Origin of the sequence: Pseudonocardia lutea (genome assembly GCF_042658055.1) — a bacterium.
In the GTDB taxonomy this organism is placed as follows: domain Bacteria; phylum Actinomycetota; class Actinomycetes; order Mycobacteriales; family Pseudonocardiaceae; genus Pseudonocardia; species Pseudonocardia lutea.
In genome coordinates this window covers 1-57,505 of the sequence record NZ_JBHSQK010000015.1, presented here as the reverse complement: position 1 = coordinate 57,505, position 57,505 = coordinate 1, and the positions used below count along the sequence as shown (strand labels likewise).

The window sequence follows — 57,505 nt, the reverse complement described above, 5'->3', positions numbered from 1 at the left end:
CCGCCGCAGGACTCCCGGCGGTGCAGGGCGTCCAGGCACATGAGCTCGGCGAGCTCGAGGAAGTCGGCCACGCGGCCGGCCTTCTCCAGGCTCTGGTTGAGCTCCTGGCCGGTGCCGGGGATCTTCACGTTGTTCCAGAACTCGCGCCGCAGCTCGGGGATGAGCTCCAGCGCCTTGCGCAGCCCGTCCTCGGTCCGTTCCATGCCGCAGTAGTCCCACATGATGTGGCCCAGCTCGCGGTGGAACGAGTCGACGGTCCGGGTGCCGTTGATCGACAGCAGGGTCTCGACGCGGTCCTTGACCGCCTGCTCCGCCTCGAGGACCTCGGGCGCGTCCGGGGCGACCTCCGCCAGCTTGTTCGACGCCAGGTAGTCGCCGATCGTGACCGGCAGGACGAAGTAGCCGTCGGACAGGCCCTGCATCAGCGCGGACGCGCCGAGCCGGTTGGCGCCGTGGTCGGAGAAGTTGGCCTCGCCGGCCACGTACAGGCCCGGGATGGTGCTCTGCAGGTCGTAGTCGACCCACAGCCCGCCCATCGTGTAGTGCACCGCGGGGAAGATGCGCATCGGCACCTCGTACGGGTTCTCCCCGGTGATGCGCTCGTACATCTCGAAGAGGTTGCCGTACTTGGCCTCGACGGCCTTGCGGCCGAGCCGCTGGATGGCGTCGTCGAAGTCGAGGTAGACCCCCAGGCCGGTCGGGCCGACGCCGCGCTTCTCGTCGCAGACCTCCTTGGCCGCGCGCGAGGCGATGTCGCGCGGGACCAGGTTGCCGAACGACGGGTACTTGCGCTCGAGGTAGTAGTCGCGCTCCTCGTTCGGGATCTCCCGCGGGTGGCGGGTGTCGCCGATCTGCTTCGGCACCCACACGCGGCCGTCGTTGCGCAGCGACTCCGACATGAGGGTCAGCTTCGACTGGTGGTCGCCGGAGACCGGGATGCAGGTCGGGTGGATCTGGGTGAAGCACGGGTTGGCGAACAGCGCGCCCTTGCGGTGCGCCCGCCAGGTGGCGGTGACGTTGGAGCCCTTGGCGTTCGTCGAGAGGTAGAAGACGTTGCCGTAGCCGCCCGTCGCGAGCACGACCGCGTCGGCGAGATGGGTCTCGATCTCGCCGGTCACCATGTCGCGCACGACGATGCCGCGCGCCCGGCCGTCGACCACGATCAGCTCGAGCATCTCGTGGCGCGCGTACACGGTGACCGTGCCGGCGTTCACCTGCCGCTCCAGCGCCTGGTAGGCGCCGAGGAGCAGCTGCTGGCCCGTCTGGCCGCGGGCGTAGAAGGTGCGGGAGACCTGGACGCCGCCGAAGGAGCGGGTGTCCAGCAGGCCGCTGTACTCGCGGGCGAAGGGCACGCCCTGCGCCACGCACTGGTCGATGATCTGCCGGCTGATCTCGGCCAGCCGGTGGACGTTCGACTCGCGGGCGCGGAAGTCGCCGCCCTTCACGGTGTCGTAGAACAGCCGGTAGACGCTGTCGCCGTCGTTGCGGTAGTTCTTCGCGGCGTTGATGCCGCCCTGGGCCGCGATCGAGTGCGCGCGGCGCGGGCTGTCCTGGTAGCAGAACGAGGAGACCTGGTAGCCGGCCTCGCCCAGGGTCGCCGCCGCGGCGCCACCGGCCAGGCCGGTGCCCACGACGATGATCTTGACCTTGCGCTTGTTGGCCGGGTTGACCAGCTTGACGCCGAACTTGCGGCGCTCCCACCGCGTCTCGATCGGACCGTCGGGAGCGGCCTTGTCGACGACGGGAGCGCCGACGGTGTAGTCGGAGTAGCTCATATCAGATCCATCCGAAGGTGACGGAGATCGGGACGATCAGGAAGCCCAGGACCAGCAGGCCGGAGAAGCCCGTGGCGATCGCCTTCAGGATCGGCTCGCGCTTGTCGCTGTTCCAGCCGAAGGTCTGGACGGCGCTCCACAACCCGTGGCGCAGGTGGAGGAAGATCGCCAGCAGCGCGATCACGTACCACACGGTCACGTACCAGCGGTCGGGGGCGAAGTCCGCGTGGACGTTGTCCCACACGGCGAGGTGCTCGCCGTTGGGGTTCAGCGTCCCGGTCGTCAGGTCGAGGATGTGGTAGATGACGAACAGCAGGACGATCACGCCGCCCCAGCGCATGGTGCGGGTCGTGTAGTTGCCCTTCACCTTGTTGCCGGCGGCGTACTTCACCGGGCGCGCCTTCTTCGCCCGCAGCGCCAGCACCGTCGCGGCCCAGATGTGCCCGACGACGGCCAGCGTGAGGACGGTCCGGATCACCCAGACGAAGCCCTCGTTGCCCAGCAGGGGCTGCAGGATCGTCCGGATCCAGGTCGCGTACCCGTCGATGTTCTCCGGCCCGAAGAAGATCTGCAGGTTGCCGAGCATGTGCACGACGAGGTACAGCACCAGGAACACGGAGCTGACCGCGATCACGAACTTGAGGAGCACGGCGGGGATGCGCGGCCTCTTGGCACGCGCGGGTACCGCCGGCGCGGGGGTTGCGGGGGCCTTCGCCGAGCCCCTGTTAGACACCTGTGTCGCCACGCGGCCAGTGCACTACTCAGCAGTCCGGCCGTCCAATGCATGGAGTCGGCATGATCTATGCACGTACGCTATACACGTGACACTTCAGCAGCTCGCGTACTTCGTGGCGGTCGCCGACGTGCGCAGCTTCACTCGGGCGGCCGATCTTGTCGGTGTCGCCCAGCCCACACTTTCCCGGCAGCTCAGGGCCCTGGAGGACGGTCTGGGGGCCCCGCTGGTCAACCGTGGGAAGGACGTCACGCTGACCCCCGCGGGCGAGGTGGTGCTGCCGCTCGCTCGCCGGATGCTCGCCGACATGGACCTGGCGCGCACCTCCGTCGCCGAGCTCGTCGGGCTGCGGACGGGGCGGGTCCGCGTCGGCGCGACCCCCTCGATGTGCATCGGCCTGCTCGCCGACGTGCTGCGGCTCTTCCACGAGCGGCACCCGGAGATCCACCTCGAGCTGGCCGAGAACGGCTCGCAGTCGCTGGTGCGCGACCTCGCCCGCGGCGCACTCGACGTCGCCCTGGTGATCGTGCCGCCCTCCGGCGTCGATCCCGCGCTGCACACGCTGCCCCTCCTGCGCGAACGCCTCTCGGTCGCCTCGCCGCGCTCCGGCCGCCCGCCCTCGTCCCGCGGGTCTATGACGGTCGTCGAGCTGTCCCGCCGCTCGCTGGTAATGGTCCGGAAGGGCTACGACCTGCGCGAGGTCACCCTCGACGCGTACCGCGCGGCCGGCGTGACGCCCCGGTTCGCCGTGGAGGGCGGCGAGATGGACGCCGTCCTGCGGCTGGTCGAGGCCGGCACCGGCGTGGCCGTGGTGCCGGACCTGGTGTTCGCCGGCCGTCCCCGGCTCCGGCGGACGGTGCTGACCCCGCCGCTCTACCGCACCGTCGCCCTCGCCCGCCGCACCGACGTCGCCCCCACCCACGCCGCCCAGGCCTTCATCGACACCCTGCTCTCCTACATCGGCTCGGTCGCGGACACGGGCGCCCTCTCCGCCGACGTCCAGGTCCTGCACCGGGCGGAGGCGTAGCAGACCTGTGTGCGCCGAGGCGGGCGACCGACGACCAGGTGCGGTGTCAGTCGAGGTCGGCGGGGCCGAGCTCGTCCTCCTCGGCGCCGTGCTCGGCCAGCGCGGTGCGGACCACGCGGTAGGCGATCGCGGGCGGGTAGCCCTTGCGGGCGAGCATGCCGAGCAGGCGGCGGCCGGCCTTCTGGCGGTCCTCGGGCCCGGACACGGTCAGGGTGCGGAGGCGCCGGTCGACGAGCTCGCGGGCGCGCTGCTCCTCGGCGGCGTCGTCGACCTCGGTGAGCGCGGTGTCGGCGACCTCCTTGTCGATGCCCTTGCGCCGCAGCTCCTGCGCGATCGCCCGGCGGCCGAGACCCCGCGAGCGGTGCCGTGCGCGGACCCAGGCGTCGGCGAACGCCCGGTCGTCGATGAGGCCGACCTCGTCGAAGCGCTCGAGGACCGTGTCGGCGATCTCGTCCGCGAACCCCTTCTGACGCAGCTTCGTGGCGAGCTCGTGCTTCGAGCGGGCACGGTCGGTGAGCAGGCGCAGGCAGAGCTCCTTGGCCGCGGCCTCCTGCTCCCCCGGGGACCGCTCGTCCTGCGCCGGCCCGACCTGCGCCGGCCCGGCCTGCGCGGAACCGGCCTGCGCGGATCCGGCTCCCGTCGGCTCGGCCTCGGTGCCGCGGGGGCCGCGGGGGCCGCGGGGGCCGCGGGTGTCGCGAGTGCCGCCGGCGCGGCGACCCGGGCCACCCGCCCGTCGAGCCCGGCGGGTCCGGAGGTCCTCGATCGAGAGGATGGTGACCTGCTCCGCCGGCGCGTCGAGCTCCCCCAGCTCGACGGCCTCGGGGGCCACCGGGGTGTGGGGTTCGAGGGCGTCGAGATCGACGAGCCCGATCCGCTGCTCGCGATCCGGGCCGGGTCCGGCGGTCTCTGCGCGGTCGTCGGTCTCTGCGCGGTCGTCGGACTCTGCCCGGTCGTCGGACTCTGCCCGGTCGTCGGACTCTGCCCGGTCGTCGGACTCTGCCCGGTCGACCGCTGGTCCGCCCTCACCGGCGGGGGTCCGGGGCGGGTCGACCGGCGCCGGCGCGGCTCCGCCCGTCGCGACGACATCGTCGGAGGTCAGCCGCTCCCCGATGACCAGGTTCCGGGACTCCGCCGGTGCGAGATCGTCGAAGGAGGCGACCGGGACCGACTCCCGCGGCGCCGGTTCGAGCTCCTCGGACGACATCCGGCGCCCAGCGGGTCCGGACCGGAGCGGCAGCCCGCCCCGGTCCTCGCCGGAGGTCGCCACGATCAGAAGTCGACGGGCGCGGGCAGCGGCTCGACCTGCTCGGCGTCGGCGTCGAGCACCGCGCCGATCCCGAGCTTCTCCTTGATCCGCTTCTCGATCTCCGCGGCGATGTCCGGGTTCTCCTTGAGGAACTTGCGGGCGTTCTCCTTGCCCTGCCCCATCTGGTCGCCCTCGTACGTGTACCAGGCGCCGGACTTGCGGATGATCCCCTGCTCGACGCCCACGTCGATCAGCGAGCCCTCGCGGCTGATGCCGACGCCGTAGAGCACGTCGAACTCCGCCTGCTTGAACGGCGGGGCCACCTTGTTCTTCACGACCTTGACCCGGGTTCGGCTGCCGACCATGTCGGTGCCGTCCTTCAGGGTCTCGATGCGCCGGATGTCCAGCCGGACGGAGGCGTAGAACTTGAGCGCCTTGCCACCCGTCGTGGTCTCGGGGGACCCGAACATCACGCCGATCTTCTCGCGCAGCTGGTTGATGAAGATCGCGGTGGTGCCGGACGTGCTCAGCGCGCCGGTGATCTTGCGGAGCGCCTGGCTCATGAGGCGGGCCTGCAGACCGACGTGACTGTCGCCCATCTCGCCCTCGATCTCGGCGCGCGGCACGAGCGCGGCCACCGAGTCGATGACGATGACGTCCAGCGCGCCGGAGCGGATCAGCATGTCCGCGATCTCCAGCGCCTGCTCGCCGGTGTCCGGCTGCGAGACCAGCAGCTCGTCCGTGTTCACGCCGAGCGCCTTGGCGTACTCCGGGTCGAGCGCGTGCTCCGCGTCGATGAACGCGGCGGTGCCGCCCGCGGCCTGCGCGTTGGCCACCGCGTGCAGCGCCACGGTGGTCTTACCGCTGGACTCCGGGCCGTAGATCTCCACGACCCGGCCGCGCGGCAGGCCGCCGACACCGAGCGCCACGTCGAGCGCGATCGACCCGGTGGGGATCACGCCGATCGGCGGACGCGTGTCGTCCCCCAGGCGCATCACCGAACCCTTGCCGTGGTTCTTCTCGATCTGGGCGAGGGCGAGCTGGAGCGCCTTCTCGCGGTCGGGAGTGCTCATCTGACTACCTCGCTCGGTGCGGGACGGGCCTGTGTTCGCTGTGTTCGCTGTGTTCGACGACTTCCGGGGAGCCACGGGGGAACCGTATTGGGTCCCACCGACAGTTCCGGTACTCGCGCCCCCGCTGTGGACAACCGGGGCCGGGTGTGGACGCCACGGTATACGAACACGTGTTCGAGGCCGAGCCCGACACGCCGATCGGCTACCCTGCCGCGCCGAGCGGCGCGCCGCCGCCCGCCGGACCCGGCCGGGGACACCGACGGGGCCTCAGTCTTCCCGCCTCAGTCGTCCCGCCCCAGCCGGCGGGCCTCCGGCACGTCGTAGGCCTCGCAGATCACCTGCCAGACCCGCTTCGGGTCGATCCCCGCCTCGATGGCCTGCTCCGCGGTGCGCCCGCCGAGCTCGGCGAACACGTGGTCGCGCGCCAGGGAGCCCGCCCGCATCTCGCCGAACTCGTCGTGCATCAGGGTCCGGAAGTGGCTCAGTCGCACCCCGCCGAGGGTAGTGCGCTCGCCGGGCGGCCCGCCGCCGGAACAGCAGGCAGCACCGCCGGCCATGGTCTCCGGATCCTCGACGGCGTCGCGCGACCGGTCGAGGCTCGGGCAGGATCGAGGTCGTGATCGAGCAGGTCTGGGCCGCGCTCGGCGGCGATCCCGCGGAACTGCCCCGGCTGACGACGAGCGGCCCCGTGCACACCCTGTCCAGCCGGTTCCCCGTCACGGCCTTCGGCACGGCGACGATCGGGGCGGCGCTGCTCGCGGCGACCTCGGACGGGACCGGGGGCCGGGCGGTCGGGATCGACACCCGGCAGGCCGCGGTGGTCCTGCGCAGCGAGCGGTACCTGCGACGGGAGGGCGTGAGCCCCGGCAACCCGTTCGACCCCCTGTCGGCCTTCCACCCGACGGCGGACGGCTGGCTGCGGCTGCACGCGAACTACCCCTGGCACGCCGCCGCGGCCCGGCGGGTCCTGGAGCTCTCCGCCGAGGCCGGTCCCGAGGAGGTGCGGGCGGCGATCGCGGGCCGGCGGAAGGTCGAGCTGGAGACCGCGCTGCACGAGGCCGGCGGGGTCGCCGCGGCCACCCGGACCGAGGCGGAGTGGGCCGCGACGGAGGCCGGGCGGGCCGCACGGGCCCTGCCCCTCGTCGGACGACGGCTGCTCGGGGAGGCCCCGCCGCGACCGCCCCGGCGGGCGCGGGTGCTGGACCTGACGCGGGTGATCGCGGGTCCGGTCGCGACCCGGTTCCTGGCCGCGCACGGCGCGGACGTGCTGCGGATCGACCCGCCACACCGCCCGGAGCTCCCGGGCCAGGCCTGGGACACCCTGCCCGGCAAGCGGTCGGCGATCGCCGAGCTGCCCGTGGAGGACCTGCTGGCGGGTGCCGACGTCGTCGTGACCGGGTACCGACCGGGGGCGCTGGACCGCTTCGGACTGGCCCCCGAGGAGCTGGCGGCCCGGCACCCCGGGCTGGTGGTCGTCACGCTGTCCGCCTGGGGACACACGGGGCCGTGGGCGCGGCGGCGGGGCTTCGACAGCCTGGTGCAGTCCGCGTGCGGCATCGGCGAGACCGAGCGCACCGCGCCCGACGGGCCGCCCGGTGCCCTGCCCGCGCAGGTCCTGGACCATGCGACCGGCTATCTCGGCGCGGCCGGGGCCCTGCTGGCGCTCGCCGCGCAACGGCGGTCGGGCGGCACGCACCACGTGCGGCTCGCGCTGGCCGGCACCGCGTCCTTCCTCCAGGCCCTCCCCCGGACCGAGCCCTCCACCGAGCCGGCCGCGGACGTCGACCCGGCGCCCTACCTCGAGGAGCTCGGGCCGTTCACGCTCGCCTCGCCGCCGGGCACCGTCGACGGGCGGCCCCTGCGCTGGCCCTCGCCCGCGGCCTACGGCGCCGCGCGGCCGGCGTGGCTACCCTGACCGGTATGTCCGATCCCACCGGCCTGTCGTCGCCGCTGGGGCAGGCGGTGATCCTGCTGATGCTGCTGGCCTCGCTCACCCTGCTGATCCGATGGTGGGTGCAGAACCGCAGGCGCTGAGCGCCCGCTCCGCCGCCGCCCGGGCCTGCGCCGGCGCCTCCGGGACGCCCCCCGCGGTGGCGAGCACGGTCGCGCCCTCGTAGAGCAGGTGCAGCTCCGGGCCGAGCTCCGGCGGGTACCCGGCCTCTCGCACCAGCCCGACGAAGTACTCCCGCATCCACGCCTTCTCCTCCCGGATCACGCGCTCGGCGGGATGGCCCGTGCCGCCGATCTCGGCGTAGGCGTTGACGAAGGCGCAACCGCGGTCCTGGTCCTCCAGCCACAGTGCGAGGACGTCGAAGACGCCGGCGACCGGCCGCCCGCGCATCCGGTCGAGCAGGAACGACCGCCAGCGCTCCGCTCGCCGGTCCAGGTACAGCGCCACCAACGCGTCCTTCGAACCGAAGCGGTCGTACAGCGTCTTCTTCGTGGTGCCCGCCGTCTCCGCGATGAGGTCCACGCCGACCGCGCGGATGCCGTGCCGGTAGAACAGCCCGCTCGCGGCGGCCAGGAGCTTCTCGCCGGCAGGGGTGAGGGTGCTCATACACTGCGAGTATACCGACCGGTGTGGTTACGTCGAGCCCATGAGACGGGATGCGGTCGCGGGCGCGGCCCTCGTGCTGTTCTGGAGCTCGGGGTTCGTCGGGGCGGAGCTGGGGACCGGGTACACCGGGGCGGACACGTTGCTGGCGTGGCGGTACGTGGTGGCGGCGGCGGTGTTGTGGCTGGTCGTGGCGGTGCGCCGGCCTCCGGTGCCGCGCGGCGCCACCGGCCGCCAGGCCCTGCTCGGCACCCTGTCCCAGGTGCTCTACCTCGGCGGCGTCGTGACGGGCGTGGGGCTGGGGGTGCCGGCGGGCACCGCCGCGCTGGTCGCCGCCCTGCAGCCGCTCGTCGTCGCGACGGCGGCGGGCCGGCTCCTCGGCGAGCGCACGACGCGCCGGCAGCGCGTCGGGCTGGCGGTCGGGCTGGCCGGGGTCGCGCTGGTCGTGGCCGGCGATCTCGGCCCGGGCACCGCGCCGGCCTGGGCCTTCCTGCTGCCCGTCGGTGGCATGCTGGCCCTGTCCGCGGGGACCGTGCTGGAGCGCCGGCTGCAGCCGCCGGAGAGTCCCCTGGTGTCGATGACCCTGCAGTCGACGACGGCGGCCGTCCTGTTCACCGCCGTCGCCGCCCTGGCCGGGTCCCTGCACCCGCCCGCCGAGCCGGGCTTCTGGGGTGCGGTGGCCTGGGTGGTGGTGCTGTCCTCGTTCGGCGGCTACGGCGCGTACCTGCTCGTGCTGCGCCGCAGCGGGGCCACGCGGGCGTCCACCCTGCTCTACCTGACCCCGCCCACCACCATGGTGTGGGCCTTCCTGATGTTCGGCGACCTGCCGGCCCTGCCGGCCCTGCCGGGCATCGCGCTCTGCGCGGTCGGTGTGTGGCTCGCCCTCGGCCGCGGAGGACGCCGCGCAGGTTCCGGCCGCCGCGAAACTGTCGGTGTCCCGGCGCATGATGGGAACCGTGAGCTCGCTGGACGGTTTCTCCCCCGCCACCCGGGACTGGTTCCGGGGCGCCTTCGCCGCGCCCACGGCCGCCCAGGAGGGTGCGTGGAGCGCCGCCCAGGCGGGGCGGAACGCGCTGGTCGTGGCGCCCACGGGATCGGGTAAGACCCTCGCCGCCTTCCTCTGGGCCCTGGACCGGCTGGCGTCGGAGCCGGTGCCCGAGGAGCGCACCCGCCGGTGCCGGGTGCTGTACGTGTCGCCGCTGAAGGCCCTGGCGGTCGACGTGCAGCGCAACCTGCGGGCCCCGCTCACCGGCATGCGGCAGGAGGCGCAGCGGCGCGGCGATCCCGTCCCGGACATCACGGTGGGCATGCGCACCGGCGACACCCCGGCGGACGAGCGGCGCCAGTTCGCCCGCACCCCGCCGGACGTGCTGGTCACCACCCCGGAGTCGCTGTTCCTGCTGCTCACCTCGGCCGCGCGGGAGTCGCTGCGCGGCGTGGAGACGGTGATCCTCGACGAGGTGCACGCCGTCGCCGCGACCAAGCGCGGCGCGCACCTCGCGCTCTCCCTCGAACGGCTCGACGAGCTGCTGGAGAGGCCCGCGCAGCGGATCGGCCTGTCCGCCACGGTGCGTCCGCTCGACGAGGTGTCCACCTTCCTGTCCGGTGCGCGGCCGGTCGAGGTGGTCCAGCCCAGGACGCCCAAGACGATCGAGGTGCGGGTGGAGGTCCCCGTGCCGGACCTCGCCGCGCTCGACGAGCGCCCGGCCCCGGGCAGTGCCGACGAGGAGGTCGTCGGCTCCGCGGCGGGTGGCGCCCAGCGGCCGTCGATCTGGCCCGCGGTGGAGAAGCGCCTGCTGGACCTGGTGCGCGAGCACCGCTCCACCATCGTGTTCGCCAACTCCCGGCGCCTGGCCGAGCGGCTCACCGCGAAGCTCAACGAGCTGGCCGCCGAGGAGGCGGGCGAGGCGGTCGAGCTCGAACGGTTCCCGGCCGAGGCGATCGGCGAGTCCGGGGTGGGCGGCGGGGCGCCGCCGGTCGTGGCCAAGGCGCACCACGGGTCGATGTCCCGCGAGCAGCGCACGCTCGTGGAGGAGGAGCTCAAGAGCGGGCGGCTGCCCTGCGTGGTGGCGACCTCCAGCCTCGAGCTGGGGATCGACATGGGGGCCGTCGACCTCGTCGTGCAGGTCGAGGCGCCGCCGAGCGTCGCGTCCGGGCTGCAGCGCGTGGGCCGGGCCGGGCACCAGGTCGGCGCGGTCTCGCAGGGCGTGGTGTTCCCGAAGTTCCGCGGCGACCTCGTGTCCTGCGCCGTGGTGGCCGAGCGGATGTCCGGCGGGGCGATCGAGTCGATGCGCTACCCGCGCAACCCGCTCGACGTGCTGGCCCAGCAGGTCGTCGCGATGGTCGCGATGGACCCCTGGACGCTCCACGAGCTGGCCGCCGTCGTCCGCCGGGCCGCGCCGTTCGCGGCGCTGCCGGACTCGGCGCTGCACTCCGTGCTGGACATGCTGGCCGGCCGGTACCCGTCGGAGGAGTTCGGCGAGCTGCGGGCGCGGATCACCTGGGACCGGGTCACGGACGAGCTGCGCGGCCGCCCCGGCGCGCAACGTCTGGCGGTCACCTCGGGCGGCACGATCCCCGACCGTGGCCTGTTCACCGTGATGACGCCGGGCGGGGCGGACGGGGCGGGGTCGCGCGTCGGCGAGCTCGACGAGGAGATGGTCTACGAGTCCCGGGTGGGCGACACGTTCCTGCTCGGCACCTCCAGCTGGCGGGTCGAGGACATCACCCACGACCGGGTGATCGTCACGCCAGCGCCCGGGGAGCCGGCCCGGATGCCGTTCTGGAAGGGCGAGTCGATCGGGCGGCCGCTGGAGCTGGGCCGCGCGGTGGGGGCGTTCGTCCGCGAGATGGCCGGCCTGGAGGACGAGGAGGCCCGCGCCCGGGCCGCCGCGGCCGGGCTGGACGAGTGGGCCACCGACAACCTGCTCTCCTACCTGCACGAACAGCGCGAGTCGACGCGGCACGTGCCCAGCGACCGCACGATCCTGGTCGAGCGCTTCCGGGACGAGCTGGGCGACTGGCGGCTCGTGGTGCACTCCCCCTTCGGTTCCCAGGTCAACGGGCCGTGGGCGCTCGCGATCGCCGCCCGGATGCGGGAGCGGCGCGGGGTCGAGGTGCACGCCGCGGGCGCCGACGACGGGATCGTGCTCCGCCTGCCCGAGGCACTCGACGACAGCGGCGGGGAGATCGTGCCGACCGCCGAGGACGTGCTGCTCGAGCCGGGCGAGGTCGAGCAGATCGTGGTGGCCGAGCTGGGCAACTCCTCGCTGTTCGCCTCGCGGTTCCGCGAGTGCGCGGCCCGGGCGCTGCTGCTTCCCCGCCGCGACCCGAAGCGGCGCAGCCCGCTGTGGCAGCAGCGGCAGCGCTCGGCGCAGCTGCTGGCCGTCGCGGGGAAGTTCGAGCAGTTCCCGATCACGCTCGAGGCGATGCGCGAGTGCGTGCAGGACGTGTACGACCTGCCCGGCCTGCGCGAGCTGATGTCCGACGTGGAGTCGCGCAAGGTCAAGGTGGTCGAGGTGGCCACCCCGCAGCCCTCGCCCTTCGCGCGCAGCCTGCTCTTCGGCTACATCGGGATGTTCCTGTACGAGATGGACGCGCCGCTGGCCGAGCGCCGCGCGGCCGCCCTCTCGCTCGACTCCACGCTGCTCGCCGAGCTGCTCGGCTCCGAGGCCATCCGCGAGCTCCTCGATCCCGAGGTGCTGGCCGAGGTCGAGGCGTCGCTGCAACGCACGGCACCGGACCGGCACGCGCGGGACGTCGAGGGCGCCGCCGACCTGCTCCGCTTCGTCGGCGACCTGTCCGAGGCCGACGGGCGGGCCCGCGGCGTCGAGCCCGCCTGGTTCGCCGAGCTGGAGGCGCAGCGCCGGGCGATCCGGGTGCGGATCGCCGGCGAGGAGCGGTTCGTCGCGATCGAGGACGCGGGCCGGATCCGGGACGCGCTGGGCGCCCCGCTGCCCGTCGGCGTCCCGGAGACCTTCACCGAGCCGGTGCCGGACCCGCTCGGCGACCTCGTGCTGCGGTACGCGCGCACGCACGGCCCGTTCACGGCCGCGGGGTGCGCGGCCCGCTTCGGGCTCGGCGTCGCCGTGGTGGCCGGCGTGCTCGACCGGCTGACCGGGGTCGGGCGGCTGGTCCGTGGCGAGCTGCGCCCGCAGGCGGCCGGAGGTGGCGAGGGCTCGGTCGAGTACTGCGACGCCGAGGTCCTGCGCCGGCTGCGCCGGGCCTCGCTCGCGCGGCTGCGGGCCGAGGTCGAGCCCGTGGAGCAGCGCGCGCTCGGCCGGTTCCTGCCCGTGTGGCAGGGCGTCCGCACGAACGCGGGCGGCGAGCGGCGCGGCCGCATGCGCCGCGCACCGGGCGCGGAGGACGTGCTCGGCGTGGTCGAGCAGCTGGCCGGGGCGCCGCTGCCGGCGAGCGCGCTGGAGTCGCTGATCCTGCCCGCCCGGCTGCCGGGGTACACCCCGGCCCTGCTCGACGAGCTCACGGCGGCCGGCGAGGTCACCTGGACCGGGTGCGGGCCGTTGGCCGGCAGCGACGGGTGGCTGGCGGTGGCCCCCGCGGACGTCGCGGACCTGCTCCTGCCCGAGCCCGACCTCGAGATCGCGACCACGCCGCTGCACCGCGCCCTGCTCGCGGCGCTCGGCCTGCCGGAGCCCGGCGAGCCGGCGGTCGGCGGCGGCGCCCTGTTCTTCCGCCAGCTCGCCGACCAGGCCGGCCGCGCCCTCGTGGCGGAGGGCGAGGAGGCCCCGACGGACGAGGCGACGGTCACCGCGATCTGGGACCTCGTCTGGGCCGGGCTGCTCACCAACGACACGCTCGGTCCGCTGCGCGCCCGGCTCGGCGGCGGCCGGGGCTCCGGCGGCCGTGGCGGGCCGGCGCACCGGACGCGGCGCAGCGCCTCCCGCGGCCGGTACGCGTCGCTGCGCGCCGGGCGGCGCCCGATGCCCAGCCGGACCGGGCCGCCGTCCGTGGGCGGCCGGTGGGCGCTCGCCGTCGATCGCGAGCCCGATCCGACGCGCCGGGCGCACGCGCGGGCCGAGGCGTTCCTCGAGCGGCACGGCGTGCTCACCCGGGGCGCGCTGGGCACCGAGCGCGTCACCGGCGGGTTCGCGGCGGTCTACAAGGTCCTGCGGGCCATGGAGGACTCCGGGCGGGTGCGGCGCGGGTACGTGATCGAGGGGCTCGGGGCGGCGCAGTTCGCCGTGCCCGGCGCGATCGACCGGATCCGGGCCCTGTCCAGCCCGGACGGCGCCCCCGCCGGGAGCGGCCCGGTCGTGTACTCCGCCGCCGACGAGCTCGACGGGCAGCACTTCGCCGGCGCCGGGCACGCCCCGCATGAGACGGGCGGCGGGTCCGGGCTGTCGCGGGTCGTGCTGGCGGCGGCCGACCCGGCGCAGCCCTACGGCGCGGCCCTGCCCTGGCCGGCGACCGTCGGGGACTCGAAGCACCGGCCGGGGCGCAAGGCGGGGGCGCTGGTCGTGCTGGTGGAGGGGGCGCCGGCGCTCTACGTCGAGCGCGGCGGCAAGTCACTGCTGTCCTTCACCACCAAGTACGAGGAGCTGTCCGCGGCCGCGCACGCGCTTGCCGGCGCGGTACACGAAGGCTGGCTCGGCACGCTCGCGGTGGAGCGGGCCGACGGCGGCGGCGCACTGGCCTCGGAGCTGGCCGAGGTGCTCACCGAGGCGGGTTTCCGGGTCACGCCGAAGGGCCTGCGGCTGCGCGCGTGAGGACCGGGGACACGTACCCGGCGCACCCCTGACGAGCGATCGTTCAGGCTTCCGGCGGATGCAGGCGACCGCATCAGAGGCGAGGATCGGGTCACCGACTCCGATGCCGCAGGAGGTTCCGACCCGTGACGACCGTCGAGTACGACTTCGACCCCGAGCTCGCCGCCGCCATCCCGGTACTGCCCGTCCTCGACGTCTCCGACCTGCCGGCCGCGCGCGCCACCCTGACCGAGCTGCGCGCCCAGCTGCCCGCGCCGGACGAGACCGGGGTGACGGTGAGCGAGGTCGACGTCCCGGGTCCGGACGGCGCCCCGGACGTGCGGCTGCGCATCTACCGGCCGGACGGGCCCGCGGGCCGGGCCGGCATCTACGACGTGCACGGCGGCGGCTTCATCATGGGCGACCTCGACGGCAGCCACGCCGCGAACGTCGCGATCGCCCGGGCCGTCGGCGCGGTGCTGGTCACCGTCGACTACCGGCTGGCCCCCGAGCACCCGTACCCGGCGGGGATCGAGGACTGCTACGCGGGCCTGGTCTGGTTCGCCAAGCACGCCGAGGAGTACGGCGTGGACGCGGACCGGATCGCGCTGCACGGCATCAGCGCCGGTGGGGGGCTGTGCGCCGGGCTCGCGCTGATGGCGCGCGACCGCGGCGGCCCCGCGATCGCCTTCCAGTACCTGGGCGTGCCCGAGGTCGACGACCGGCTGGAGACGCCGAGCATGCGCGCCTTCATCGACACCCCGATCTGGAACCGGCCCAATGCCGTCGTCAGCTGGGACTCCTACCTCGGTGAGGGTGTGCCCGGCACGGACGGGGTGCCGCCGTACGCCGCGCCCGCCCGGGCGGCAGACCTGACCGGCCTGCCCCCGGCCTACGTCTCGGTGATGGCCTTCGACCCGCTGCGCGACGAGGGCATCGCCTACGCGCTCGCCCTGCAGGCGGCCGGCGTGCCGGTGGAGCTGCACCTGTTCCCGGGGACCTTCCACGGCTCGTCGTTGATCGAGGACGCCACGATCTCGAGGCGCGAGGCCGCGGAGCGGGTCGCGGTGCTCCGGCAGGCGCTGGGCCTGCCGCGCCTGGACTGAGCCGACCGCGCCGGGCCGTACCGTAGGAGCGGCCCGGCTCAGGGCGGGGGCGGCGCAGGCGGCTCAGCCGGTCGCGCTCGCCCCGAGCATCCGGGCGACGACGAGCTCGACGTACCCCTCGACGACCTCGTCGAGGGAGAGCCCGCCGTCGTCGCGGAACCAGCCGCTGAAGCCGTTGAGCATGTCGAGCACGGCGAAGGCGGCGAGCTGCGCGTCGGGCACGGTGAACTCCCCGGAGCGCATCCCGGCGGTGATCACGTCGCGGACCCGCCGCTGGTAGTAGCGGCGGTGCCCGTCGACCACGGCGCGGTGCTCCGGCGTCAGCGACGCCATCTCGTGCAGGCCCACGAGGTGCTCGACCCGCCGCCGGTGCAGGTGCCGCAGGTGCGCGCGGACCAGCATCGCCGTCCGGTCCGCCGGGGTGCCCGCGGCGTCGAGCAGGGGCAGGTTCTCCTCGCACGGCTCGCGGGTCACCGTCAGGCAGACCGCGAAGAGGATCTCCTCCTTGGCCGCGAAGTGGTGGTAGAGGCTCGCCCCGCGGATGCCGACCGCGTCGGCGATGTCCCGCATGCCGACGTGCGCGTACCCGCGGTCGGCGAAGGTCCGCGCCGCGGTGGTCACGATCTCCTCGCGGCGCAGCCGGGTCCGCGCCGTCCGGGACAGCGCCAGGGGCTCGTGGGTCACCCGGTCATCCCCTCACTCACACGACGACCTTCCGCAGCTCGCGCTTGAGGATCTTGCCCTGCGGGTCGACCGGCAGCTCGGCGACCACGTGCACCGCCTTGGGCACCTTGTAGCCGGCCAGCCGCTCCTTGCAGAAGGCGATGACCTCCTCGGGCTCCACCGCGGCCCCGTCGACCGGGACCAGGAAGGCCGTGACCGCCTCCGACCAGTACTCGTCCGGCTTCCCGACGACCGCGGCCCGCAGCACCCCGGGATGCTCGTGCAGCACCCGCTCGACCTCCTGCGACGACACGTTCATCCCGCCGGACTTGATCACGTCCTTGAGCCGGTCCCGGAAGAACAGGTTGCCCGCGGCGTCGATGCGGACCACGTCGCCGGTGTGCACCCAGCCGTCGACCATGACCTCGGCGGTGCGGACGGGGTCGCGGTGGTAGCCGAGCATGACCGACGGGGTGCGGCAGAGCAGCTCGCCGATCTCGGCGTCGCGCCCCTCGGCGTCGACGACCCGGACCTCCAGGTGCGAGACCGGGATGCCGATCCAGGTCGGGTCGTGGTCGGGGACGTCGTCGAGGGTGCGGAACCAGCCCACCGTGCCGAGCTGGGAGAGCTCGGACTGGCCCCAGTACGTGCCCCAGACGACGCCCGGCGCCGCCGCGGCCCACGCCGTGACGGCGTGCGGCGCCACCTGGCCGCCGTAGGTCATGCAGCGCCGGACGGACCCGACGGCGTCGGCGCCGAACCCGGGCTGCCCGGCCAGGGCCAGGTAGAAGGTCGGCGTCTGCGCGATCACCGTGACCCGCTCGCGGGCGACGATCTCCAGCGAGCGGGCCGGGTCGGTGGTCGCGGGCAGCACCAGCGTGGCGCCCATCAGCGTCAGCGTGGTCATCGAGCCGAGGCCGGCGATCGTGTGGAAGGGCATCACGAACAGCCACGTGTCGTCCGGCCCCGTGCGCAGGCCCCAGCTCCAGGCGGGTGCGGTCGAGATCAGGTAGTTGCGGTGCGGGACCAGCACGCCCTTGGGCGCGGCCTCGGTGCCGGAGGTGTAGACGAGCATCGCGACGTCGTGCTCGTCGACCTCCGCCTCGGGCTCCCCTGTGTCCGCGGGCAGCTCCCCGCCGTACTCGACGAGCGCCGACCCCGCCGGCAGCACGCTCCCGACGAGCTCGGCGAACGGCGGCGCGGCCAGCACCGCCCGGGGCTCGGCATGCCCGAGCTGGTGGCCGACCTCCGGGGCCCGGTGCAGCGGGCTGATCCCGGTGAAGGCCGCGCCGAGCTTGAGCGTGCCGTAGTAGGCGGCGACCACGTCGACCGAGTTCGGCGCCATGGACGCGACGACGTCCCCGCGCCCGACGCCGAGCCCGCGCAGCAGGTGCGCGTAGCGGTTGGCGAGCCGGTCGAGCTGCGCGTACGTGGTCTCCGACCGCTCACCGGCGGCCGTGTACCCGACGACGGCCACGGCGTCGGGCCGGGTGCGCGCGTGCCGCCGCAGCTGGTCGCCGATCGTGGCGCGGGCCAACGGGCGGGTGTACTGCTCGGCGAGCGCGCTCATGCGAAGAGCCGGGAGCCGTAGGTGTCGGCGAAGACGGTCTCCTCGACCGGTTCGCGGCTGAGCTTGCGCGGGAACCCCTTGGCCGGGTAGCCGATGGCGACGTGCGCCGCGGTGATGATCCCCTCCGGGATCTCGAGCAGCTTGCGAACCTCGGGCTCGGCGTGGCAGAGCAGGGTGGTGACCGCGGAGGCGACGCCCTGGTCGCGCAGCGCGAGGCAGAGGTTCTGCATGACCGGGTAGATCGACGCCCCGCCGACCACGGAGAGCCGGCCGAGCTCGTGGTCGGTGGGGTGCAGCCCGTCGAGCTCCGCGCAGACCACGACGATCGCCGGGGCGTCGGCGAGGTGCTCGGCGAAGTGGTCGGCGTCGGCGACGGTCTTCGGCACGGTGCCGACCCGGACGTCGCCGATCCCGACGCCGGAAAGGTAGGCCTTCCACGGCGGCAGGTAGAGCTCGGCGAGCGCGCGCTTGCGCTCCGGGTCGCGGACCACGATCCAGCGCAGCGGCTGCCGGTTGCCGCCCTGGGGGCCGAAGCGGGCGGCGTCGAAGGCGCGGTGGAGCACCTCGTCGGGCACGGGATCCGGGGTGAAGTACCGGCAGGTGCCGGTGGTCCGCATGGCCTCGGTCAGCTCCATCGCTGTCTCCCTGTCCGCGGTTAGGTGTCCGGGGGAGCATGGAGCGACCTACGGCGCCCGTCAAGGTCCGATCTCGCGCAGACGCTTCCCCGCATCGCCTAACCGTGGTTAGGCTCTGTTCGACGAGGAGGTCGCCGATGGGGTTCGTACCGTTCGCGCCGGAGCGCGCGCCGATCGACCGTGCCGCGCTCACGGCGGCGCTGGAGCAGGCCAACCTGCCCTCGCTGGTCGCGGTGCTGTACCAGCTGACCGGCGACCGGCGCTGGCTCGCCGATCCCTACCGCCCCACCCGCAGCCGCGGGATGGAGGACAACGACCCGGGCGGCTTCCCGCCGGAGGTCCGGGCGGAGATCAGGGCCGCGGCGGCCGACGCCGTGTGTGCCTGGGCCGACGGCGCCCCCGTGGCCGTCCCCTCGCCCACGGGCGAGGGCCTCGCCGAGATCATGAGCCTGGCCGTCGGCGAGGCCGTGCCGCTCGAGTACGCCGAGATGACCGCCGAGGACATGGGCTTCGCCCCGGTCGAGGTGCGCCGCGCCCCGCCGGGCGCGCTGCGGGCGATCGTGATCGGCGCCGGCGTGTCCGGGATGCTCGCGGCGATCCGGCTGGCCGAGGCCGGGATCGAGCACGTCGTGCTGGAGAAGAACGCCGACGTCGGCGGTACCTGGCTGGAGAACGCCTACCCCGGCGCGGGCGTCGACACCCCGAGCCACCTGTACTCGTACTCCTTCGCCCCGCGCGACTGGACCACCCACTTCGGCAAGCGCGACGAGGTGTGGGAGTACCTGCGCGCGGTCGCCGACCGGCACGACCTGCGCGAACGCATCCGGTTCGGCACCGAGGTCGTCGCCGCGAGCTGGGCGGACGGGCGCTGGACGGTCCGGACGGCGGCGGGCGAGGAGCTCACCGCCGACGTCGTGATCACCGCGACCGGACAGCTCAACCGGCCCAAGATCCCGCCGATCCCGGGCCTCGACCGCTTCCGCGGCCCGCTCTTCCACACCGCGGAGTGGCCCGCCGACCTCGACCTCACCGGCAAGCGGGTGGTGGTGATCGGCACCGGCGCGAGCGCGATGCAGGTCGTCCCCGCCGTCGCCGGCCAGGTCGCGCACCTGACGGTGTTCCAGCGCTCGCCGCAGTGGATCGCGCCCAACGAGGTCTACTTCTCCCCCGTCGCCGAGGGCGCCCGGTACCTGATCGAGCACGTGCCCTACTACCGGCTCTGGTACCGCACGCGGCTGGCCTGGAACACCAACGACCGCGTGCACCCGGGGCTGCAGAAGGACCCGGCGTGGGAGCACCCGGACCGCTCGGTCAACGCCCTCAACGACGGCTACCGGCGCGTCTTCACCCGCTACCTGGAGGCCGAGCTCGCGGGCCGGCCCGACCTCGTCGCCAAGGCGCTGCCGGACTACCCGCCCTTCGGCAAGCGGATGCTGCTGGACAACGGCTGGTTCGCCGCGCTGCGGCGGGAGAACGTCACCCTGCTCACCGAGGCCGTGACCGAGGTGACCGGGACCGGGGTCCGCGGCGCGGACGGGGCGGAGGTCGAGGCCGACGTCGTCGTCCTCGCCACCGGCTTCCACACGCACCGGGTGCTCTGGCCGATCGAGGTCCGGGGCCGCTCCGGCCGGCGCATCGACGAGGTCTGGGGCCCGGAGGACGCGCACGCGCACCTGGGCATCACCGTGCCGGACTTCCCGAACCTGTTCCTGACCTGCGGCCCGGGCACCGTGCTCGGGCACGGCGGCAGCTACATCACCATCGCCGAGTGCCAGGTCCGGTACATCGTGGACCTCCTGGTCGCGATGGCCGAGCGCGGGATCGGCACCGTCGAGGTCCGGCCCGAGGTGGAGGCGGACTACGTGCGGCGCCACGACGAGGCGCACGAGGCGATGATCTGGACCCACCCCGGCATGCGGAACTGGTACCGCAACGCCGCCGGCCGGGTGGTCTCGGCGCTGCCCTGGCGGATCGTCGACTACTGGCGGATGACCCGCGAGCCCGACCTGCGGGAGTACCGCACCGACGGCGCCGGCTACAGGGCCGAGCCGGCCTTCCAGTCCGCCCAGCTCAGCTCCCAGTCGCCGTAGGTGTCGTAGACCGGCAGGGCGGGGCCGCCGGAGTTGGTGATCTCGACGACGTCGCCGATGCCGAAGTGGTCGTAGAACCACTGGGCGTCGGCCGGCGCGAGGTTGACGCAGCCGTGCGAGACGTTCGCGTTGCCCTGCTGCCCGACCGACCACGGCGCGGAGTGGACGAACTCGCCGTCGTTGGAGATCCGCAGGTCGAGGTCGACCTTCTCCTTGTAGTAGCCGGGCTGGCCCTCGCACACGCCGTAGGTGCAGGAGTCCATGACGATCGACGGCTGCTTGTCGGAGATGACGTGCGGGCCGACGTGCGAGGGGAAGCCGGGCGCACCGAGGCTGATGTTCATGGTCTTGACCAGCCGGCCGTCGTCGAAGATCTGCATCTGCTCGGTGGCGCCGTCGGCCTTGGCCACCCAGGCCTCGTGCACCTTCACGGTCATGGTCCGGTCGGTGGAACCGTAGGTGCCGGCGCCGAGGTCCACGCCGTAGAGGTCGGCCTGCACGGTCACCGTGGTCCCGGGCTTCCAGTACTGCTGCGGGCGGTAGTGCACCTCGGTGTCCGAGATCCAGTACCAGCCGCCGCTCTGCGCCGGGCTGGCGGTCACCGTGAGCGCCTTCTCCGCGGCCGCGCGGTCGGTGATCGCGTGGTCGAACCGCACCACGATCGGCTGCCCGACGCCCACCGTCGGCACCGAGTTCGGCGCGGGGACGAACGACGGGTACGCCTCGGCCTTCGGGGCGATCGTCGCGACCGTGCCGTCGGTGTGCCCGGGCGCCTGGTCGCGGTCGAGGGTGTCGACGGCGACGGCGTAGGTGGTCGAGTAGGCGAGGTCGCCGGTGGAGGTCCAGGTGTGGCCGTCGGGCGCGAGGGTCCCGTCGACGGCCTTGCCCGTCTTCGCGTTCGTGACGTGCACGGCGCGCGCCGTGCCGTCGGCGACCGTCACGGTGATCGGGTCGGTCGGGTTGAGCGGCGTGCCCTGGTCCGGGGTGATGTGGACGACGGGTGCGGGCGCGGCGTCGATCGTCGGCGCCTCGGCGACCGGGCCCAGCCCGGCGGCGCCGAACGCGCCCGCCGCGGCGCTCGGGTGGACGCCCACCAGGATGCCGAGCCCGAGCGCGACCACCACCACGATCCCGAGCACGGTGGCACCCCACCGTCGCGACGCCTTCATCCGCACCGTCCTCCCCGTCGACCGCGGATGATTCTGGCGGGGTGGGGGCCACCACACCGCGGCGGTACGCGAACGTCCGGATCGGGCGTTTTCGCAGGTGACGAACGGGACGGACCGCCCGGCGTCACCGGCCGACGGCGGCGACGAGCGCCCGCAGCGCCTCCTGCATCGACGCCAGGTCCGCGCCGCACTCCGCCGCCGGGCCCGGCGGGGCACCGACCGGGATGCACTGGTCCTGGGTGAACCGGTTCACCGCGCCGTCGACGGCGTCGGCGGCCTTCGTGAGCGTCTCCGGCGAGGCGACCCGTCCCGCCTCGGCGCGGGCGGCGGGCACCACGTTCTGCACCTCGCGGACGAACCGCGCGCAGTTCGGGTAGATCTGCTGGGCCGGCTGCGTGGCGCACTCGTCCAGGGAGATCGACGCGAGCTTGGTCCGCAGCGCCGGCAGGGTCGCGCTGGGGGCGCCGTCGCCGCCCGACCTCGCCCCGTGGGTGGTCGACTCGCCGCACCCCGCCAGCGCCGCGAGGGCCAGCACCAGACCGGCCACCGCGGCCGCCGGGCGGGCGGTTCGGAACGTGCTCACGCGGCCGAGACTAGGCGCCGCGGCAGCGGGCGGCTGCGGGTGGTGCGCGCCGACCGGGAGGGCCCGGCCGACCGGGGCGCGCGACCCGGCGTGCGGCGGTAGCGTCGAGGGGTGCCCGAGGGCGACACCGTCCACCTGGCCGGGAAGCGCCTGAACGGGGCGCTCACCGGACGGACCCTGCTGCGCGGGGAGATCCGACATCCGCGGCTCGCGGGGGTGGACCTGGCGGGGCTGGGGGTCGTCGGCGTCGCCTCCGTGGGCAAGCACCTGTTCACGCGGTTCGACGACGGGCGGAGCCTGCACAGCCACTTCCGCATGGACGGCGCGTGGCACCTCTACCGGCCCGGGATGCGGTGGCGCCGCCCCGGCCACGAGGCCCGCGCGGTCCTGGAGGTGCCGGAGCGGGTGGCCGTCGGGTTCGCGCTGCACGACCTGGAGCTGCTGCCGACCGCGGAGGAGTCGCGGCTGGTCGGGCACCTCGGCCCCGATCTGCTCGACCCGGAGTGGGGGCCGGGGCACGAGGCCGAGGCCCTGCGCCGGCTCACCGCCCGCGCCGACCACGAACTGGGCCTGGCGTTGCTGGAGCAGCGGGTCATGGCCGGGGTCGGCAACCTGTACAAGACCGAGATCTGCTTCCTGCGCGGCCTGTCCCCGTGGACGCTCGTGCGCGACACCCCGGACCTGCCCGGCGTGATCGCGCTGGCCCGCACGCTCCTGCTGGCCAACGCCGACCGGCCCGAGCAGACCACCACGGGTTCGCTGCTCCCCGCCGAGGCGCACTGGGTCTTCGAGCGTGGTGGCCGGCCCTGCCGCCGCTGCGGCACCCGCATCCGGATCGCCGAGCAGGGCGACGGCGTGTACGCCCGGGTCGCCTACTGGTGCCCGCGGTGCCAGCCCGGCCCCGCCCCGCGGCCGACCCGCACCCGGCGCCCGCTCCGACGCTGAGAACGGCCCCGAGAACGGCCCCGAGAACGGCGGACGCCGCCCCTCCCGCGCGGGAGGAGCGGCGCCGGAGCCTCCGGGACCGTCAGGCGGTGCCGGGCTGCTGCTGCCCCTGCGGGGTGCTCTGCGGGGCCGCCGGGATCTGCTGGGTCGGCTTCTCCTCCGCCCCGGAGATCGGGGTGCCGTGCATCGAGGCGCGGATCTGCTCGAGCCGGTTGGCTCCCGCCATGTCGACGGTCGCCTGCTGGACCTCGAGCATCCGGCCCTGGACCGAGTTCTGGGCCAGCTCGGCCGAGCCGATCGCGTTGGCGTAGCGGCGCTCGATCTTGTCCCGGACCTCCTCCAGCGACGGGGTGTTGCCCGGCGCGGAGAGCTCGGTCATCTGCCGCAGCGACGCCGCGGCCTGCTCCTGCATCTTCGCCTGCTCGAGCTGGCTGAGCAGCTTCGTGCGCTCGGCGATCTTCTGCTGCAGCATCATCGAGTTGCGCTCCACGGCCTGCTTGGCCTGCGCGGCGGCGCCGATCGACTGGTCGTGCAGCGTCTTGAGGTCCTCGACCGACTGCTCGGCCGTGACCAGCTGGGTGGCCGTGGCCTGCGCGGCCTGCTCGTACTGCTGGGCCTTCTGCTCGTCGCCCTGCGCCCGCGCCTGGTCGGCGAGGACCAGCGCCTGCCGCGCCGAGGCCTGCAGCTTCTCGATCTCCCCCAGCTGCCGGTTGAGCTTCATCTCCAGCTGGCGCTGGTTGCCGATGACGGCCGCCGCCTGCTGGGAGAGCGCCTGGTGCTGGCGCTGTGCGTCCTCGATGGCCTGCTGGATCTGCACCTTCGGGTCCGCGTACTCGTCGACCTTCGACGAGAACAGGGCCATCAGGTACTTCCAGGCCTTCGTGAAACCGTTGGCCATCTGCTCCGCCTACCTCCGAGTGCGAACCGGTACCGCGTCCACCGAGCGGATCGCGTGCTTCCCCCCGCGACCGCCGAGCGGTGCTCGTGCGCCCATCGTGGCATCGCCACGGCCTCGGGTGCCACCGCGTGCGGACGATATCGGGGATCGTCCGGAGGCCGCCCTCGGGGCGACCCGGGGCCCAGGCTACCGGGCGCGGAGGGGCCGCTGCGCCGAAGTCGGACGAACCGGACGGGCGCGGACGCAGCCCGTCCACAGCATGATCTCAGCGGCGTGGGAACCCGCCCGGAAGGGGCAGGTCGCGGGGTGGGTCGGACGGCGGTCGGACGGTTTCAGGCGGCGGAGGCGACGGGGGTGCCCGGGCGGCCGCCGAGCGGGGCGCCGGTGCGCACCGGGGCGAGCCGCAGGTCGGTGTGCCGCTGCCCGATCGGGACCAGCGTCTCGCCGCGCCCGACGAACTCCAGCTGCTCCTCCCGCGTCATCTCGCTGATCACCTCGGCGAGCAGGTCCGGGAGCGCGATGTCGAGGGCCTCGCAGATCGACGCGAGCAGCTCGCTCGACGGTTCCTTCCGGCCGCGCTCGACCTCCGAGAGGTAGCCGAGGCTGACCCGGGCGGCGCGGGAGACGTCCCGCAGGGTGCGCTTCCGCAGGGTGCGGGCACGCCGAAGACTGCCACCGATTGCCTCACGCAGCAGCAGAGCCATGCGCCCACCCTCCTCGTCGGACCCGAGCCACCCCGTCCGGGGACGGGGTGCCCCCACCGTACCGAGTCCGGGCCGTCCGCGTCGCCGCGGCGCGGCGGCCGAGGCGTCCGCCGAGGGCGAACACCCCCGGACGCCGGAGCGATCGCCCGGGGCGTCAGGCCCGGCGCAGCGCGGCCCGCGCGGCGGCCCGCAGCCGGATCGCGCGCAGCACGTAGTCCAGGCCGGTGACCACGGTGAGCACGATCGCGACGGCCATGAGCGTCCAGCGGACGATCTCCACCGCGCCCGTCACCGAGGGCAGCAGCAGCGGCAACGGCAGCACGTAGACCCCGATCGCGAACGTCTGGACCAGCGTCTTCAGCTTCCCGCCCTTGCTCGCCGGGATCACGCCGTGCCGGATCACCCAGAACCGCAGCAGGGTCACGCCGATCTCGCGGCCCATGATCACGACGGTGACCCACCAGGGCAGGATCGCGAGCACCGACAGCCCGACCAGGGCCGCGCCCATGAGCGCCTTGTCGGCGATGGGGTCCGCGATCTTGCCGAACGAGGTGACCAGCCCCCGCCTGCGCGCGATCTCCCCGTCGAACCGGTCCGTGATCGCCGCGACGGCGAACAGCAGGGCCGCGACGAGCCGCCAGCCCAGGTCGGTGCCGTCGAGGTGCAGCAGGGCGAGCAGGAAGAACGGGACGAGCAGCAACCGGACACCGGTGAGCACGTTGGCGAGGTTGAGCAGCGGGACCGCGTTCTCCGGCGGAGGGACGTGCTCCTCGGCCGGCACCGCACTCATCGCGCTCCCCCGCCGCCCGCGGCGCTCATCCCGCCGTTCCCACGGTCACGAGCCCGCCGGCCGCCGGGACCACGACCTCGCGGGCCTCGACGACGAGATCGGCGCCCTCGGCGTCGACCACCTCGGCCCGGACGAAGGAGCCGACCTCGAGCGGCTCCCCCGCGAGCTCGCCCGCGACGAACACGCACTCGCCGTCGACCTCCGGGGCCTGGTGCGCGGCGCGGCCGGTCGCGTCCTCGGTCTCCGACTCGGCGGTCTCCACGAGCACGACGACCTCGGTGCCGATCCGCTCCTCGGCCCGCTGCGCCATCAGCTCGTCGACCAGCGCGGAGATCCGCTCGACGCGTGCGGCGACCTCCTCCGGGTCGATCTTGCCGTCGTAGCCGGCCGCCTCGGTGCCCTCCTCGTCCGAGTAGCCGAACACGCCGACGGCGTCGAGCCGTGCGTCCGTGAGGAATGCCTCCAGCTCGGCCAGGTCCTCCTCGGTCTCGCCGGGGAACCCGACGATCACGTTGCTGCGGATGCCCGCCTCGGGCGCGACGGCGCGGATGCGCGCGCACAGGTCGAGGAAGTCGGTCCGGGAGCCGAAGCGCCGCATCCGGCGCAGCACCGGGTTCGACGCGTGCTGGAAGGACAGGTCGAAGTAGGGCGCGACCCCGTCCGTGGCCGCGACGACCTGCAGCAGGTCGGGGCGGGTCTCGGCGGGCTGCAGGTAGCTGACCCGCACCCGCTCGATGCCGGGGACCGCGGCGAGCCGCGGCAGCAGGTCCACGAGCGCGCGCGTGCCGCCGGGCAGGTCCTTGCCGTACGACGTCGAGTTCTCGCTGACCAGCACGAGCTCCCGTACCCCGTCCCGGGCGAGCCACGCCGCCTCGGCGAGGACCTCGTCGGGGTGCCGGGAGACGAACGAGCCGCGGAAGGACGGGATGGCGCAGAACGCGCAGCGCCGGTCGCACCCCGAGGCCAGCTTCAGGCTCGCGACGGGGCCGCTGCTGAGCCGGCGGCGGGCGATGTCCGGCACCCAGGCGTGGCCGGGGATCGCGACGTCGACGCTCGCCTCCGGACGCTGCACCGGCGAGATCGGGAGCAGGGTGCGCCGGTCGACGGGGACGTGCGGGGCCGGGGCGTGCCCGTCGAGCACGTCCCCGAGGCGCTCGGCCAGGTCCGGGTAGGCGTCGAAGCCGAGCACCGCGTCGGCCTCGGGGAGGCTCTCGGCCAGCTCCCTGCCGTACCGCTCGGCCATGCACCCGACCGCGACCACCTTGGCGCCGCGGCCCCTGGCCACGTCGGACGCCGACAGCAGCGTGTCGATCGAGTCCTTCTTGGCCTGCTCGACGAAGCCGCACGTGTTCACGACGATCACGTCCGCCTCGTCGGCCTCGCCCAGCTCCCAGCCGCTCCCGGCCAGCCGGCCGGCGAGCTCCTCGGAGTCGACCTCGTTGCGGGCGCAGCCCAGGGTCAGCAGGGCGGCCCGGCGGGGCGCGGCGTCACGGGAGCTCACGAGTCACAGGGTAGACGGCAGCCCGCGTGATCTACGCTCCACCGCCATGGCAGCGGTGGCCGTCCGGCGGGCGCGCACCGCCGACGTGGCGACGATCAAGTCCCTGGTGGACAACTACGCGGGCAAGGTGCTGCTCGCGAAGGAGATCGTGACGCTCTACGAGTCGGTGCAGGAGTTCCTGGTCGCGGAGATCGACGGCGAGGTCGTCGGGTGCGGCGCGTTGCACGTGCTGTGGGAGGACCTCGGCGAGATCCGCACGGTCGCGGTGCACCCCAAGGTGCTCGGCCGCGGGGCGGGGCACGCGATCGTGTCCGCGCTGATCGACGGGGCCCGTGAGCTGGGGCTCAGGCGGCTGTTCGTGCTCACCTTCGAGCGACACTTCTTCGCCCGGCACGGGTTCGCCGAGATCGACGGCACGCCCGTGTCCCAGGAGGTGTTCAACGCGATGCTGCGCTCCTACGACGCCGGCGTGGCGGAGTTCCTCGACCTCGCCCACGTCAAGCCCAACACCCTCGGCAACGTCCGCATGATGCTGATGCTCTAGCCGGGTGGCGCCCTCGCGAGGACCGCCCTGGGCTCCCGGGAGTCGCCGAACCGGCGGCCTTGATCGCGGGTGCGGGGCGTCGACCTGCGTCGATACCCTCGGGGTGTGACCGATCCGACGCGCCCCGCCGGCGGCTCGGAGCTGGTGTGGGCGCGGCCGGCTCCGGCGCTGCGCCCGCTCGTGGACCTCTACTGCGGCTACCGCACACCGGCGTCCGCGCCCGGGGTGCACATGGGCGTGCCGAGCGGGCACCTGACCTTCCTGCTGTGCCTCGACGGCGTCGTCGACGTCCTGCGCACGCCCGATCCCGCACGCTCGCCCGGCTCCCACCGCGGCATGGTCGGCGGGCTGCACGACCGGCCGGCCGTGATCGGGACGGGCCCGGCGCAGACGGGCCTGCAGCTGCGGCTGACCTGGCTCGGCGCGCGCACCCTGCTCGGCACCCCGGCGAGCGCCCTGGCCGGCGACGTCGTCGGGCTCGGCGAGCTCCTCGGCCGGCGCGCCGAGATCCTCGTCGAGCGCCTCGCCGAGGCCCCGACCTGGGCGAGCCGGTTCGCGCTGCTCGACGCCGCGCTCACCCGCCTGGCCGCCGACGCCCGCCGTCCCGACCCGCACCCCGAGGTGGCCCGGGCCTGGGCCCGGCTGACGGAGACCGGCGGCACCCTGCGGATCGAGGAGCTCGCCCGCGAGATCGGCTGGAGCCGCCGCCACCTCGCCCTGCGGTTCCGCGACGAGGTCGGGCTGGCCCCGAAGACGGCCGCCCGGGTCATCCGGTTCGAGCGGGCCTGCGACCTGCTGCGACGCCCCGCCCGCCCGGCCCTCGCCGACGCGGCCGCCGTCTGCGGCTACGCCGACCAGGCCCACCTCGCCCGGGACTTCCGCGAGCTCGCCGGGCTCACCGCGACCGCGTGGCTGGCCGAACGCCCCGACGGCTGATCCGGCCCCGCCCGGCGAGCCAGCCCGTCGAGTGCCGCACTCCGCCGCCCGCGGCGCGCAGGTGGCCTGCTACGAAGGCCGCGTGTTCCGGATCGCCTTCCACGCCCCCGAGATCCCGCCCAACACCGGGAGCGCGATCCGCCTCGCGGCCAACACCGGCGCCGAGCTGCACCTGGTGGAGCCGCTGGGCTTCGCCCTCGACGAGCGCAACGTCCGCCGGGCCGGCCTCGACTACCACGAGCTCGCCGAGCTCCGGGTGCACCGCACGATCGACGAGCTGTGGACCGAGGTCGCACCGGCCCGCGTCTACGCGTTCACGACGACCGCGGAGCGCGACTACACCGACGTCGCCTACGAGCCCGGCGACGTCCTGCTCTTCGGCTCGGAGTCGACCGGGCTCCCGCCGGAGGTCGCCCACGCGCCGCAGGTCAGCGCGCGGGTCCGGCTCCCGATGGTCCCCGGCTCCCGCTCGCTGAACCTCGCCAACGCCGCGGCCGTCGCGGTCTACGAGGCCTGGCGCCAGCACGCGTTCACCGGCGCCGCGGGTGCTACTGCTGCAGCACCGCCTGCACGTCGAGGTTGATCTCGATCGTCGAGCCGACGACGGGCACGCCGCGGTTGACCATCTGCTGCCAGTTGAGCGTGAAGTGCTCGCGGTGCAGCTCGGCGGTGGCGACGGCACCGGCGCGCCGGCCGTTCCACTCCTCCATGCCGAGGAACGTGACGTCGAGCTGGACGTCGCTGGTCAGGCCGTGCAGCGTCAGGTCCCCGTCGACGAGCCAGCGGTTGCCGGGGCCGCGGCGGAAGCGGGTGCTGGAGAAGCGCAGCTGGGGAAAGCGCTCGACGTCGAGGAAGTCCGGGGAGCGCAGGTGCGTGTCCCGGGCCTCGACGTTGGTGTCGACGCTGACGGCGTCGATCATCACGTCGATGGCGGAGTCCTCGAAGGGCTCGGCGATGCGGATCTGCCCGCGGAAGCGGTTGAACCGGCCGTAGACGCGCGACATGCCGATGTGCCGTGCGACGAACCGGATCGACGAGTGGTCCGTGTCGATGTCGTAGACGCCGGGCGGCGGCGGGGTGAGCGACTGGTCCGGCGCGAGCGTCAACGCCCCGACCTCCGCGTGCTTGCCCCACTCGACCTCGACCGTCGTGCCGTTGCCCCGGTAGCCGCCGGCCTCGGCGCGGACCCGGTACTCCCCCGGGACCAGCGCGGCCGTGAAGTAGCCGAAGGGGTCGGTGTCGGCGTTGACGATGGGGGTGCTGGCGCGGTCGAGGACCGAGACCTGCGCACCGGCCAGCGGACGCCCCTCGCCGTCCTGGACCTGCCCGCTCAGCAGGCCGCCCGTGAGCGGGATCGGCACGAGCGCGTTGCGACCGGTGTCCGACCGGCGCGCACCCTTCCCACGCTTGCTCCAGAACACTCCATGACCTTCCGACGTGTGAGACGGCCCGGGCACGGGCCGCCGAACACTCTGGCAGAAAAGGTCACGAACCGGTGACGCCGATGGCCCTCTTGTGAAAGCCCCCACACGGTCGCACGCCGAGCGGCTGCCCACCGGAGCCGAACGAGCACGACCGGGTCACGTCCGCGCTGGTAGAAGGTTCAAGCACCAGTCTCAGTCGTCCTCGGCGGGCGCGTCCCCGCCCCCGCCGCGCAGCAGCCAGAGGACGTTCTCCAGCTCGTCCGGCTTGATCAGCACCTCGCGCGCCTTCGACCCCTCCGACGGCCCGACGATCCCGCGGGTCTCGAGCAGGTCCATCAGCCGGCCCGCCTTCGCGAACCCGACGCGCAGCTTGCGCTGGAGCATCGACGTCGACCCGAACTGCGAGGTCACGATCAGCTCGGCGGCCTGGACCAGGAGCTCGAGGTCGTCCCCGATGTCCGGGTCGATCTCCCTGGCCTCGCCCTGCTTCGCCGCGGTGACGCCCTCGGTGTAGGTCGGCTCGGCCTGCTCCTTGGTGAACGCGACGACCTCGGCGATCTCCTCGTCCGAGATGTAGGCGCCCTGCATGCGGATCGGCTTGCTCGCACCCATGGGCAGGTAGAGCCCGTCGCCCATGCCGATCAGCTTCTCGGCGCCGGGCTGGTCGAGGATGACCCGCGAGTCCGTGAGCGACGACGTGGCGAACGCCAGCCGGGAGGGCACGTTCGTCTTGATCAGGCCGGTGACCACGTCGACCGACGGCCGCTGGGTCGCCAGGACCAGGTGGATGCCGGCCGCGCGCGCCTTCTGCGTGATCCGGACGATCGCGTCCTCGACGTCCCGCGGGGCCGTCATCATGAGGTCCGCCAGCTCGTCGACGATGCACAGGATGTACGGGTACGGCCGGTACTCCCGCTCGCTGCCCGGCGGCGCGGTGATCTCGCCGGAGCGGACCTTGCGGTTGAAGTCGTCGATGTGCCGGACCCGGTTGGCCTGCATGTCCTGGTAGCGCTGCTCCATCTCCTCCACCAGCCAGGCCAGCGCGGACGCCGCCTTCTTCGGCTGGGTGATGATGGGCGTGATCAGGTGCGGGACGCCCTCGTACGGCGTGAGCTCGACCATCTTCGGGTCGACGAGGATCAGGCGCACCTCCTCGGGGGTGGCCCGGGAGAGCAGCGAGACCAGCATCGAGTTGACGAAGCTGGACTTGCCGGAACCGGTGGAGCCCGCGACCAGCAGGTGCGGCATCTTGGCCAGGTTCGCGCAGAGGAAGTGGCCCTCGATGTCCTTGCCCAGGCCGATGACCATCGGGTGCTGCTCGTTGCGCGCCGTGCCCGAACGCAGCACGTCGCCGAGCCGCACCATCTCGCGGTCGGAGTTGGGCACCTCGATGCCGACCGCGGACTTGCCCGGGATCGGCGCGAGGATGCGGACGTTGTCCGTGGCCACCGCGTAGGCGATGTTCTTCGACAGCTGGGTGATCTTCTCGACCTTCACGGCCTGGCCCAGCTCGATCTCGTAGCGGGTGACCGTCGGGCCCCGGGTGAAGCCCGTGACCTGCGCGTCGACGTTGAACTGGTCGAGCACGCCGCTGATCGACTCGATCATCGCGTCGTTGGCCGCGGAGCGCGTCTTCGGCGCCGGGCCGGTCTCCAGGATGTCCGCCGGCGGCAGCCGGTACTCGCCCTCGCCGACCGGCTCGCGGATGGCCATCGACAGCTGCTCGCCCTCGGCCGGGGCGGGCTCCGCGGGCGGCGTCGCCTTGATCGTCGAGGGGTCCGGCCGATTCGCCGCCCGGGGCCTGGGCGCGACCGGGACGTACTCCTCCTCCGGCTCGGCCGGCGGCTCCGGGGGCGGGTCGGCCGCGGTGTCGTCCTCGAAGGCCTCGGCGCTCGACGCCTGCCGGCGCCGGGCCGGGCGGCGCCGCGCCGGCGGGGCCTCGGCCGCGGGTTCCTCCGCGGCGACCGGCTCCTCGTCCTCCTCGCCCTCGGCGTGGATCTCCGGCTTGCCGAGCAGCCGGCGGACGCGGTCGGGCACCTCGCGGACCGGCGTGGCCGTGAGCACGAGGAACGCGTAGAAGCTGACGAGCAGCAGGATCGGCACCGCGACCCATGCGGTGAGCCCGCTGGCCAGCGGGGTGGCCGCGACGTAACCGATCGCGCCCCCGCCGGCGGCCCACTGCGCCGGCTCGTCCGGCGAGCCGGAGAACAGGTGCACCAGCCCGAGGATGCCGAGCGCGAGCAGCAACGTGCCGACCGCGATCCGCGGCCGCGCCTCCGGGTGCGCGGGCGTGGTCATGAGCACGACGCCGACGGCCAGCAGGATCACCGGCAGCAGCACGCCCGCGATCCCGAACACCGCCCCGACGCCGGCCGAGAAGCCGCGGCCCACCGGACCGCCCGCCTCCCACCAGATCCCGGCGGCGGAGATCACCGCGAGGACCACGAACAGCACGCCGAGGCCGTCCCGCCGGTGCGCCGGGTCGATCTCCCGGGTACGGCCCGCCGCGCGCCCGGCGGACCTCGTCATCCGCACGACGCCGCGGCCGACCGCGTCGATCCCCTTGTCGATCAGGTCCGGCTGACGCCGGGCGGGCGCGCGCTTCGCCGACGTGCGGGAACGCGACGACGCGCCGCGCGCCCGGGAGGAGGACGACCGCGAGCGCGACGCGGACGACGAGGACGACCGCGAGCCCCGACCCGATCCGGCCGCGGCCCGCAGGCCGCCCCCGTCCGCGGCCCGCCCGGCCGTCCCTCGTCCTGCCATGTCGCCCACGGTAGCCGCGGAGGCCGACGAATCCGGTGACCGACGCACCCCGTCGACCCCACCCGGGCGCGGATCACGGCGTCCGGCGCGGATCACGGCACTCGGACCGAACCCGCGGCGACCGCCCGGCTAGACGGCGATCACCGTCGGGACGATCATGGGCCGGCGGCGGTAGGTCTCCCCCACCCACTTCCCGACCACCCGGCGCACGGCCTGGGCGACCCGGTGGGTGTCGGTGATGCCGTCGTTCTCGGTGCGGGACAGCTCGTCCTCGACCATCGGGAGGACGGCGTCGAGCGCCTTCGGGTCGTCGGAGAACCCGCGGCCCGAGAGCGTCGGGCGCGACACCGCGCGGCCGGTGTTGGCGTCGATCGCCACGGTGATCGAGATGAAGCCGCCCTCGCCGAGCACCAGCCGGTCCGAGAGCACGCCCTCGCCGACGTCGCCGACCAGGTTGCCGTCGACGTACACGCGCCCGACCTCGACCCGCCCGGTGATCGCGGCCTTGCCGTCCACGAGGTCGACGACCACGCCGTCCTCGGCGATCACGACGCTCTCCTCCGGCACGCCGGTGGCCACCGCGAGCGCCTTGTTGGCCCGCAGGTGCCGCCACTCCCCGTGCGCCGGCAGGACGTTCGACGGCCGCACCGCGTTGTAGAGGAAGAGCAGCTCCCCGGCCGGCGAGTGGCCGGACACGTGCACCTTCGCGTTGCCCTGGTGCACGACCTTGGCGCCGAGCCGGGTCAGCCCGTTGATCACCGCGAAGACGGCGGTCTCGTTCCCCGGGATCAGCGAGCTGGCGAGGATCACGGTGTCGTCCGGGCGGATCACGACGCTGCGGTGGTCGCCGCGCGCCATCCGGGACAGCGCCGAGAGCGGCTCGCCCTGCGACCCGGTGGAGATCAGGACCAGCTGCTCGTCCGGCAGCCGCATGGCCTCGTCGAGGTCGACGAGCAGGCCCTCCGGGACGGTGAGCAGGTCCAGCTCGCCCGCCAGGCCCATGTTGCGCACCATCGACCGGCCGGCGAAGCAGACCTTGCGGCCGTGCTCGACGGCGGCGTCGAGGACCTGCTGCACGCGGTGCACGTGGCTGGCGAAGCAGGCGACGATGATCCGCGACGGGGCCTTGGCGAACACGTCGGAGATCACCGGGCCGATCTCGCGCTCGGGCGTGACGAAGCCGGGGACGTCGGCGTTGGTCGAGTCGACCACGAACAGGTCGACGCCCTCGTCGCCCAGCCGCGAGAAGCCGGCGAGGTCGGTCAGCCGGTCGTCGAGCGGGAGCTGGTCGAGCTTGATGTCGCCGGTGTGCAGGACCAGGCCCGCCGGCGTGCGGATGGCGACGGCGAGCGCGTCCGGGATGGAGTGGTTGACCGCGAAGTACTCGCAGTCCCAGGGCCCGTGGTGCAGCCGGTCGCCCTCCTTCACCTCCAGCAGGTGCGGGGTGAGGTGGTGCTCCTTGCACTTGGCCGCGACCAGCGCGAGCGTGAACCGCGATCCGACGACCAGCAGGTCCGGCTTCTGCCGCAGCAGGAACGGCACGGCGCCGATGTGGTCCTCGTGGCCGTGCGTGAGCACCAGGACGTCGATGTCGTCGAGCCTGTGCTCGATCGCCCGGAAGTCCGGGAGGATCAGGTCGACGCCCGGGGAGTCCTCGGCAGGGAACAGCACGCCGCAGTCGACGACCATGAGCCGGTCCTCGTACTCGAAGACCGTCATGTTGCGGCCGATCTCGCCGATGCCGCCGAGGGCGTAGACCCGCAGGCCCCCCTCGGGCAGGGCGGGCGGCGGACCCGCGGGCAGCTCGGCCGGGTTCGAGGCCNCGCCCGCTCGGGACCGCGCTCCCGGCGTCCCGAGCGGCGGCGACGGTCGTGGCGGGAGGAGGGACGACTCACGTTGCTCTGTGCCTCTTCTTGCTGAGCGGAGCTCGCGGGGCGAACTCCGGCGCGGGTTCGGAGGGGCCGGGTCAGCGGTAGGCGACCTCGGCCCCCAGATCGGTGTCCGTGCGGGTGCCCAACGCCCCGTGTCCGGGATGGGCCGGCCGGGCGTGCGGCACGCGGTCGGGGTCGAGCGCGACGCCGCCGGCCATCAGGTCCGCCGCGATCAGCGCGACCTGCTCCTCGGTGGCGGGCGGCAGGGGCAGCCGGGGCTCGCCGACGTCGATCCCCCGCAGCCGCAGCGCCACCTTGGAGAACACCGCGCCGCCCACCCGGCCCATGCCGCGCAGCAGCGGGATCATGGCGTAGTGCAGGTTGCGGGCGCGGTCGTGCTCGCCGGCCTCGAAGGCGTCGAGCATGACGCGCAGCCGGTCCGCCACGACGTGCCCGATCACCGAGACGAACCCGACGGCGCCGACGGACAGCCAGGGCAGGTTCACCGGGTCGTCGCCCGAGTAGTAGGCGAGCGTGGTGGTGGCGAGCACCTCGGTGCCGACGCGCAGGTCGTTGCGCGCGTCCTTGACCGCGACGATGCGCGGGTGCTGGGCGAGCCGCTGCAGCGTGTCCAGCTCGATCGGGACGACCGAGCGCGGCGGGATGTCGTAGAGCATCACCGGCAGCTCGGTCGCGTCGGCGACCGCGGTGAAGTGCAGGACGAGCCCGTGCTGCGGGGGCCGCGAGTAGTACGGCGTGACGACGAGCAGCCCGTGCGCGCCGGCCTTCTCCGCCTCGCGGGCGAGGTGGATGCTGTGCGCGGTGTCGTAGGTGCCGGCGCCGGCCACGACGGTCGCGCGGTCACCCACCGCGCTCACCACGGCCCGGACCAGCTCGGACTTCTCGGTGTCGGTGGTCGTCGGCCCCTCGCCGGTGGTGCCGTTGACGACCAGCCCGTCGTTGCCCAGGTCGACCAGGTGGGTGGCCAGCTCCTCCGCCTTGGCCAGGTCCAGCGCCCCGTCGGCGGCGAACGGCGTGACCATCGCGGTCAGCACCCGGCCGAACGGGCGGCCGGGGGGCAGGGCCTGCGCGGAGGAGGGGCTCATGAGGGTGACCGTACCGCCCTACAGCCCGCGCCCCGCGCTCTCGTAGCCCTCGACGTCCGTGACGATGCCCTCCACCTCCACCCGCGCGGCATCGCGGCCGAAGAGGTGCAGGACGATCTCGCCCGGGTCGCCCAGCAGGGTGACCAGGCCGGGGCCGGTCTTCACGACGTGCGCCGCGCCCTCGGGCCGGCGGAGCACCACGCCGACGGGGCTGCGGCGCAGCAGGAGCCGGCCCATGCGCGTGGCGAGCGCCCAGAGCTGCTCGTCGCGCCCGGGATCCGACGGGCGCGGCGCCCAGCCGGGCTCGCCGCGGCGGGCGTCCTCGTGGTGCACGAAGAACTCGGCGCCGTTGGCGACCTCGTCGACCTTGCCGATCCGGTACGGCGACCACGCCGGTGCGCCCTCGCGCAGCTCGCCGACCATCGACTCCCACGGGGTGTCGGCGTAGCCCGCCATGCCCTTCGCGGTGAGCGGCTGCAGCGCCGGCACGACGATCCCGGGCGCCGCCCACGGCTGCCGCTCCCGGACGAGCAGGTGCGCGAGCAGGTCCCGCGTGGTCCAGCCCTCGCAGAGTGTCGGGCGGTCGGGGCCGAGCTTCTCCAGGGTGTCGGACAGGGCGGCGCGCTCGTCGGTCGCAAGGCTCACGCGCGCCACGCTAGTGCCGGGGATCGTCGTGCGCCCGGCAGACGGACGGGCGGCGCCCCCGCCCCCTCCGCCAGCCCTCCGTGCCGAGGGTCGGGCGGCGCTCCGCCAGCCCACGGTGCCGAGGGTCGGGCGGCGCTCCGCCAGCCCACGGTGCCGAGGGTCGGGCGGCGCTCCGCTAGCCCTCGGTGCCGAGGGTCGGGCGGCGCTCCGCTAGCCCTCCGTGACGAACGGGCTGCTGGCGATCTCCGTGCCGTCGTCCAGCTTCTGGATGTCGAAGTCGTTGAAGACGTTCGGGACCTCGGCCTGCAGCTGCCGCAGGCACTCGATGGCCAGGGCGCGGATCTCCACGTCGGCGTGCTCGGTGGCGCGCATGCCGATGAAGTGCCGCCAGGCCCGGTAGTTGCCCGTGACGACGATCCGGGTCTCGGTGGCGTTGGGCAGGATCGCCCGCGCGGCCTGCCGGGCCTGCTTGCGGCGCAGCGTGGCGTTCGGGACGTCCGCGAACCGCTTCTCCAGGCCCTCGAGGAGCTCCTCGTACGCCTTCACCGACGCCTCGGCCGCCGCGAGGAACTTCTCGTGGAGCTCGGGATCGTCCGCGATGACCTCGGGCTCGACCATCGCGGCGTCCCGCTCCGGCACGTACCGCTGGGAGAGCTGCGAGTACGAGAAGTGCCGGTGCCGGATCAGCTCGTGCGTGAGGCTGCGCGAGATCCCGGTCAGGTAGAAGCTGACCGTGCCGTGCTCGAGCACGGACAGGTGCCCGACCTCGAGGATGTGCCGCAGGTAGCCCGCGTTCGTGGCGGTCCGCGGGTTGGGCTTGCTCCAGGACTGGTAGCACGCCCGACCGGCGAACTCGGCGAGCGCCTGCCCGCCGTCCGCGTCCGTCTCCCACGGCACGTCGGCCGGCGGGAGGAACTCGGTCTTGGCGACGAGCTGGACCTTCGGCGGGACGGTCTGCGGCATGGTCGGCAGCGTAACCGGCGGGACCGACGGAACCGGCCCGGCGTCCGCGTGACATCACGGTGCTGCTTGCATGACGTCATTAGTGACGCCATAGTGGCGTCATGGACATCGGCCAGTACGTCGCACAGCTGCGGGAGGACCTCGCGTCCGCCGCCGCCGCGGGCGACGAGCAGACCCAGCGCACGGCCGCGCTCCTCGGCGCGGCGATCGAACCCGCGGCCCGGCTGGCCGTCATGAACGCCCTCTCCGACCTGGCCGCCGAGGTGACCGAGGCGCTCGGCGACCGCACCGTGGAGGTGCGCCTCGACGGGCGCGACGTCCGCGTGGCCGTCTCCGGCCCCGCCGAGGAGCACGCGCAGGAACCGCCGCGCTTCACCCCGCCCGGCCCGGGCGACGCCGGCGACATCAGCCGGATCACGCTGCGGCTGGTCGAGCAGATCAAGGCGCAGGCCGAGCAGGCCGCGGCGCAGCAGGGCGTCTCGCTGAACTCCTGGGTCTCCCAGGCGGTCCAGGGCGCCCTCGCCGGCAAGCAGCGGCGGTGGGAGCAGCGCGGCCGGGGCTGGCCGCGGCCGGACGGACCGGGCGGCCGCGACGACGGCCGCGACGACGACCGCGACGACGACGGCGGCGACGGTCGCCTCCGCGGATGGGTGCAGGGGTGAGCGCGATGACCGAACCGGACGAGGACCTGGTCCGCCAGCAGGCCTGGGACTGCACGGAGCCCGCCGAGCTCGAGGTCACGATCGACGTCGGGCGGGTGCGGATCGAGCTGAACGACGAGGCCACCAAGGTCCGCGTCGAGGTGCGCCACGAGCCCGGCGCCGAGAGCCCCTGGGAGCAGGGCATCACCGGCATCCTCAACTGGCTGGGCACCGCGACCGGCGAGATGGGCGACCCCGGTGCCGCCGCGGTGCGCGCCGCCGAGATCCACTGGACCGAGGCCGGGCGGCGGCTGGTGGTGCGCTCCACCGAGGAGCTGCCGCTGCGCGTGGTGCCGCTCGCGGTCACCGTCTGGGCGCCCGCGCGCTCCCGGCTGGCCGTGCGCACCGGCGCCGGCGACGTCACGGTGACCGGCCGCTCCGGCTGGTCGGCCGTGCGCACCGGCTCCGGGAACGCCCGGCTCGACGAGGTCACCGGCGCCCTCGAGGTCGGCACCGGGTCCGGCCGGGTGGAACTCGGCATCGTCGGCGCCGAGGCCAAGCTCCGCACCGGCTCGGGCGGGATCTCGGCCGCCGCCCTGTCCGGTCCGACGACGGTGAAGGCGGGCTCCGGCGACGTCTCGCTCGGCGAGGTGCACGCCGACCTCACGCTCAAGACCGGCTCCGGCGACGTCGACGTGGCCGACGCCTTCGCCGGCCGCTTCGAGCTCACCACCGGCTCGGGGTCGATCCGGGTCGGGGTGCACTCCGGTGTCGCCGCCGAGCTCGACCTCACCTCGGGCTCGGGGCGCGCGCGCAGCGACCTCGACGTCGGCCGGGTCGCCCGGGCCGAGGCCCCGCCGCTGCGGATCGCGGGCCGCACCGGGAGCGGGGACATCCACATCACCCGCGCGGCGACCGCTGCGGTCTGAGGGGGTCTGAGGGGTCCACGGTGAGGCCGGGGCACCCCCGGCCTCACCCCACCGCGCCCCCCAGCGCCCCGGCCAGGTCACCCCGCTCGCCCACGACCACTCCCTCGAGCCCCAGCCACTCCGCCATGTGCCGCAGCTCGGCGGCCAGCTCGGCCGCCACCCGCGGCACCTCGGCGCCCGCCTCGGCGAACGCGCCCTGCACCCGCAGCACCCCGGCCGCCCGGTCCGCCTTGAGGTCCACGCGGGCGACCAGCTCGCCGTCGAGCAGGAACGGGAAGACGTAGTAGCCGTACTCGCGCTTCGGTTCAGGGACGTAGATCTCGATGCGGTAGCGGAAGCCGAAGATCCGCTCGGTGCGCTCGCGCTCCCAGATCAGCGGGTCGAACGGGGCCAGCAGCGCCCGCCCCTCGACCCGCCGCGGCACGCCCGTGCCCGGCGCCCGGTACGCCGGCGCCCGCCAGCCGCGCACCGCGACCGGCTCGAGCTCGCCGGCCTCGACCAGCTCCTGCACCGCACGCCGGCTCTCGGCGGGCCCGAGGCGGTAGTAGTCCCGCAGGTCCGGCTCGGTCGCGACGCCCAGCGCCCGGGCCGCCCGCCGCACCAGCCCGCGCGCCGCCTCGCCGTGGTCCATCGGGTGCGCGGCGAGCACCGCGGGCGGCAGCACCCGCTCGGTGAGGTCGTAGAGGCGCTGGAAGTTGACCCGGGTGCCGGTGGTGAGCGCGCCGAGGCCGAACAGGTACTCGCAGATGCGCTTCACGTCCGACCGCTCCCACCACGACACCCCGGGCGGGCGCGGCGTGCCCGCGGCGCCGCCGAGGGCCGTCTCCAGGGTGCCCGCGCCGACCGGGCCGAGCTCCTTGACCGCGGCCAGCACGTCGTCCACCAGGGCGGGCTCGCGGTCGGCCAGCTGCGCGTAGTGCCGCCACCAGCCCGGCCGCTTCGCCCCGGACAGCAGCAGCGGCCAGTCCTCCACCGGCAGCAGGCTCGCCTCGTGCGCCCAGTACTCGACCAGCAGCCGCGGCCGGCGCGCGGTGTGGTGCCAGGCCGACCGGTCGAGCAGGTCGCGCGCGTAGGCGCCGAGCCGGCTGAAGACCGGCATGTAGTGCGCCCGCACGGCGACGTTCACCGAGTCGAGCTGCAGCAGCTGTACCCGGCCGAGGACCCGCTGCAGGTGCCGGCGGGTGACCGGGCCCGCCGGCCGCGGCTCCGCGAAGCCCTGCGCCGCCAGCGCGGTCCGGCGCGCGACGTCGGCCGAGATCGTCCTCACGGGAGGCATGCTGCCAGGACGCACCGACACTTTCCGAGACGAGCGGGAAGCGGAGGCCTCAGCGGGCGGGCGGCGGGTCGGGCAGCGGTTCGGCCGCGCGCTCGTCCGGCGCCCCGGCCGGCCGCCGCTCCGCCCGCACCACCAGCACGACCGCGACGAGCACGATCATCCCGCCCAGGCCCTGCAGCGCCGTGAACCGCTCGTCGACCAGGAGGACGCCCAGCAGGACCGCGATGACCGGGTTGACGTAGGCGTAGGTGGCGACCGTGGACACCGGCAGCCCGCGCAGCGCGATCGCGTACGCGCTGAAGCCGCCCAGGGTGGCGAGCGCGGCGGCCGCCCAGACCCACCAGGTCCCCGCCGGGAGCGCGCCGGGGTGGACCCGCCCGCCCGCCGCGGACCCGACCGCCACCATGATCGCCCCACCGGTGACCATCTGCACCGTCGCCAGCGCGAACGGGTTCGCCGGCACGGGCAGCCTCGTCGTCGCGTAGGTCCCCGAGGCCCACCCCAGTCCCGCCAGGACCACCAGCCAGGGCCCCCACCACGCGCTCCCGGCGGTGCCGCCCGAGCCGGGGCCGGCGAGGACCAGCACACCCAGCCCGACGAGGCCGACCAGCACGCCGACCAGGGTGGCCGGGCCGGGCCGGTCACCGAAGATCGTCCGCAGCACCGCGATGTAGAGCGGCACGACGGCCAGCAGCAGCGCCGCGAGCCCGGACGGGATCTGGGTCTGCGCCACGGCGACCAGGCCGTTGCCCCAGGCGGGCAGCAGGAGCCCGGAGAGCATCGTGGTGAGCAGCTGCGGCCGGGTCATCCCCAGGCCGCGCGGGCCGCGGACCACCAGGACCAGCAGCCCCAGCGCGGCCCCGGCGGTCAGGAACCGGAAGCCGCCGGCCAGCAGCGGCGTCACGTGCGTGATCAGCAGCCGGTTCAGCAGGTAGATCGAGCCCCAGAGCAGGTAGACGAGCGAGAGCGCCACCCAGGCCGTCCGGGCGCCGGACGGACGATCGTTCACGTCCTCGCACGCTGCCACGTCCGGCGGCGCCGGGCCAACCCCGCGGCCGGTGTCCGCCGTCACCCCGGCGCGCGGTACGAATAGCGGCATGGCCCTCGCCTCGGTCCGCCCCGCGGTCGACGCCGACGTCGACGAGATCGTCCGCATCCAGGCGGGAACCTGGCGGCTGGCCTACGCCGGGATCGTCCCGGAGGCCGCGCTGGACCGGCTGACCGGCGACGACGCCCGGCGCGCCTGGCGGGACGCGGTCGCCGCCGGCGAGCCCTTCCACGTCTTCGTGGCGCTCGAGGGCGACCGGACCGTCGGGTTCTGCGCCGCCGCGCACTACGCCGGGCAGGACGGGCTGGCGATCGCGGAGATCAGCGCCCTGCTCGTCGAGCCGCGCTGGGGCCGGCGCGGGCACGGCGGGCGGCTGCTCGCCGTGGCCGGCGCCGCCCTGCGCCGGGCCGGGTCGGAGCAGGGCCGGGCCTGGGTGCCCGAGGCCGACACCGCCTCGCGGGCCTTCTACACCCGGGCCGGCTGGGCCGCCGACGGCGCGGTGCGGACCCTCGACACCGGCGACGGCACCGTGCGCGAGGTCCGGCACAGCGGCCCGTTGGACCTCGAGCTGACCTGACTCACAGGCCGAGCAGGGGCTCCAGGCCGAAGGTCAGGCCGGGCCGGCCGGGCACCGCGCGGATCGCCATGAGCACGCCCGGCATGAACGACGCCCGGTTCATCGAGTCGTGCCGGATCGTCAGGACCTCGCCCGCGCCGCCGAGGATGACCTCCTGGTGGGCGACCATCCCGGGCATCCGGACGGCGTGCACGTGGATCCCGTCCACCTCGGCGCCGCGGGCGCCGAGCGGGTCGCTGGCGGTGGCGTCGGGCACCGCGCCGAGCCCGGCGGCGGCGCGCGCCTCGCCGATCAGCGCCGCCGTGCGGGCGGCGGTGCCGGAGGGCGCGTCGACCTTCTTCTCGTGGTGCAGCTCCACGATCTCGGCCGACTCGAAGAACCGCGCGGCCTGCGCGGCGAAGTGCATGGCCAGCACGGCGCCGACGCCGAAGTTCGGGGCGATCAGCACGCCCTGGCCCGGCTTGTCGGCGAGCCAGCCGCGGACCGTGTCCAGCCGCCCGGCGTCGAAGCCCGACACCCCGACCACGGCGTGCTGCCCCCGGTCGAGGACGTGCTGGAGGTTCTCCATGACGACGTCGGGCCGGGTCAGGTCGACCACGACCTCGGCGTCGTCGGCGGCGGAGATCGGGTCGGCCGAGCCGACCTCCGCCACGAGCTCCATGTCCTCGGCGGCGCGCACCGCCGCGCACGCCTCGGAGCCCATGCGCCCCTTCGCCCCCAGCACCGCCACCCGGATCGCACTCACGGAACCGAGCCTAGGCGGCGCTCCTCGTCACGCCAGGACGAGCCCGGCGATCCACGCGCCGGTCATGAGCAGGCCCGCCGCGAGCTCGATGAGGATGCTCCAGCCGACGGCCGAGAGCGCATGCCGCGTCGACGGCCAGGCCCGCGCGGAGCTGCGGAGGCGGGCCAGCTCGGCGAGGTAGACGCCGAGCACGAACCCGAGGAACAGCCCGACGACCGGGACGACGAAGAAGCCCACGATCCCCAGCACGCCGCCGGCGAGCAGGCTGCGACCGGGGACGCCGGCGTCGCGCAGCCGCTTCCCGGGCACGAGGACCTTCGCCAGCGAGCCGAGCACCAGCAGCCCGCCGGCGATCCCGAGGACCCACCAGCCGAGGGCGTCGCCGCGCGGGACGGCCCAGACGGCCACGCCGACCAGGATCACGATCAGCCCCGGCAGCACCTGGACGACGACCCCCACCAGGCCGACCAGGATCAGCAGCCCCGCGACCAGCGCCGTCACCACGCGATCAGGCTAGCGGGCCGTCAGCCGAGGTCGTGGAGGGCGGCGGGGAGGTCCTCGACGGAGTCGTAGGGGCCGACGACGGCGGCGGTGAGGTCCTGCGCGAGCAGCCCGGCGGCGAGGTCGGCGACCTGGGCCGGGGTGACGGCGTCGATCCGGGCGAGGCTCTCGGAGATGCTGCGCTGCCGCCCGTGGTCGAGCTCGGAGCGCCCGAGCCGGTTCATCCGCGAGGCCGTGTCCTCCAGCCCCAGCACGGTGCCCCCGCGCAGCGAGCCCTTCGCCCGCACCACCTCGGCCTCGGTGAGGCCCTCGGCGGCGACGCCGGCCAGCACGTCCCGCACCACGGCGACGACCTCGCCGAGCCGCTCGGGCGCGCACCCGGCGTAGACGGAGAAGGTGCCGGCGTCGGCGTAGCAGGCCTGCGCCGAGTACACCTGGTAGGCCAGCCCGCGCTGCTCGCGGACCTGCTGGAACAGCCGCGAGGACAGGCCCCCGCCGAGCGCGGCGTTGAGCACCGCGAGGACGGGGCGGCGCTCGTCGTGCCGGTCCAGCCCGGGCACGCCGAGCATCAGGTGCGCCTGCTCGGAGTCGTCCGTGCGCAGGGCCAGGGCCCTGCGGGCGGGCAGCCGGGCGCGCCCGGCCGGGCGCGGGCCGGCCGGGGCGACCTCCGGGCCCTCGCCCAGCGCCTTCGCGGCCAGGTCGGCGAGGTGCCCGTGGTCGAGGTTGCCCGCGGCCGCGACCACCATGCGGGGCGTCGTGTACTCGCCGCGCCAGAAGTCGTGGAGCGTCTCGCGGCTCATCCCGCGGATCGACTCCTCCGAGCCGATCACCGGGCGGCCGAGCGGGTGCGTCGCGAACACCGTCTCGTCGAAGAGCTCGCCGAGCAGGTCCTCGGGGTCGTCGTCGCGCATGGCGATCTCCTCGAGGACCACCCCGCGCTCCAGCTCGACGTCCGTGTGCGCGAGCTCGGCGTTGGTCACGACGTCGGCGAGGACGTCGAGCGCCAACGGCAGGTCCTCGTCGAGGACGTGCGCGTAGTAGCAGGTGTGCTCCTTGGCGGTGAACGCGTTCAGCTCGCCGCCGACCGCGTCCATCTCCTCGGCGATCCCCTGCGCCGTGCGCCGACCGGTGCCCTTGAACAGCAGGTGCTCGAGGTAGTGGGCGGCCCCGGCCTGCTCCGGGCGCTCGTCCCGGGAGCCGATGGCGATCCAGATGCCCAGCGCGACGGAGCGCACGCCGGGCACGTGCTCGGTGAGCACGCGCACCCCGCTCGGGAGCGTGGTGCGCGAGACCCCGTCCGGAGAGGAACGAACGGCACTCCCGTGCGCCGCACGGGAGTGCCGTTCGTCCGCTGCGCGAGTGCTCAGCTGGAGACCTCGGCCGGCTCGGCCGTGTCCTCGGCCGGCGCGTCGGCCGGGGCGGCGTCGCCGCCCGCGGCCTCCTCCTGCACCGGCACGAGGCTGATCTTGCCGCGGTTGTCGATGTCGGTGACCTCGACGCGGATCTTGTCGCCGACCTTGACGACGTCCTCGACCTTGCCGATCCGCTTCCCGTTGCCGAGCTTCGAGATGTGGACCAGGCCGTCCTTGCCGGGGACCAGCGAGACGAAGGCGCCGAAGGCCGCGGTCTTGACGACCGTGCCCAGGAACCGCTCGCCGATCTTCGGCAGCTGCGGGTTGGCGATGGCGTTGATCATGCCGATCGCCTCCTCCGCCGAGGGGCCGTCGGCGGCACCGACGTAGATCGTGCCGTCGTCCTCGATGGAGATGTCCGCGCCGGTCTTCTCCGTGATCGAGTTGATCATCTTGCCCTTCGGGCCGATGACCTCGCCGATCTTGTCGACGGGCACCTTGATCGCGGTGACCCGCGGCGCGTAGGTGCTCATCTCGTCCGGCCCGTCGATCGCCTCGGAGAGGACCTCGAGGATGGTCAGGCGGGCGTCCTTGGCCTGGTTCAGCGCGGCGGCGAGGACCTCGGACGGGATGCCGTCCAGCTTGGTGTCCAGCTGCAGCGCGGTGACGAACTCGGCCGTGCCGGCGACCTTGAAGTCCATGTCGCCGAACGCGTCCTCGGCGCCCAGGATGTCGGTCAGGGCGACGTAGGACATCTTTCCGTCGACCTCGTCCGACACCAGGCCCATCGCGATGCCCGCGACCGGCGCCTTGAGCGGCACACCGGCGTTGAGCAGCGACATCGTGGACGCGCAGACCGAGCCCATCGACGTCGAGCCGTTGGAGCCGAGCGCCTCGGACACCTGGCGGATCGCGTACGGGAACTCCTCGCGCGTGGGCAGGACCGGGACGAGCGCCCGCTCCGCCAGCGCGCCGTGGCCGATCTCGCGGCGCTTCGGCGAGCCCACCCGGCCGGTCTCACCGGTCGAGTACGGCGGGAAGTTGTAGTGGTGCAGGTACCGCTTGGCCGTCTCCGGGCCGAGCGAGTCGATCTGCTGCTCCATGCGGAGCATGTTCAGCGTGGTCACACCCAGGATCTGGGTCTCGCCCCGCTCGAACAGCGCCGAGCCGTGCGCCCGCGGGACGACCTCGACCTCGGCCGAGAGCGGCCGGATGTCGGTGAGCCCGCGGCCGTCGATCCGGACCTTGTCGCGCAGGATCCGCTGGCGGACCAGCTTCTTGTTCAGCGACCGGAACGCGGCGCCGAGCTCCTTCTCGCGGCCCTCGAACTGCTCGCCCAGCGAGGTCAGGACGTTGAGCTTGACCTCGTCGACCTTGGCCTCACGGTCCTGCTTGCCGGCGATCGTCAGCGCCTCGGCCAGGTCCGCCGAGGCGGCCTTCTCGACGGCCTCGTACGCGTCCGGCTGGTAGGCCGGGTAGGTCGGGAACTCGCCGGTGGGCTTGGCGGCGGCGTCGGCCAGCTGCTGCTGGGCCGTGCACAGGGTGCGGATGAACGGCTTGGCCGCCTCCAGGCCCGCCGCGACGACCTCCTCGGTCGGGGCGGCCTCGCCGCCGTCGACCAGCTCGATCGTCCTCTCGGTGGCCTCGGCCTCGACCATCATGATCGCGACGTCGTCACCGACGATGCGGCCCGCGACGACCATGTCGAACACGGCGCGCTCGAGCTGGTCCCAGGTCGGGAAGGCCACCCACTGGCCGTCGATCAGCGCGACGCGCACGCCGCCGATCGGGCCGGAGAAGGGCAGGCCCGCCAGCTGGGTCGAGGCCGACGCGGCGTTGATCGCCACGACGTCGTACGGGTCCTGCGGGTGCAGCGACATCACCGTGACGACGATCTGGATCTCGTTGCGCAGGCCGTCGACGAACGACGGGCGCAGCGGCCGGTCGATGAGCCGGCAGGTGAGGATCGCGTCCGTGCCGGGACGGCCCTCGCGGCGGAAGAACGAGCCGGGGATGCGGCCCGCGGCGTACATGCGCTCCTCGACGTCCACCGTGAGCGGGAAGAAGTCGAAGTGCTCCTTGGGCTGCTTCGACGCCGTGGTGGCGGACAGCAGCATGGTCTCGTCGTCGAGGTAGGCGACGACGGAGCCGGCGGCCTGGCGGGCCAGCCGACCGGTCTCGAAGCGGACCGTCCGGGTGCCGAACGAGCCGTTGTCGAGGACGGCGGTGCTCTCGTGCACGCCGTCGTCGACCGTGACGTTGGGATCGGTCATGAAGTGGTGACTCTCCTTCGACGGAGCGCCACCTCGCCGGGATCCTCCGCGGAGCCGGTCTTCGATCGAAGCTCCCGGACGACTCGTCGTTCCGGGGGCCACTACCGAGGACCGGCGGATCTGGGGGCGCGGTGGCGGTGTGGTGTTCAGTTCTGCCCCCGGGCGCCGGGGCAGCTCACGCCGCCCCGGCCCCGGAGCGGGTCAGCGGCGCAGTCCGAGCCGCTCGATCAGCGAGCGGTAGCGCTGCACGTCGACCGACGCCAGGTACTTCAGCAGGCGGCGGCGGCGGCCGACCATGAGGAGCAGGCCGCGGCGCGAGTGGTGGTCGTGCTTGTGCTGCTTGAGGTGCTCCGTCAGGTCGCTGATGCGCTTGGTGAGCAGCGCGACCTGGGCCTCCGGCGAGCCGGTGTCGCCCTCGTGGACGCCGTACTCGTCGAGGATGGACTTCTTCTTCGCGGCGGTGAGTGCCACTGCGGTGGTGCTCCTTCGTGTGGTGACGTCCGTGGGGCCCGCGCCCGGGCCATGCGCTCGCCGTGGTGGGCGACCGCATCGGGGCGGGAAGCTGGTCTCGGCCGCCACGGACTGCAGCCGGACCCGCCACAGAGGCTACCAGCGCGGCCCGTCCCACCTCCGGGTACCCGGGGATCGTCGCCGGTCAGGACCGGTGGGGGCGGTGTGGCGCGCGGTGCTCGACGGACGCCGGCGGCGATGCCGCCCAAGATCGTACCGGAGATCGTCCCGGCCCTCAGCGGGTGGCGGCGGCGCGGCGCAGGAGCGCCGCGAGCTCCGGGAAGGTCGCGGCGAGGGCCGCGGCCGCGGCCACCAGCTGCGTGGGCCCGGCGACCCGGCGGAGCGCCTCGGCGGCGAGCAGTCCGGGATCGCGCCGGGGGTCGGGGCGGGTGGCCGGGTGCCGTCGCACCGGGACGCCGACGGGTGCGACGGCCGGGTCGCGGCTCGCCCCGACCGGCCGGGCGCGCAGGGCCGGCCACTCCGGCGAGGCGGTGCGCACCTCCTCGAGCAGGGCGGGCACCTCCTCCGGCGCGACGGGTCCGGCCGCGCACCGCCCGTCGAGCAGGAGCAGGCGGGCGAGGACGGCCGGATCACCGATCTTCACGCGCTTGGCGCCGACCAGCTGCGACAGCATCGCCGGGCTCATCCCCAGGGTCGCGGCGACCGTCCCCTGGGTGACGCCGAGCGCCCGCGTCATGCGGTGCACCCGCTCGGCGAGCGGGGTCCCGTACAGCGCCCGCTGTCGCTCCCGGTTGGCGGCGAGCCGGTCGGTCTCCACGTCCGGATGCTGGCAGCTCCGACCCGCTCGCCGGGGCGGAACGGGAGAACTCGGCACCGGGAACCGCGGCGCGACCGGCAGACACACCCGATCAGGTGGCCGCACCTCCGCTCCGGCGAGCGCGGGCACCTCAGGCGCCCAGCAGCTCCCGCGTCCGCTCGACGTCGGCGTTCATCTGCTCGATCAGCGGGTCGATCCCGTCGAACCGCTCCTGCCCGCGCAGCCGGTGGGCGAACTCGATGCCGACCTCGTGGCCGTAGAAGTCCTCGTCCACGTCGAGCACGTAGGCCTCGACGGTGCGGACCTTGCCGGAGAAGGTCGGGTTGGAGCCGACGGAGATCGCGGCGGGCAGCCGCCGCTCGCCGAGCCGGAACCAGCCCGCGTAGACGCCGTCGGCGGGCAGGGCGGTGTGCGCGGCGCAGGCCACGTTCGCGGTCGGGAAGCCCAGGTCCCGGCCGCGCTTGTCGCCGTGCACCACCACGCCGTCCACCCGGTGCAGCCGGCCGAGCGCGGCGGCGGCGGCCTCCATGTCCCCCGCGTCGATGCACGAGCGGATGTAGGTGGAGGAGAAGGTGACGCCGTCGTCCGTGATCAGGTCGAGGGCCTCGACCTGGAAGCCGAACTTCACCCCGAGCTCGCGCAGGGTGGTGATGTCCCCGGCGGCCTTGTACCCGAAGGTGAAGTTGGTGCCCACGATCACCACGGCCGCGTGCAGGGTGTCGACCAGGACCTCGTGCGCGAACTCCGCGGGCTTCATGTGCGCGAGCTCGGCGGTGAACGGGATGACGCAGAACGCGTCCGCCCCCGCCTCCTCCACCAGGTCGGCGCGGCGTTCGAGGGTGGTCAGCGCGGCGGGGTGCGAGCCCGGCCGGACCAGCTCGGCGGGGTGCGGGTCGAAGGTGACGACGACGCTGCGCAGGCCGCGCTCCCGGCCCCGGGCGACCGCCCGCTCGATCAGCTGCCGGTGCCCGCGGTGCACGCCGTCGAAGACCCCGATGGTCACGACGCTGCGGCCCCACCCCGACGGCACGGCCTCGAGTCCCCGCCACCGCTCCACGATCGCCACCCTACGGAACCCGCCTGCTCACGACCCCGCCGGGGCGAGCACCACGACCGGCTTCGCCGCACCCCCGGAGTCGGCCATCAGGGCGAGCACCCGCCCGTCCGGTGCGAAGACGCCGTAGGTGCCGCTCAGGCCCGCCGCGGGCAGCCGCTTGCCGTGCGCGACGTCCGTGGCCCCGCCGGCGTCGACCTCGCGGCGCGGGAAGGCGGTCGCCACCGCGGCGGCGAGGTCGAGCGAGAGCCCGGGTGCGGCCTCCAGGTCCTCCAGCGTGCGTGCCCGGGACAGGTCGAAGGGGCCGACCCGGGTGCGCCGCAACGCCGTGAGGTGCGCGCCCACGCCGAGCGCCGCGCCCAGGTCCCGGGCCAGGGCCCGGACGTAGGTGCCCGACGAGCACGCCACCGCCACGTCCAGCTCCGCCCCGCGGCGCTCGAGGAGCCGGAACTCCGAGACGGTCACCGGGCGGGCCGGGATCTCCACGGTCTCCCCCGCGCGCACCCGCGCGTAGGCCCGCTTCCCGTCGATCTTGATCGCGCTGACCGAGGACGGGACCTGGAGGATCTCCCCCGTCAGCGCCGCCATGGCCGCGGCGACCGCCGGGTCCCCGACCCCGGAAGGGTCGGCGGAGGCGACGACCTCGCCCTCGGCGTCGTCCGTGGTCGTCGTGGCGCCGAGCCGGATCGTGGCGGTGTAGGCCTTGGTGTCGAGCGCCAGGTGCCCGAGCAGCTTCGTGCCCCGCTCGACCCCGCACACCAGCACGCCGGTGGCCATCGGGTCGAGGGTGCCGGCGTGGCCGATCCGGCGGGTGCGCAGGATGCGCCGCAGCCGGGCGACCACGTCGTGCGACGTGAGACCGCCGGGCTTGTCGACGATCACGAGACCCGGTTCGGGCGGGGCGACGGAACGGGCGGGGTCGGGCCTGGGCACAGCCGGCGACCCTACTTCCCCAGCCGGTACCCGACGCCGCGTGCCGTCACGATCACCTCGGGCCGGCCCAGCTTCGACCGCACCAGCGCGACGTGCGCCTCCAGCGTGCGCCGCGCCGAGGGGTCGCTGGTCCCCCACACCTCGTCGAGCAGCTCGTCCCTGGCGACGACCGCGCCCTCCCGGCGGGCGAGCGCAGCGAGCAGGTCGAACTCCTTGCGCGCCAGCCCGACCTCGGCGCCCCCCACGGTCACCGCGCGGCGGGCGAGGTCGATCTCCACGTCCCCGGCGACGACCGCCGGGGCGACCCCGAGCCCGCGGGTGCGGCGCAGCACGGCGTCGATCCGGGCGAGCAGCTCCTCGACCAGGAAGGGCTTGACGATGTAGTCGTCCGCCCCGTTGCGCAGCCCGCTGACCCGCGCCTCCACCGCGCCCCGCCCGGTCACCGCCAGGATCGGCACCCGCGAGACCGCCCGGATGCCGCGGCACACCCCGATCCCGTCCCGGTCGGGCAGCCCCATGTCGAGGAGCACGACGTCCGGTTCGGACTCCCGCACGGCCGCGAGCGCCGCGGCCCCGCTGGTGACGTGCCGGACCCGGAAGCCCGCGGCGCCGAGGGCCTTGGCCATCGCGCCGCCGAGGACGGTGTCGTCCTCGACGAGAAGTGCGCGCACCGTCCGGTTGCTCCCATCCTGCGGAACCTCAAGCTCCGCCCAATTATGGACGTCCACGCCCTGACATGGCGCCGGTCACGTTCCTAGCGTGCTCCCGGCACCGGACGTCGAGGAGGACGACACGTGACAGCAACCGAAGCGGCACCTCGCAAGCGCTTCTACACCCAGCTCTGGTTCTGGGTCATCGTCGGCATCGTCCTCGGCGTGGTGTTCGGGCTCGTCGCGCCCGACAGCGCCAAGGGCGCCAAGTGGCTGGCCGACGGCTTCATCCAGATGATCAAGGTGATCGTGGCCCCGGTCATCTTCTGCACCGTCGTGGTGGGCATCGCCTCGATCGGCAACCTCGCCCGCGCCGGCGGGCTGGCACTCAAGGCGCTGTTCTACTTCCTGGTCGCGACGGTCGTCGCGCTGACGATCGGCCTGCTCGCGGCGAACGTCTTCGCGCCGGGCTCCGGGTTCACCGGCCAACCGTCGGCGACCGCACTGGAGTCGGCGGCCAAGCAGGTCGACCAGGGCGCGCAGGACGCCGGGTTCACCGGCTTCATCCTCAACGACCTGCTCCCGACGAGCTTCCTCGGCCCGTTCGTGGACAACGAGGTCCTCCGCGTCCTCGTGCTGGCGATCCTCACCGCCTGCTCGGTGTCGCTGCTGGCCGCGCCGCTGCGCAGGCGCGTCGTCGGCTCGATCGAGACGATCGCCAAGGTCATCTTCGGGATCATCAAGCTGATCATGTGGGCCGCGCCGGTCGCCGCGTTCGGCGGTATGGCCTACACCGTCGCCCAGTTCGGCGCCTCGTCGCTGACCAACCTCGTCAAGCTGATGGGCGTCTTCTGGGGCACCTGCGCGTTCTTCGTCGTGGCCGTGCTCGGGCTCGTGTCCTGGTGGGCCGGGTTCAACATCCTCAAGGTCATCCGGCTGATCAAGGACGAGCTGCTGATCATCGTCGGCACCTCGTCCTCGGAGTCGGTGCTGCCGCGCCTGCTCACGAAGCTGGAGGCGGCGGGCGCCTCGAAGCAGACCGTCGGCCTGGTCATCCCGACCGGCTACTCGTTCAACCTCGACGGCACCTGCATCTACCTGACCCTGGGCGCGCTGTTCATCATCCAGGCGGGCAACGAGTCCCTGCCGATCGGCCTGCAGATCGGCCTCGCCCTGCTCATGGTGCTGACCTCGAAGGGCGCGGCGGGCATCACCGGCGCCGGCCTGGTCACCCTGGCCGCGTCGCTGCAGGCCTTCGGCGGCGAGTTCTTCTCGGCCGAGGCGATCGCCGTCGGCATCGCGCTGATCATCGGCATCGACCGGGTGATGAGCGAGGGTCGGGCGCTGACCAACTGCATCGGCAACGTCGTGGCCACCCTGGTCATCGCCCGCTGGAACGGCGAGCTCGACCGCGAGCGGCTCAAGGCGGTGCTCGACGACCCGTCGCTGGTCGACGAGGCCATGGAGCTCGAGCACGGGTCGGGCGACGGGGAGGCGGACACCGACACCGAGGAGCTGACCCGGGAGCCCGTCGCCGTGGGCGCCCGAACCGGCTCGGGCAACGGCCACGAGATCGCCGGCGAGGGCACCGGCACGGCCCCGTCGCCCGCCGGACGGGCGGCCGAGCGCGACGGCGAGACCCACGAGTCCCTCCGGTAGCACAATCACCGGCGTGTCCCCCCGACCCCGCCGCGGTTCCCGCCTCGTCGGCCGGCTGCTCCTGCTGCAGCTCGTGACGGTGCTGGTGACCGTCGGCGGGGTCGCGGCGTCGGGGATCCTCGGCGCCCGCGAGCTGGAGTCGGCCGCGGCCGGCCGGCTCACCCTGGCGACCGCGCAGTCCGTGGCCGGCGACCCCGGGGTCGTCGCGGCGGTGCGGGCGGGGGGCGACCCGCTCGTCGTCTCCCGGACCCTGCAGCCCCTGGCCGAACGGGTGCGGGTCGCGACCGGCACCGCGTTCGTCGTGATCATGACGCCCGACGGGGTGCGCTACACCCACGCCGAGCCGGACCGGATCGGCGGCGTGTACGTCGGCTCGATCGCCGAGGCCCGCGCCGGGCACGCCTACACCGAGGACTACCCCGGCACCCTCGGGCCGTCGGTGCGCACCGTCGTGCCGGTGACCGACCGGGGCCAGGTCGTCGGGCTGGTGTCGGTGGGCGTCCTGGAGACCCGGATCAGCGCCCTGGTGGCGCGCGAGCTGCCGTGGATCCTCGCGGTGGCCGCGGGCGCCGTGGCCCTGGGCGCCCTCCTCGCCTGGCTGCTGGCCCGCCGGGTGCGCCGGCAGACGCTCGGCCTGGAGCCCGAGGAGATCGCCGCGGCCTACACCCACCACGACGCCGTCCTGCGGGCGGTCCGCGAGGGCCTGATGGTGCTCGACCGGGACGGCCGGGTGGTGGTGCTCAACGCCGAGGCGCGCCGGCTGCTCGGCTTCTCCCCCGACGAGCCCGTGGAGGGACGACGGCTGGTGGAGCTGGGCGTGGACCCGGCGCTGCGGGCGGTCACCCGGCTGGCCACCGGCGGCGTCGAGGATGTGCGCGACACCCTCACGCTCGCCGGCGAGCGGGTCCTGCTGCTCTCCCGCACGGCGGCCGGGCCCCGCGCCGGGGACGGCACCCGCGTCGTCACGCTGCGGGACCGCACCGAGCTGTCCGGGGTGCTGCGCGAGCGCGACGCCGCCCGGGATCGCGCCCGCGCACTGGCCGGGCAGGCCCACGAGTTCGCCAACCGGATGCAGACGGTGCTCACCCTCGTGCAGCTCGGCGACACCGACGACGCGCTGCGGGCCGGCACCGCGGCCGTCGACCGGGCCCGCGGGCCGGTGCTCGACACCGTGCACGACCCGGTGCTGGCCGCGCTGCTCACCGACAAGGCCTGGACCGCCAGCGAGCGCGGGATCGCCTTCACCGTGCAGGACGAGACCGAGGGCCCGGTCCCGCTGGACCCCGACGACGTGGTCTCGCTCGTCGGCAACCTGGTCGACAACGCCCTCGACGCCGCGGAGGGCTCGGCCGACCCGCGGGTGGAGGTGCGCCTCGCCGACGGGGTGCTCGAGGTCGCCGACTCCGGGCCGGGCATCCCGCCCGAGGCCGCCGACGACGTCTTCGAGCACGGCTTCTCCACCAAGGAGGCCGGGCCGGACCGGCCGCGCGGGATCGGGCTGGCGCTGGTCGCGCGGATCGTGCGCCGGCTCGGGGGCACGGTCGAGGTGGTCCCGCGCGCGCCGGGGACGCTCTTCCGGGTCAGCCTGCCTGCTCGGCCGGACCCAGCACCGCGCCCGGCACCGCCCAGCGTCCCGACCGCGTCCGCAGGCCCACCGCCACGAACCTGACCAGCATGAACAGCGACAGGCCGGTCCAGATCCCGACCAGCCCCCAGCCCGCGACCAGCGAGATCCAGATCAGCGGGAGGAACCCGCCGACGGCCGCGAGCAGGGTCGTCGTGCGCAGGAACGCGGCGTCGCCGGCGCCGAGCAGCACGCCGTCGATCGCGAACACCACCCCGGCCACCGGCTGCAGCGCCACGAAGAACCACCAGGCCTGCGGGATGGTGTCCAGGGTGGCCGCGTCCGCGGTGAACAAGCCGGGCAGCACCGGGTAGAGCGCCGCGAACACGCCCGCGAACACGATCCCGAGCACCAGCCCGTACCGGATCACCTGCGCCGCGACGCCCTTGGCGTGCTCGGCGCCGCCCCCGCCCAGGGCCGCGCCGACGAGGGCCTGCGCGGCGATCGCGACGGCGTCGAGCACCAGGGCCTGGAAGTTCCACAGCTGCAGCACCACCTGGTGCGCCGCCACCGTCGACGCCCCGAACCGGGCCGCCACCGCCGTGGCCGACAGGAAGCAGATCTGGAAGCCGGCGGTGCGCAGGATCAGGTCGCGGCCCATCGACAGCTGTGCCCGGATCAGCGAGAGCCGCGGGAGCAGCGACACCTCGGGGTGCGCCTTCTTCTCCCGGGCGAGCGCGGCCAGGAACAGCCCGGCGACGACGACCTGTGCCGCCACGTTCGCGACGGCCGAGCCCTCCAGGCCCCACCCCAGCCCGTGCACCAGCACCGGGCAGAGCACCGCGGACAGGCCGTTGCCGGCCAGGACGTAGCGCAGCGGACGGGCGGTGTCCTGCACGCCCCGCATCCAGCCGTTCCCGGCGAGCGTGACGAGGATGAGCGGCGCCCCGAACAGCGCGATCCGCAGCCAGGCCACGGCGGCGTCGGCGACCGCGCCGCCGTCGCCCAGCGCGTTCGCGACCGGGCGCGCGACCAGCTGCCCGACCCCGAGCACCAGCAGCCCGACGGCGAGCGCCACCCAGGTGGCCTGCACGCCCTCGACGACCGCCTCGGGCCGCCGGCCCGCGCCGTGCAGCCGCGCCGAGCGCGCGGTGGTGCCGTAGGACAGGAAGTTCAGCGCCGTGGTGACCTGCGCGAACAGCACGCCCGCGACGGCGAGGCCCGCGAGCGGGACCGCACCCAGCCGCCCGACGACGGCGGTGTCCACCAGCACGTACAGCGGCTCCGCGGCCAGCACCGGCAGGGCCTGCACCGCGAGCCGGAGCACCTGCCGGGCGGGCACCCCCTCCTGATCGGACGAGCTCACCCGGTCATGGTTCCACAGCGCACGGACCCGCCCCCGAGCCCGCGTCATGGATCCGTACTGCGCCCACACGTCGTCCGAGATCGCGTTGTGGGATCCGTACTGCGCAGATCCGGCGCCTCGGACCCGCGTTGTGGGTCCATGGTGCGCTCGTCGGCTCTACCCTCCCGGGATGCTGGTCGGGCGGGACGCGGAGCTGCGCGAGCTCGAGGGCGCGGTGGCCGAGGCCCTGCGCACGGGCCGCGGCTGGACCGCGCTGCTCACCGGCGAGCCCGGCATCGGCAAGACGACCCTGGCCGCCGAGCTCGCCGCGCGGACGCGAGCGGCGGGTGTCGCCACGGCCTGGGCGGCCTGCCGGCAGGAGGGCGGCACCCCGCCCTACTGGCCCTGGGCCCAGCTGCTGAGGCGGCTCGGCCGGGCCGAGGCCCTCGCCGTGCCCGAGGGCGACGCCGAGCTGGCCCGCTTCCTGCTGTTCGACGCCGTCGGCGCGGCCCTGCGCGCGGCCGCGCCCGTCCTCCTCGTCCTCGACGACCTGCACTGGGCGGACCCGGACTCGCTGCGCCTGCTCGCGGCGCTCGGCGCCCACGTCGGCGAGGCCCCGGTCCTGGTGCTGGGCACATACCGGGACACCGAACCGGGCGGGGCGGCCGGGCTGGCCGCCGACCGGCGGATCGGGCTGGCCGGGCTGGCCGCGGCCGATCTCGGCGCCGCCCTGCGCGCGACCACCGGCGAGGACGTCGATGACGGGGCGACCGCGGCCCTGCACCGCCGCACCGGCGGCAACCCCTTCTTCGCGGCCGAGATCGTCCGCATGCTGCGCGGGCGACATACCGCAGACACCGCCGACACCGCCGGCAGCGCCGACGAGGCGGGCACCGCGCTGCCGAGCGGCGTCCGGGCGGTGCTGGAGCGCAGGCTGGGTCTGCTCGACGAGCCGGTTCCCCGGATCCTGCGGGCCGCCGCGGTGCTGGACGCCGGCACCACGGCCGGGGTCGACGCCGTCCTGCTGGCCGCGGTGGCCGACGTCCCGGTCGGCGTGCCGGCCGGGGCGCTCGCCGCCGCCGTCGAGGCACGCCTGGTCGTCGCGCACGAGGGCCGCCACCGCTTCCCGCACGCCCTGGTCGCCGAGACGCTGCGCGCGCTGACGCCGCCGGCCGAGGCGCTCGTGTTGCACCGCCGCGCGGCCACGGCCCTCGCGGCCCGCCTCGACGCCGCGGTCGGCGTCCCGGCCGAGCTCGCGCGGCACCGGGTCGCGGTGGCCGGGCTCTCCGGGCAGCCGCGGGAGCGGGCGGAGGCCGCAGCGGCTGCGGTCCGCGCCGCGACGGCCGCGCCCGCGGCCGCGGCCCACGGGGACGCCCTCCGCTGGTGGGAGACCGCCCTGGCGCACCTCGACGTCCGCGGTCCGGCACCCGACCGCGGGGAGGTGCTCTGCGCCCTGGGCGAGACCGCCCTCGCCGCGGGCGATCCCGAGCGCTCCCGCACGGCCTACCGCGAGGCGGGCGCGTACGCCCGCCGGCACGACCGGCCCCGCCTGCTCGCGAAGGCCGCGCTGGGCGCCACCGGCGGCACCACCGGCTTCGAGATCGACCTGCGTGACCCGGACCGGTGCGCCCTGCTCGAGGAGGCGCTGGCCGCCGTCCCGCGCGACGAGCCGGCGCTGCACGCGGCTCTTGCGGCGCGGCTGTCGGTCGCGCTCGCCTTCACCGGTGCCGAGTCGCGACGGCGGGCCCTCGCCGACGAGGCCGTGGCCGGCGCGCGCAGGCTGGGCGAGCCGCGCGTGCTGGCCGCGGCCCTCGCGGCCCGCTGCGACGCGATCGCCGGGCCCGGGCACGTCGCCGAGCGGCGCGCGGCGGCGGACGAGATCGTGGCGTGCGCGCGACGGATCCCGGACCGCGCGGTCGAGGTCCTCGGCCGAGGGCCCGGCTCGGTCGCCCTGGCCGAGGCGGGCCGCTGGGCGGAGGTCGACGTGGAGATCGACGGGTACGCACACGTGGCGGAACCGCTGCGGCAGGCCGGGCTGAGCTGGTGCGTCCCGCTCTGGCGGGGCGCCCGCGCGCTCGCCGTCGGCGACGAGGAGGCGCGGCGCCGGCACGACGCCGAGCTCGCCGAGCTGGTCTCCCGCTCGCGCAGCGGCAACGCGGAGATCCTCCTGCTCACCCAGCGGTTCGTCGCGGCGGTGCTCCGCGACCGACCCGAGGAGGCGGACCTCGACGGCTTCCTGCGCCTGGCCCCCGAGCTCGGACCCTCCGGGTACGCGACCCACGCCCTGCTGCGCGCGCTCGCCGGCGGGACCGGGGCGGGCGACCTGCTCGGACGCTGGCTCGACGAGCGCGGCGCAGGGCCGCACGACAGCGAGTGGCTGCCCGAGGCCGTGCAGGCGGCGCAGGCCGCGCTGCTGCTCGGCGACCGCCCGGCCGCCGCCCGCACGTACGCGCTGCTGCTCCCCCACGCCGGGCTGTTCGCCGTGGAGGGGATGGTCGCCGGCACCTGGGGCTCGGTCGACGCGTTCCTGGGCCGGCTGGCCGCGCTCCTCGGGGACCGGGCCGCCGCGCGGCGGCGCCTCGCCGCGGCGGCCGGCGCCGACGCGCGAGCCGGCGCCGCCCTCGAGCGGCGCACCCGGGCGTGGGCGG

At 74.6% G+C, this 57,505-nt stretch carries 48 protein-coding genes and 1 pseudogene (1 of these 49 cut by a window edge); 16 read left to right on the top strand and 33 right to left on the bottom strand.

Annotation, left to right across the window (positions count from 1 at the left end; translation table 11 throughout):
* Together ACFQH9_RS08690 and ACFQH9_RS08685 are read right to left on the bottom strand one after the other, a co-directional pair.
* Window positions 1-1,775, bottom strand: the 5' portion of a protein-coding gene (locus tag ACFQH9_RS08690; RefSeq protein ID WP_379565404.1) for a fumarate reductase/succinate dehydrogenase flavoprotein subunit. It extends 169 nt beyond the left edge of the window; 1,775 of the gene's 1,944 nt are visible here — the first part of the coding sequence; the start codon lies at window positions 1,773-1,775; the stop codon falls past the left edge of the window.
* Window position 1,776: 1 nt separating this feature from the next.
* Window positions 1,777-2,424 carry a succinate dehydrogenase cytochrome b subunit gene (locus ACFQH9_RS08685; protein ID WP_379565403.1) on the bottom strand — a complete coding sequence of 216 codons (648 nt, stop codon included), beginning with the start codon at window positions 2,422-2,424 and terminating at the stop codon, window positions 1,777-1,779.
* Between the two features lie 172 nt (window positions 2,425-2,596).
* On the opposite strand from ACFQH9_RS08685, the gene ACFQH9_RS08680 reads away from it, so the two are divergent.
* Window positions 2,597-3,535: a LysR family transcriptional regulator gene (locus ACFQH9_RS08680; protein ID WP_379565402.1), complete on the top strand. Its 939-nt coding sequence runs from the start codon at window positions 2,597-2,599 to the stop codon at window positions 3,533-3,535.
* 46 nt (window positions 3,536-3,581) lie between these two features.
* Here the strand turns inward: ACFQH9_RS08680 and ACFQH9_RS08675 are convergent, their stop codons facing one another.
* The 3 genes from ACFQH9_RS08675 to ACFQH9_RS08665 form a co-directional block, all read right to left on the bottom strand.
* Window positions 3,582-4,802 (bottom strand): regulatory protein RecX, encoded by a 1,221-nt coding sequence (locus ACFQH9_RS08675; RefSeq protein WP_379565401.1) that lies wholly within the window; start codon window positions 4,800-4,802, stop codon window positions 3,582-3,584.
* Window positions 4,803-4,804: 2 nt separating this feature from the next.
* Window positions 4,805-5,854 carry a recombinase RecA gene (recA, locus tag ACFQH9_RS08670; protein WP_232873053.1) on the bottom strand — a complete coding sequence of 350 codons (1,050 nt, stop codon included), beginning with the start codon at window positions 5,852-5,854 and terminating at the stop codon, window positions 4,805-4,807.
* Window positions 5,855-6,135: 281 nt separating this feature from the next.
* The gene (locus tag ACFQH9_RS08665) at window positions 6,136-6,345 is read right to left on the bottom strand and encodes a DUF3046 domain-containing protein (RefSeq protein WP_379565400.1); all 210 of its coding nucleotides are present in this window, start codon (window positions 6,343-6,345) and stop codon (window positions 6,136-6,138) included.
* A gap of 125 nt (window positions 6,346-6,470) precedes the next feature.
* On the opposite strand from ACFQH9_RS08665, the gene ACFQH9_RS08660 reads away from it, so the two are divergent.
* A complete protein-coding gene (locus ACFQH9_RS08660; protein WP_379565399.1) occupies window positions 6,471-7,769 on the top strand; it encodes a CoA transferase in 1,299 nt (432 codons plus the stop codon).
* A gap of 75 nt (window positions 7,770-7,844) precedes the next feature.
* On the opposite strand, the gene ACFQH9_RS08655 is transcribed toward ACFQH9_RS08660, so the two are convergent.
* Window positions 7,845-8,411, bottom strand: coding sequence for a TetR/AcrR family transcriptional regulator (locus ACFQH9_RS08655; protein ID WP_379565398.1), 567 nt, complete (start codon window positions 8,409-8,411; stop codon window positions 7,845-7,847).
* 40 nt (window positions 8,412-8,451) lie between these two features.
* On the opposite strand from ACFQH9_RS08655, the pseudogene ACFQH9_RS08650 reads away from it, so the two are divergent.
* The 3 genes and pseudogenes from ACFQH9_RS08650 to ACFQH9_RS08640 all read left to right on the top strand — a co-directional run.
* A pseudogene (locus tag ACFQH9_RS08650) lies at window positions 8,452-9,234 on the top strand (DMT family transporter); the annotation flags it as partial.
* A gap of 118 nt (window positions 9,235-9,352) precedes the next feature.
* Entirely contained in the window at window positions 9,353-14,134 is a 4,782-nt protein-coding gene (locus ACFQH9_RS08645) for an ATP-dependent helicase (RefSeq protein ID WP_465269517.1), read from the top strand.
* A 125-nt stretch (window positions 14,135-14,259) separates the two neighbouring features.
* Window positions 14,260-15,219 (top strand): alpha/beta hydrolase, encoded by a 960-nt coding sequence (locus ACFQH9_RS08640; RefSeq protein ID WP_379565397.1) that lies wholly within the window; start codon window positions 14,260-14,262, stop codon window positions 15,217-15,219.
* Between the two features lie 63 nt (window positions 15,220-15,282).
* On the opposite strand, the gene ACFQH9_RS08635 is transcribed toward ACFQH9_RS08640, so the two are convergent.
* From ACFQH9_RS08635 to ACFQH9_RS08625, 3 genes are read right to left on the bottom strand one after another with little or no spacing between them, the layout of a single operon-like run.
* Window positions 15,283-15,903 (bottom strand): TetR/AcrR family transcriptional regulator, encoded by a 621-nt coding sequence (locus tag ACFQH9_RS08635; RefSeq protein WP_379565396.1) that lies wholly within the window; start codon window positions 15,901-15,903, stop codon window positions 15,283-15,285.
* A gap of 16 nt (window positions 15,904-15,919) precedes the next feature.
* Entirely contained in the window at window positions 15,920-17,452 is a 1,533-nt protein-coding gene (locus ACFQH9_RS08630) for a class I adenylate-forming enzyme family protein (protein WP_379565395.1), read from the bottom strand.
* A complete protein-coding gene (locus tag ACFQH9_RS08625) occupies window positions 17,449-18,087 on the bottom strand; it encodes a nitroreductase family protein (RefSeq protein WP_379565394.1) in 639 nt (212 codons plus the stop codon). Before ACFQH9_RS08625 ends, ACFQH9_RS08630 begins: the two co-directional genes overlap by 4 nt.
* Window positions 18,088-18,224: 137 nt before the next feature.
* Here ACFQH9_RS08625 and ACFQH9_RS08620 point away from each other — a divergent pair, with 137 nt between their 5' ends.
* Entirely contained in the window at window positions 18,225-20,177 is a 1,953-nt protein-coding gene (locus ACFQH9_RS08620; RefSeq protein WP_379565393.1) for a flavin-containing monooxygenase, read from the top strand.
* On the opposite strand, the gene ACFQH9_RS08615 is transcribed toward ACFQH9_RS08620, so the two are convergent.
* Window positions 20,123-21,346 (bottom strand): L,D-transpeptidase, encoded by a 1,224-nt coding sequence (locus tag ACFQH9_RS08615; RefSeq protein ID WP_379565392.1) that lies wholly within the window; start codon window positions 21,344-21,346, stop codon window positions 20,123-20,125. The two genes, ACFQH9_RS08620 and ACFQH9_RS08615, sit on opposite strands and share 55 nt — an antisense overlap.
* Before the next feature lie 124 nt (window positions 21,347-21,470).
* Window positions 21,471-21,929, bottom strand: coding sequence for a hypothetical protein (locus ACFQH9_RS08610; RefSeq protein ID WP_379565391.1), 459 nt, complete (start codon window positions 21,927-21,929; stop codon window positions 21,471-21,473).
* A 111-nt stretch (window positions 21,930-22,040) separates the two neighbouring features.
* Between ACFQH9_RS08610 and ACFQH9_RS08605 the strand changes: the two genes are divergently transcribed.
* Window positions 22,041-22,874 carry a DNA-formamidopyrimidine glycosylase family protein gene (locus ACFQH9_RS08605; RefSeq protein ID WP_379565390.1) on the top strand — a complete coding sequence of 278 codons (834 nt, stop codon included), beginning with the start codon at window positions 22,041-22,043 and terminating at the stop codon, window positions 22,872-22,874.
* 82 nt (window positions 22,875-22,956) lie between these two features.
* Here ACFQH9_RS08605 and ACFQH9_RS08600 read toward each other — a convergent pair whose 3' ends face one another.
* The 4 genes from ACFQH9_RS08600 to rimO form a co-directional block, all read right to left on the bottom strand.
* On the bottom strand, window positions 22,957-23,772 hold the full coding sequence (locus tag ACFQH9_RS08600; RefSeq protein ID WP_345384563.1) for a PspA/IM30 family protein: 816 nt from the start codon (window positions 23,770-23,772) through the stop codon (window positions 22,957-22,959).
* Window positions 23,773-24,104: 332 nt separating this feature from the next.
* Window positions 24,105-24,476 carry a helix-turn-helix domain-containing protein gene (locus tag ACFQH9_RS08595; protein ID WP_379565389.1) on the bottom strand — a complete coding sequence of 124 codons (372 nt, stop codon included), beginning with the start codon at window positions 24,474-24,476 and terminating at the stop codon, window positions 24,105-24,107.
* Window positions 24,477-24,630: 154 nt separating this feature from the next.
* Window positions 24,631-25,266: a CDP-diacylglycerol--glycerol-3-phosphate 3-phosphatidyltransferase gene (gene pgsA / locus ACFQH9_RS08590; protein WP_379565388.1), complete on the bottom strand. Its 636-nt coding sequence runs from the start codon at window positions 25,264-25,266 to the stop codon at window positions 24,631-24,633.
* A 25-nt stretch (window positions 25,267-25,291) separates the two neighbouring features.
* Window positions 25,292-26,767: a 30S ribosomal protein S12 methylthiotransferase RimO gene (gene rimO, locus ACFQH9_RS08585; RefSeq protein ID WP_379565387.1), complete on the bottom strand. Its 1,476-nt coding sequence runs from the start codon at window positions 26,765-26,767 to the stop codon at window positions 25,292-25,294.
* Between the two features lie 46 nt (window positions 26,768-26,813).
* On the opposite strand from rimO, the gene ACFQH9_RS08580 reads away from it, so the two are divergent.
* The 3 genes from ACFQH9_RS08580 (at window position 26,814) to ACFQH9_RS08570 (ending at window position 28,830) form a co-directional block, all read left to right on the top strand.
* On the top strand, window positions 26,814-27,311 hold the full coding sequence (locus tag ACFQH9_RS08580; protein WP_379565386.1) for an amino-acid N-acetyltransferase: 498 nt from the start codon (window positions 26,814-26,816) through the stop codon (window positions 27,309-27,311).
* Between the two features lie 105 nt (window positions 27,312-27,416).
* Window positions 27,417-28,247: a helix-turn-helix domain-containing protein gene (locus tag ACFQH9_RS08575; protein WP_379565385.1), complete on the top strand. Its 831-nt coding sequence runs from the start codon at window positions 27,417-27,419 to the stop codon at window positions 28,245-28,247.
* A gap of 82 nt (window positions 28,248-28,329) precedes the next feature.
* Complete coding sequence (locus ACFQH9_RS08570; protein WP_379565384.1) at window positions 28,330-28,830, top strand: tRNA (cytidine(34)-2'-O)-methyltransferase; 501 nt, start codon at window positions 28,330-28,332, stop codon at window positions 28,828-28,830.
* Here ACFQH9_RS08570 and ACFQH9_RS08565 read toward each other — a convergent pair.
* The 6 genes from ACFQH9_RS08565 to thyX form a co-directional block, all read right to left on the bottom strand.
* The gene (locus ACFQH9_RS08565) at window positions 28,796-29,668 is read right to left on the bottom strand and encodes a YceI family protein (RefSeq protein ID WP_379565383.1); all 873 of its coding nucleotides are present in this window, start codon (window positions 29,666-29,668) and stop codon (window positions 28,796-28,798) included. The genes ACFQH9_RS08570 and ACFQH9_RS08565 overlap by 35 nt on opposite strands.
* A 195-nt stretch (window positions 29,669-29,863) precedes the next feature.
* Window positions 29,864-32,437, bottom strand: a complete 2,574-nt coding sequence (locus ACFQH9_RS08560; RefSeq protein WP_379565382.1) for a DNA translocase FtsK — start codon at window positions 32,435-32,437, stop codon at window positions 29,864-29,866.
* 129 nt (window positions 32,438-32,566) lie between these two features.
* Entirely contained in the window at window positions 32,567-34,156 is a 1,590-nt protein-coding gene (locus ACFQH9_RS08555) for a ribonuclease J (protein WP_379565381.1), read from the bottom strand.
* Window positions 34,157-34,403: 247 nt separating this feature from the next.
* The gene (dapA, locus tag ACFQH9_RS08550; protein ID WP_379565380.1) at window positions 34,404-35,414 is read right to left on the bottom strand and encodes a 4-hydroxy-tetrahydrodipicolinate synthase; all 1,011 of its coding nucleotides are present in this window, start codon (window positions 35,412-35,414) and stop codon (window positions 34,404-34,406) included.
* A gap of 18 nt (window positions 35,415-35,432) precedes the next feature.
* The gene (locus ACFQH9_RS08545) at window positions 35,433-36,059 is read right to left on the bottom strand and encodes a TIGR03085 family metal-binding protein (protein ID WP_379565379.1); all 627 of its coding nucleotides are present in this window, start codon (window positions 36,057-36,059) and stop codon (window positions 35,433-35,435) included.
* A gap of 210 nt (window positions 36,060-36,269) precedes the next feature.
* On the bottom strand, window positions 36,270-37,022 hold the full coding sequence (gene thyX / locus ACFQH9_RS08540) for an FAD-dependent thymidylate synthase (protein WP_379565378.1): 753 nt from the start codon (window positions 37,020-37,022) through the stop codon (window positions 36,270-36,272).
* 101 nt (window positions 37,023-37,123) lie between these two features.
* Here thyX and ACFQH9_RS08535 point away from each other — a divergent pair, with 101 nt between their 5' ends.
* On the top strand, window positions 37,124-37,684 hold the full coding sequence (locus tag ACFQH9_RS08535; protein WP_379565377.1) for a toxin-antitoxin system HicB family antitoxin: 561 nt from the start codon (window positions 37,124-37,126) through the stop codon (window positions 37,682-37,684).
* Between the two features lie 5 nt (window positions 37,685-37,689).
* Window positions 37,690-38,592, top strand: a complete 903-nt coding sequence (locus tag ACFQH9_RS08530) for a DUF4097 family beta strand repeat-containing protein (protein ID WP_379565376.1) — start codon at window positions 37,690-37,692, stop codon at window positions 38,590-38,592.
* Between the two features lie 43 nt (window positions 38,593-38,635).
* On the opposite strand, the gene ACFQH9_RS08525 is transcribed toward ACFQH9_RS08530, so the two are convergent.
* Together ACFQH9_RS08525 and ACFQH9_RS08520 are read right to left on the bottom strand one after the other, a co-directional pair.
* Window positions 38,636-39,868, bottom strand: a complete 1,233-nt coding sequence (locus ACFQH9_RS08525; protein WP_379565375.1) for a winged helix-turn-helix domain-containing protein — start codon at window positions 39,866-39,868, stop codon at window positions 38,636-38,638.
* Between the two features lie 49 nt (window positions 39,869-39,917).
* Window positions 39,918-40,877 carry an EamA family transporter gene (locus tag ACFQH9_RS08520; RefSeq protein WP_379565374.1) on the bottom strand — a complete coding sequence of 320 codons (960 nt, stop codon included), beginning with the start codon at window positions 40,875-40,877 and terminating at the stop codon, window positions 39,918-39,920.
* 88 nt (window positions 40,878-40,965) lie between these two features.
* Here ACFQH9_RS08520 and ACFQH9_RS08515 point away from each other — a divergent pair, with 88 nt between their 5' ends.
* Window positions 40,966-41,493, top strand: a complete 528-nt coding sequence (locus tag ACFQH9_RS08515) for a GNAT family N-acetyltransferase (RefSeq protein WP_379565373.1) — start codon at window positions 40,966-40,968, stop codon at window positions 41,491-41,493.
* A gap of 1 nt (window position 41,494) precedes the next feature.
* Here the strand turns inward: ACFQH9_RS08515 and dapB are convergent, their stop codons facing one another.
* From dapB to ACFQH9_RS08470, 9 genes are all read right to left on the bottom strand, one after another.
* Entirely contained in the window at window positions 41,495-42,238 is a 744-nt protein-coding gene (gene dapB / locus ACFQH9_RS08510) for a 4-hydroxy-tetrahydrodipicolinate reductase (protein WP_379565372.1), read from the bottom strand.
* Between the two features lie 27 nt (window positions 42,239-42,265).
* Window positions 42,266-42,742 (bottom strand): DUF456 domain-containing protein, encoded by a 477-nt coding sequence (locus ACFQH9_RS08505; RefSeq protein ID WP_379565371.1) that lies wholly within the window; start codon window positions 42,740-42,742, stop codon window positions 42,266-42,268.
* 20 nt (window positions 42,743-42,762) lie between these two features.
* Window positions 42,763-44,004 carry a M16 family metallopeptidase gene (locus ACFQH9_RS08500; protein ID WP_379565370.1) on the bottom strand — a complete coding sequence of 414 codons (1,242 nt, stop codon included), beginning with the start codon at window positions 44,002-44,004 and terminating at the stop codon, window positions 42,763-42,765.
* Between the two features lie 98 nt (window positions 44,005-44,102).
* Complete coding sequence (locus ACFQH9_RS08495) at window positions 44,103-46,364, bottom strand: polyribonucleotide nucleotidyltransferase (RefSeq protein WP_379565369.1); 2,262 nt, start codon at window positions 46,362-46,364, stop codon at window positions 44,103-44,105.
* 201 nt (window positions 46,365-46,565) lie between these two features.
* Window positions 46,566-46,835, bottom strand: a complete 270-nt coding sequence (gene rpsO, locus ACFQH9_RS08490) for a 30S ribosomal protein S15 (RefSeq protein WP_379565368.1) — start codon at window positions 46,833-46,835, stop codon at window positions 46,566-46,568.
* 274 nt (window positions 46,836-47,109) lie between these two features.
* On the bottom strand, window positions 47,110-47,652 hold the full coding sequence (locus tag ACFQH9_RS08485; RefSeq protein WP_379565367.1) for an XRE family transcriptional regulator: 543 nt from the start codon (window positions 47,650-47,652) through the stop codon (window positions 47,110-47,112).
* A 130-nt stretch (window positions 47,653-47,782) separates the two neighbouring features.
* On the bottom strand, window positions 47,783-48,709 hold the full coding sequence (locus tag ACFQH9_RS08480) for a bifunctional riboflavin kinase/FAD synthetase (protein WP_379565366.1): 927 nt from the start codon (window positions 48,707-48,709) through the stop codon (window positions 47,783-47,785).
* Window positions 48,710-48,736: 27 nt separating this feature from the next.
* Window positions 48,737-49,639, bottom strand: a complete 903-nt coding sequence (truB, locus tag ACFQH9_RS08475; RefSeq protein ID WP_379565365.1) for a tRNA pseudouridine(55) synthase TruB — start codon at window positions 49,637-49,639, stop codon at window positions 48,737-48,739.
* 11 nt (window positions 49,640-49,650) lie between these two features.
* On the bottom strand, window positions 49,651-50,310 hold the full coding sequence (locus tag ACFQH9_RS08470) for a response regulator transcription factor (protein ID WP_379565364.1): 660 nt from the start codon (window positions 50,308-50,310) through the stop codon (window positions 49,651-49,653).
* Between the two features lie 123 nt (window positions 50,311-50,433).
* Here ACFQH9_RS08470 and ACFQH9_RS08465 point away from each other — a divergent pair, with 123 nt between their 5' ends.
* Window positions 50,434-51,948: a cation:dicarboxylate symporter family transporter gene (locus ACFQH9_RS08465; protein WP_379565363.1), complete on the top strand. Its 1,515-nt coding sequence runs from the start codon at window positions 50,434-50,436 to the stop codon at window positions 51,946-51,948.
* Window positions 51,949-51,961: 13 nt separating this feature from the next.
* Complete coding sequence (locus ACFQH9_RS08460; RefSeq protein WP_379565362.1) at window positions 51,962-53,617, top strand: sensor histidine kinase; 1,656 nt, start codon at window positions 51,962-51,964, stop codon at window positions 53,615-53,617.
* On the opposite strand, the gene ACFQH9_RS08455 is transcribed toward ACFQH9_RS08460, so the two are convergent.
* On the bottom strand, window positions 53,529-54,878 hold the full coding sequence (locus ACFQH9_RS08455; protein ID WP_379565361.1) for an MATE family efflux transporter: 1,350 nt from the start codon (window positions 54,876-54,878) through the stop codon (window positions 53,529-53,531). The genes ACFQH9_RS08460 and ACFQH9_RS08455 overlap by 89 nt on opposite strands.
* 169 nt (window positions 54,879-55,047) lie before the next feature.
* On the opposite strand from ACFQH9_RS08455, the gene ACFQH9_RS08450 reads away from it, so the two are divergent.
* On the top strand, window positions 55,048-57,505 hold a 2,458-nt coding region (locus ACFQH9_RS08450; RefSeq protein ID WP_379565360.1), incomplete at its 3' end, for an ATP-binding protein.

What these genes read in the sequence shown, in the direction of transcription:
- ACFQH9_RS08615 (WP_379565392.1), bottom strand. Translation starts at nt 21,346, where the DNA reads ATGAAGGCGTCGCGACGGTGGGGTGCCACCGTGCTCGGGATCGTGGTG.
- recA (WP_232873053.1), bottom strand. Translation starts at nt 5,854, where the DNA reads ATGAGCACTCCCGACCGCGAGAAGGCGCTCCAGCTCGCCCTCGCCCAG.
- dapA (WP_379565380.1), bottom strand. Translation starts at nt 35,414, where the DNA reads ATGAGCCCCTCCTCCGCGCAGGCCCTGCCCCCCGGCCGCCCGTTCGGC.
- ACFQH9_RS08530 (WP_379565376.1), top strand. Translation starts at nt 37,690, where the DNA reads ATGACCGAACCGGACGAGGACCTGGTCCGCCAGCAGGCCTGGGACTGC.
- pgsA (WP_379565388.1), bottom strand. Translation starts at nt 25,266, where the DNA reads ATGAGTGCGGTGCCGGCCGAGGAGCACGTCCCTCCGCCGGAGAACGCG.
- ACFQH9_RS08555 (WP_379565381.1), bottom strand. Translation starts at nt 34,156, where the DNA reads ATGACGGTCTTCGAGTACGAGGACCGGCTCATGGTCGTCGACTGCGGC.
- ACFQH9_RS08580 (WP_379565386.1), top strand. Translation starts at nt 26,814, where the DNA reads ATGGCAGCGGTGGCCGTCCGGCGGGCGCGCACCGCCGACGTGGCGACG.
- ACFQH9_RS08525 (WP_379565375.1), bottom strand. Translation starts at nt 39,868, where the DNA reads ATGCCTCCCGTGAGGACGATCTCGGCCGACGTCGCGCGCCGGACCGCG.
- thyX (WP_379565378.1), bottom strand. Translation starts at nt 37,022, where the DNA reads ATGCCGCAGACCGTCCCGCCGAAGGTCCAGCTCGTCGCCAAGACCGAG.
- ACFQH9_RS08595 (WP_379565389.1), bottom strand. Translation starts at nt 24,476, where the DNA reads ATGGCTCTGCTGCTGCGTGAGGCAATCGGTGGCAGTCTTCGGCGTGCC.
- ACFQH9_RS08655 (WP_379565398.1), bottom strand. Translation starts at nt 8,411, where the DNA reads ATGAGCACCCTCACCCCTGCCGGCGAGAAGCTCCTGGCCGCCGCGAGC.
- ACFQH9_RS08600 (WP_345384563.1), bottom strand. Translation starts at nt 23,772, where the DNA reads ATGGCCAACGGTTTCACGAAGGCCTGGAAGTACCTGATGGCCCTGTTC.
- ACFQH9_RS08495 (WP_379565369.1), bottom strand. Translation starts at nt 46,364, where the DNA reads ATGACCGATCCCAACGTCACGGTCGACGACGGCGTGCACGAGAGCACC.
- ACFQH9_RS08645 (WP_465269517.1), top strand. Translation starts at nt 9,353, where the DNA reads ATGATGGGAACCGTGAGCTCGCTGGACGGTTTCTCCCCCGCCACCCGG.
- ACFQH9_RS08515 (WP_379565373.1), top strand. Translation starts at nt 40,966, where the DNA reads ATGGCCCTCGCCTCGGTCCGCCCCGCGGTCGACGCCGACGTCGACGAG.
- ACFQH9_RS08535 (WP_379565377.1), top strand. Translation starts at nt 37,124, where the DNA reads ATGGACATCGGCCAGTACGTCGCACAGCTGCGGGAGGACCTCGCGTCC.
- ACFQH9_RS08620 (WP_379565393.1), top strand. Translation starts at nt 18,225, where the DNA reads ATGGGGTTCGTACCGTTCGCGCCGGAGCGCGCGCCGATCGACCGTGCC.
- ACFQH9_RS08560 (WP_379565382.1), bottom strand. Translation starts at nt 32,437, where the DNA reads ATGGCAGGACGAGGGACGGCCGGGCGGGCCGCGGACGGGGGCGGCCTG.
- ACFQH9_RS08625 (WP_379565394.1), bottom strand. Translation starts at nt 18,087, where the DNA reads ATGGAGCTGACCGAGGCCATGCGGACCACCGGCACCTGCCGGTACTTC.
- ACFQH9_RS08630 (WP_379565395.1), bottom strand. Translation starts at nt 17,452, where the DNA reads ATGAGCGCGCTCGCCGAGCAGTACACCCGCCCGTTGGCCCGCGCCACG.